The organism is Sphingomonas sp. SKA58, assembly GCF_000153545.1.
Lineage (GTDB): Bacteria > Pseudomonadota > Alphaproteobacteria > Sphingomonadales > Sphingomonadaceae > Sphingobium > Sphingobium soli.
Genome location: NZ_CH959306.1, coordinates 69,237 through 126,907, shown reverse-complemented (window position 1 = coordinate 126,907; position 57,671 = coordinate 69,237). Strand labels below are relative to the sequence as shown.

50 protein-coding genes, 1 tRNA gene and 4 pseudogenes (1 of these 55 only partly in view) are annotated in these 57,671 nt (G+C 63.2%); 30 read left to right on the top strand and 25 right to left on the bottom strand.

Annotated features, from left to right (window positions below; all coding sequences use genetic code 11):
* On the top strand, positions 1-114 hold the 3' end of the coding sequence (locus SKA58_RS01010; protein ID WP_009820469.1) for a hypothetical protein. 480 nt of this gene lie to the left of the window's left edge; only the last 114 of its 594 coding nucleotides appear in the window; its start codon lies off the left edge, out of view; its stop codon occupies positions 112-114.
* Here the strand turns inward: SKA58_RS01010 and SKA58_RS01005 are convergent.
* Genes SKA58_RS01005 through SKA58_RS00990 form a run of 4 tightly spaced genes read right to left on the bottom strand, consistent with a single transcriptional unit; the run spans position 111 to position 4,250 of the window.
* On the bottom strand, positions 111-908 hold the full coding sequence (locus tag SKA58_RS01005) for a 3'(2'),5'-bisphosphate nucleotidase CysQ (protein ID WP_009820468.1): 798 nt from the start codon (positions 906-908) through the stop codon (positions 111-113). The genes SKA58_RS01010 and SKA58_RS01005 overlap by 4 nt on opposite strands.
* Positions 895-2,241, bottom strand: coding sequence for a TldD/PmbA family protein (locus SKA58_RS01000; RefSeq protein ID WP_009820467.1), 1,347 nt, complete (start codon positions 2,239-2,241; stop codon positions 895-897). The genes SKA58_RS01005 and SKA58_RS01000 overlap by 14 nt, the downstream gene beginning before the upstream one ends.
* A gap of 43 nt (positions 2,242-2,284) precedes the next feature.
* A complete protein-coding gene (nudC, locus tag SKA58_RS00995) occupies positions 2,285-3,202 on the bottom strand; it encodes an NAD(+) diphosphatase (protein WP_009820466.1) in 918 nt (305 codons plus the stop codon).
* A complete protein-coding gene (locus SKA58_RS00990) occupies positions 3,180-4,250 on the bottom strand; it encodes an A/G-specific adenine glycosylase (RefSeq protein WP_009820465.1) in 1,071 nt (356 codons plus the stop codon). Before SKA58_RS00990 ends, nudC begins: the two co-directional genes overlap by 23 nt.
* A gap of 26 nt (positions 4,251-4,276) precedes the next feature.
* Here SKA58_RS00990 and SKA58_RS00985 point away from each other — a divergent pair, with 26 nt between their 5' ends.
* The 5 genes from SKA58_RS00985 (at position 4,277) to SKA58_RS00965 (ending at position 11,030) form a co-directional block, all read left to right on the top strand.
* Positions 4,277-4,819 (top strand): DUF721 domain-containing protein, encoded by a 543-nt coding sequence (locus tag SKA58_RS00985; protein WP_009820464.1) that lies wholly within the window; start codon positions 4,277-4,279, stop codon positions 4,817-4,819.
* Positions 4,820-4,872: 53 nt separating this feature from the next.
* The gene (locus SKA58_RS00980; protein ID WP_009820463.1) at positions 4,873-5,538 is read left to right on the top strand and encodes a thioredoxin domain-containing protein; all 666 of its coding nucleotides are present in this window, start codon (positions 4,873-4,875) and stop codon (positions 5,536-5,538) included.
* A gap of 43 nt (positions 5,539-5,581) precedes the next feature.
* Positions 5,582-6,313, top strand: a complete 732-nt coding sequence (locus tag SKA58_RS00975) for a DsbA family protein (protein WP_009820462.1) — start codon at positions 5,582-5,584, stop codon at positions 6,311-6,313.
* Between the two features lie 74 nt (positions 6,314-6,387).
* Positions 6,388-9,831: a chromosome segregation protein SMC gene (smc, locus tag SKA58_RS00970; protein ID WP_009820461.1), complete on the top strand. Its 3,444-nt coding sequence runs from the start codon at positions 6,388-6,390 to the stop codon at positions 9,829-9,831.
* 83 nt (positions 9,832-9,914) lie between these two features.
* Positions 9,915-11,030, top strand: coding sequence for a pyridoxal phosphate-dependent aminotransferase (locus tag SKA58_RS00965; protein ID WP_037541976.1), 1,116 nt, complete (start codon positions 9,915-9,917; stop codon positions 11,028-11,030).
* On the opposite strand, the gene SKA58_RS00960 is transcribed toward SKA58_RS00965, so the two are convergent.
* Both SKA58_RS00960 and ubiA read right to left on the bottom strand, forming a co-directional pair.
* Complete coding sequence (locus SKA58_RS00960; protein WP_009820459.1) at positions 11,027-12,481, bottom strand: phospholipase D-like domain-containing protein; 1,455 nt, start codon at positions 12,479-12,481, stop codon at positions 11,027-11,029. The two genes, SKA58_RS00965 and SKA58_RS00960, sit on opposite strands and share 4 nt — an antisense overlap.
* Positions 12,478-13,383 (bottom strand): 4-hydroxybenzoate octaprenyltransferase, encoded by a 906-nt coding sequence (gene ubiA / locus SKA58_RS00955; protein WP_009820458.1) that lies wholly within the window; start codon positions 13,381-13,383, stop codon positions 12,478-12,480. The genes SKA58_RS00960 and ubiA overlap by 4 nt, the downstream gene beginning before the upstream one ends.
* Positions 13,384-13,515: 132 nt before the next feature.
* Here ubiA and SKA58_RS00950 point away from each other — a divergent pair, with 132 nt between their 5' ends.
* The 4 genes from SKA58_RS00950 (at position 13,516) to SKA58_RS00935 (ending at position 18,360) form a co-directional block, all read left to right on the top strand.
* Positions 13,516-14,946, top strand: a complete 1,431-nt coding sequence (locus SKA58_RS00950; protein ID WP_009820457.1) for a DUF1800 domain-containing protein — start codon at positions 13,516-13,518, stop codon at positions 14,944-14,946.
* 3 nt (positions 14,947-14,949) lie between these two features.
* Positions 14,950-16,098, top strand: coding sequence for a DUF1501 domain-containing protein (locus SKA58_RS00945; protein ID WP_009820456.1), 1,149 nt, complete (start codon positions 14,950-14,952; stop codon positions 16,096-16,098).
* 43 nt (positions 16,099-16,141) lie between these two features.
* Positions 16,142-16,888: a 16S rRNA (uracil(1498)-N(3))-methyltransferase gene (locus SKA58_RS00940; RefSeq protein WP_009820455.1), complete on the top strand. Its 747-nt coding sequence runs from the start codon at positions 16,142-16,144 to the stop codon at positions 16,886-16,888.
* Positions 16,889-16,986: 98 nt separating this feature from the next.
* On the top strand, positions 16,987-18,360 hold the full coding sequence (locus tag SKA58_RS00935; protein ID WP_009820454.1) for a glutamate--cysteine ligase: 1,374 nt from the start codon (positions 16,987-16,989) through the stop codon (positions 18,358-18,360).
* 3 nt (positions 18,361-18,363) lie between these two features.
* Here SKA58_RS00935 and SKA58_RS00930 read toward each other — a convergent pair whose 3' ends face one another.
* The 3 genes from SKA58_RS00930 to SKA58_RS00920 are packed head-to-tail and all read right to left on the bottom strand — an operon-like array spanning position 18,364 to position 20,712.
* Positions 18,364-19,671 carry a methyltransferase family protein gene (locus SKA58_RS00930; protein ID WP_009820453.1) on the bottom strand — a complete coding sequence of 436 codons (1,308 nt, stop codon included), beginning with the start codon at positions 19,669-19,671 and terminating at the stop codon, positions 18,364-18,366.
* A 55-nt stretch (positions 19,672-19,726) separates the two neighbouring features.
* Positions 19,727-20,086, bottom strand: coding sequence for a hypothetical protein (locus SKA58_RS00925; protein ID WP_009820452.1), 360 nt, complete (start codon positions 20,084-20,086; stop codon positions 19,727-19,729).
* A gap of 56 nt (positions 20,087-20,142) precedes the next feature.
* Positions 20,143-20,712 (bottom strand): hypothetical protein, encoded by a 570-nt coding sequence (locus SKA58_RS00920; protein WP_009820451.1) that lies wholly within the window; start codon positions 20,710-20,712, stop codon positions 20,143-20,145.
* A gap of 123 nt (positions 20,713-20,835) precedes the next feature.
* Between SKA58_RS00920 and ruvA the strand changes: the two genes are divergently transcribed.
* From ruvA to SKA58_RS00905, 3 genes are all read left to right on the top strand, one after another.
* Positions 20,836-21,444, top strand: a complete 609-nt coding sequence (ruvA, locus tag SKA58_RS00915) for a Holliday junction branch migration protein RuvA (protein WP_009820450.1) — start codon at positions 20,836-20,838, stop codon at positions 21,442-21,444.
* Positions 21,441-22,460: a Holliday junction branch migration DNA helicase RuvB gene (ruvB, locus tag SKA58_RS00910; RefSeq protein ID WP_009820449.1), complete on the top strand. Its 1,020-nt coding sequence runs from the start codon at positions 21,441-21,443 to the stop codon at positions 22,458-22,460. The genes ruvA and ruvB overlap by 4 nt, the downstream gene beginning before the upstream one ends.
* A 139-nt stretch (positions 22,461-22,599) precedes the next feature.
* Positions 22,600-24,354 (top strand): AMP-dependent synthetase/ligase, encoded by a 1,755-nt coding sequence (locus SKA58_RS00905; RefSeq protein ID WP_009820448.1) that lies wholly within the window; start codon positions 22,600-22,602, stop codon positions 24,352-24,354.
* A gap of 27 nt (positions 24,355-24,381) precedes the next feature.
* Here SKA58_RS00905 and SKA58_RS00900 read toward each other — a convergent pair whose 3' ends face one another.
* The 3 genes from SKA58_RS00900 to SKA58_RS00890 are packed head-to-tail and all read right to left on the bottom strand — an operon-like array spanning position 24,382 to position 26,000.
* A complete protein-coding gene (locus SKA58_RS00900) occupies positions 24,382-24,786 on the bottom strand; it encodes a hypothetical protein (RefSeq protein ID WP_009820447.1) in 405 nt (134 codons plus the stop codon).
* Positions 24,787-24,840: 54 nt separating this feature from the next.
* Complete coding sequence (gene gloB / locus SKA58_RS00895) at positions 24,841-25,563, bottom strand: hydroxyacylglutathione hydrolase (protein WP_037541971.1); 723 nt, start codon at positions 25,561-25,563, stop codon at positions 24,841-24,843.
* Positions 25,564-25,565: 2 nt separating this feature from the next.
* Positions 25,566-26,000, bottom strand: a complete 435-nt coding sequence (locus SKA58_RS00890; RefSeq protein WP_037541970.1) for a VOC family protein — start codon at positions 25,998-26,000, stop codon at positions 25,566-25,568.
* 101 nt (positions 26,001-26,101) lie between these two features.
* Here SKA58_RS00890 and SKA58_RS00885 point away from each other — a divergent pair, with 101 nt between their 5' ends.
* Entirely contained in the window at positions 26,102-26,803 is a 702-nt protein-coding gene (locus tag SKA58_RS00885) for an SIMPL domain-containing protein (protein WP_037542395.1), read from the top strand.
* Positions 26,804-26,808: 5 nt separating this feature from the next.
* Here SKA58_RS00885 and SKA58_RS00880 read toward each other — a convergent pair whose 3' ends face one another.
* The 3 genes from SKA58_RS00880 to SKA58_RS00870 form a co-directional block, all read right to left on the bottom strand.
* Positions 26,809-27,018 (bottom strand): hypothetical protein, encoded by a 210-nt coding sequence (locus SKA58_RS00880; protein WP_037542394.1) that lies wholly within the window; start codon positions 27,016-27,018, stop codon positions 26,809-26,811.
* A 97-nt stretch (positions 27,019-27,115) separates the two neighbouring features.
* Complete coding sequence (locus tag SKA58_RS00875; RefSeq protein ID WP_009820442.1) at positions 27,116-27,982, bottom strand: hypothetical protein; 867 nt, start codon at positions 27,980-27,982, stop codon at positions 27,116-27,118.
* A complete protein-coding gene (locus SKA58_RS00870) occupies positions 27,982-28,737 on the bottom strand; it encodes an alpha/beta fold hydrolase (RefSeq protein ID WP_037542392.1) in 756 nt (251 codons plus the stop codon). The genes SKA58_RS00875 and SKA58_RS00870 overlap by 1 nt, the downstream gene beginning before the upstream one ends.
* A 129-nt stretch (positions 28,738-28,866) precedes the next feature.
* Between SKA58_RS00870 and SKA58_RS00865 the strand changes: the two genes are divergently transcribed.
* Positions 28,867-28,953 (top strand) — tRNA-Leu (locus SKA58_RS00865).
* Between the two features lie 162 nt (positions 28,954-29,115).
* Positions 29,116-30,338: pseudogene (locus SKA58_RS00860) on the top strand (tyrosine-type recombinase/integrase).
* 10 nt (positions 30,339-30,348) lie between these two features.
* Here SKA58_RS00860 and SKA58_RS00855 read toward each other — a convergent pair.
* Positions 30,349-31,464 carry a hypothetical protein gene (locus SKA58_RS00855; RefSeq protein WP_037541969.1) on the bottom strand — a complete coding sequence of 372 codons (1,116 nt, stop codon included), beginning with the start codon at positions 31,462-31,464 and terminating at the stop codon, positions 30,349-30,351.
* Between the two features lie 189 nt (positions 31,465-31,653).
* Between SKA58_RS00855 and SKA58_RS00850 the strand changes: the two genes are divergently transcribed.
* The 5 genes from SKA58_RS00850 (at position 31,654) to SKA58_RS00830 (ending at position 39,780) form a co-directional block, all read left to right on the top strand.
* Positions 31,654-32,853: an IS256 family transposase gene (locus SKA58_RS00850; RefSeq protein WP_037542386.1), complete on the top strand. Its 1,200-nt coding sequence runs from the start codon at positions 31,654-31,656 to the stop codon at positions 32,851-32,853.
* Positions 32,854-33,322: 469 nt separating this feature from the next.
* Complete coding sequence (locus SKA58_RS00845; protein ID WP_232209343.1) at positions 33,323-34,012, top strand: RNA polymerase sigma factor; 690 nt, start codon at positions 33,323-33,325, stop codon at positions 34,010-34,012.
* Positions 34,005-34,994, top strand: coding sequence for a FecR family protein (locus SKA58_RS00840; protein WP_009820435.1), 990 nt, complete (start codon positions 34,005-34,007; stop codon positions 34,992-34,994). The genes SKA58_RS00845 and SKA58_RS00840 overlap by 8 nt, the downstream gene beginning before the upstream one ends.
* Before the next feature lie 101 nt (positions 34,995-35,095).
* Positions 35,096-37,666, top strand: coding sequence for a TonB-dependent receptor (locus SKA58_RS00835; RefSeq protein WP_009820434.1), 2,571 nt, complete (start codon positions 35,096-35,098; stop codon positions 37,664-37,666).
* Between the two features lie 110 nt (positions 37,667-37,776).
* Complete coding sequence (locus SKA58_RS00830; protein WP_198005915.1) at positions 37,777-39,780, top strand: Atxe2 family lasso peptide isopeptidase; 2,004 nt, start codon at positions 37,777-37,779, stop codon at positions 39,778-39,780.
* 586 nt (positions 39,781-40,366) lie between these two features.
* Here SKA58_RS00830 and SKA58_RS00825 read toward each other — a convergent pair.
* From SKA58_RS00825 to SKA58_RS00820, 3 genes are read right to left on the bottom strand one after another with little or no spacing between them, the layout of a single operon-like run.
* Positions 40,367-40,609, bottom strand: a complete 243-nt coding sequence (locus SKA58_RS00825; RefSeq protein WP_156784121.1) for a hypothetical protein — start codon at positions 40,607-40,609, stop codon at positions 40,367-40,369.
* Positions 40,609-40,773: a hypothetical protein gene (locus tag SKA58_RS19750; RefSeq protein WP_156784120.1), complete on the bottom strand. Its 165-nt coding sequence runs from the start codon at positions 40,771-40,773 to the stop codon at positions 40,609-40,611. The genes SKA58_RS00825 and SKA58_RS19750 overlap by 1 nt, the downstream gene beginning before the upstream one ends.
* 9 nt (positions 40,774-40,782) lie before the next feature.
* Positions 40,783-41,541, bottom strand: coding sequence for a hypothetical protein (locus SKA58_RS00820; protein ID WP_009820432.1), 759 nt, complete (start codon positions 41,539-41,541; stop codon positions 40,783-40,785).
* 240 nt (positions 41,542-41,781) lie between these two features.
* On the opposite strand from SKA58_RS00820, the pseudogene SKA58_RS19280 reads away from it, so the two are divergent.
* The 4 genes and pseudogenes from SKA58_RS19280 to SKA58_RS00795 all read left to right on the top strand — a co-directional run bounded on the left by SKA58_RS19280 (position 41,782) and on the right by SKA58_RS00795 (position 48,049).
* A pseudogene (locus SKA58_RS19280) lies at positions 41,782-42,559 on the top strand (IS3 family transposase).
* Between the two features lie 214 nt (positions 42,560-42,773).
* The gene (locus SKA58_RS00805; protein WP_037542386.1) at positions 42,774-43,973 is read left to right on the top strand and encodes an IS256 family transposase; all 1,200 of its coding nucleotides are present in this window, start codon (positions 42,774-42,776) and stop codon (positions 43,971-43,973) included.
* Positions 43,974-44,702: 729 nt separating this feature from the next.
* The gene (locus tag SKA58_RS00800; protein ID WP_037542384.1) at positions 44,703-46,412 is read left to right on the top strand and encodes a thiamine pyrophosphate-dependent enzyme; all 1,710 of its coding nucleotides are present in this window, start codon (positions 44,703-44,705) and stop codon (positions 46,410-46,412) included.
* Positions 46,409-48,049 carry an FMN-binding glutamate synthase family protein gene (locus tag SKA58_RS00795; RefSeq protein ID WP_009820426.1) on the top strand — a complete coding sequence of 547 codons (1,641 nt, stop codon included), beginning with the start codon at positions 46,409-46,411 and terminating at the stop codon, positions 48,047-48,049. Before SKA58_RS00800 ends, SKA58_RS00795 begins: the two co-directional genes overlap by 4 nt.
* A 495-nt stretch (positions 48,050-48,544) precedes the next feature.
* On the opposite strand, the gene SKA58_RS00785 is transcribed toward SKA58_RS00795, so the two are convergent.
* Both SKA58_RS00785 and SKA58_RS00780 read right to left on the bottom strand, forming a co-directional pair.
* Positions 48,545-49,609, bottom strand: a complete 1,065-nt coding sequence (locus SKA58_RS00785) for a tyrosine-protein phosphatase (protein ID WP_009820425.1) — start codon at positions 49,607-49,609, stop codon at positions 48,545-48,547.
* 14 nt (positions 49,610-49,623) lie between these two features.
* Positions 49,624-52,068, bottom strand: a complete 2,445-nt coding sequence (locus SKA58_RS00780) for a TonB-dependent receptor (RefSeq protein ID WP_009820424.1) — start codon at positions 52,066-52,068, stop codon at positions 49,624-49,626.
* Between the two features lie 288 nt (positions 52,069-52,356).
* Between SKA58_RS00780 and SKA58_RS00775 the strand changes: the two genes are divergently transcribed.
* The 4 genes and pseudogenes from SKA58_RS00775 to SKA58_RS20175 form a co-directional block, all read left to right on the top strand.
* Positions 52,357-53,550, top strand: a complete 1,194-nt coding sequence (locus SKA58_RS00775) for a helix-turn-helix domain-containing protein (RefSeq protein ID WP_037541962.1) — start codon at positions 52,357-52,359, stop codon at positions 53,548-53,550.
* Between the two features lie 108 nt (positions 53,551-53,658).
* Entirely contained in the window at positions 53,659-54,954 is a 1,296-nt protein-coding gene (locus SKA58_RS00770; RefSeq protein ID WP_232209342.1) for an MFS transporter, read from the top strand.
* Positions 54,955-55,134: 180 nt separating this feature from the next.
* On the top strand, positions 55,135-55,329 hold the full coding sequence (locus SKA58_RS19745) for a hypothetical protein (RefSeq protein ID WP_009820421.1): 195 nt from the start codon (positions 55,135-55,137) through the stop codon (positions 55,327-55,329).
* A pseudogene (locus tag SKA58_RS20175) lies at positions 55,329-55,394 on the top strand (hypothetical protein); the annotation flags it as partial. The gene SKA58_RS19745 and the pseudogene SKA58_RS20175, both read left to right, overlap by 1 nt.
* A gap of 108 nt (positions 55,395-55,502) precedes the next feature.
* Here the strand turns inward: SKA58_RS20175 and SKA58_RS19270 are convergent.
* The 3 genes and pseudogenes from SKA58_RS19270 to SKA58_RS00755 all read right to left on the bottom strand — a co-directional run bounded on the left by SKA58_RS19270 (position 55,503) and on the right by SKA58_RS00755 (position 56,675).
* Complete coding sequence (locus SKA58_RS19270) at positions 55,503-56,063, bottom strand: IS5 family transposase (protein WP_232209341.1); 561 nt, start codon at positions 56,061-56,063, stop codon at positions 55,503-55,505.
* Positions 56,009-56,229 (bottom strand): annotated as a pseudogene (locus tag SKA58_RS20170) (transposase). Before SKA58_RS20170 ends, SKA58_RS19270 begins: the two are co-directional and overlap by 55 nt.
* Before the next feature lie 152 nt (positions 56,230-56,381).
* Positions 56,382-56,675, bottom strand: a complete 294-nt coding sequence (locus SKA58_RS00755) for a hypothetical protein (RefSeq protein WP_009820419.1) — start codon at positions 56,673-56,675, stop codon at positions 56,382-56,384.
* Between the two features lie 43 nt (positions 56,676-56,718).
* On the opposite strand from SKA58_RS00755, the gene SKA58_RS19735 reads away from it, so the two are divergent.
* Positions 56,719-57,006 (top strand): hypothetical protein, encoded by a 288-nt coding sequence (locus SKA58_RS19735; protein WP_156784119.1) that lies wholly within the window; start codon positions 56,719-56,721, stop codon positions 57,004-57,006.
* Positions 57,007-57,179: 173 nt separating this feature from the next.
* Here the strand turns inward: SKA58_RS19735 and nusB are convergent, their stop codons facing one another.
* Positions 57,180-57,626, bottom strand: coding sequence for a transcription antitermination factor NusB (gene nusB / locus SKA58_RS00750; RefSeq protein WP_009820418.1), 447 nt, complete (start codon positions 57,624-57,626; stop codon positions 57,180-57,182).
* Between the last annotated feature and the right edge of the window lie 45 nt (positions 57,627-57,671).

The following is a 57,671-nucleotide window of genomic DNA, read 5'->3' as shown; positions in this document are numbered from 1 at the left end:
GCGCGGCTGGGGAATTTCAAGGGCCGCCCGGTCCGCGATCAATGGGTGGATCAGGCAAAATATCTCGCGGCTGGCGACACCGCGGGCTTTGAAGCGAAATATGGCAAGCTTTAGCCGCGGCCCAATATCTCCTGCGCGCGCGGGGCGAGCCGTTCCTGCGCGGCGCCATGAATGCCCGGCGCAGCGCACAACAGGCCAAAGGCGGTGGGCTGCGGCCGGTTGAAACGCAGCGGATCGCCCAGCGCGTCGGTGACGGTGGCGCCAGCCTCCTCACAGATCAGCGCCGCCGCCGCAACGTCCCATTCATTGCCCCAGCGCACCGTCGCGACCAGATCGGCCTCGTCAGCGGCAACCAGCGCCATGCGCAGCGCGATGCTGTTGGGCTTTTCCACCGCGACCAGATCCCGGTCGGCGCGCGGCAACTGGTCAGCGGGCACCCGCGCCCCCGGCAGGATCGTGCGTGTTCCCGCCTTCAGCACTTTTCCGTTGCGCGTCGCCCCGCGCCCTGCCTGCGCCACCCATAATTCGTTGCGCGCGGGCGCGGCCAATATGCCGATCCGCACCGCGCCATCTTCAACCAGGGCAACCGATACGGCCCAGCCACGCCGTCCGCGCAGATAATCGCGCGTGCCATCGATCGGATCGACCACCCACACGCGCGACAGGCCAAGCCGGTGGACGGTATCGGCCGTCTCCTCCGACAGCCAGCCGGCGGTGGGATCGATCGCGGTCAGGCTTTCGCGCAGCATCGCGTCCAGCGCCAGATCCGCCTCGCACACCGGATGGCCGGGCACTTTTTCCCATTGCCGCACACGGGTTTCGCCGTTGGCCCACAGGGTCAACCCATGGTCGGCCGCATCCGCCACGGCGGACACGATTGCGCGTACGGGAAGTTCAGCCTCCGGCAACGGTCATCCCGTCGATGCGGATGGTAGGTACGTTCATGGCATAGCGAAAATACAGGTCGCTCGCTGGCGTCAGGCTGCGGAACATGTCCTTGAGGTTGCCGGCGATGGTGATTTCCGACACTGCATTCATGACCGCGCCATTTTCGATCAGGAACCCGGACGCGCCCCGGCTGTAATCGCCGGTGACGGGATTGACGCCCATGCCGATCAATTCGGTCACGTAAATGCCGCGCTTCACGTCATAGCGCAGGTCGCCCGGCGACGTCGTGCCTGCCTCCATATACACGTTAGTGACACTCGCGCCCGGCGCGCCACTGCCGCCCCGGCTCGCATGTCCCGTTGGCTCCAGCCCCAATTGCCGGGCCGATGCGCTGTCGAGCAGCCATCCGGTCAGCACGCCATCCTCGATCAGCGCGCGCCGTTCGACCGGCAGGCCCTCACCATCGAACGGCCGGGAACGTAGGCCTCGCGGGCGCAGCGGATCGTCGATAATGGTGACGGCGGAATTAAAAACCGCCTCGCCCAGCTGATCGAGCAGGAAGCTCGACCGGCGGGCGATGGCCGGACCGACGATGCCGCTGATGAGATGACCCACCAGGCTTGACCCGATGCGCGGGTCGAAAATTACCGGCATGACGCCGCTGCCGACCTTGACCGGGTTCAGCCGGGCGACTGCGCGTTGCCCGGCCCGCGCGCCTACGGCGTCGGCATGGTCAAGATCGCGCAGATGCCGCGCCGAATGGCTGGCATGGTCGCGCTGCATGTCGGACCCGCTGCCCGCCAGGACGCTGGCCCAGGTTGCGTGGTTGGTGCCGGCATAGGCGCCGGCAAAGCCGTGACTGGTCGCCAGCGCCACCTGGCTGCGCCCGCTCGATGCGCCGCCGCCTTCGCTGTTGGTGATGCCCGGCACGCCGCGCGCCGCATCCTCCGCCATCAAGGCGCGCTCGCGCAGCGCAGCGGGTTCCGGCTCCTCCTCGTCGGTCAGGTCGAGCGAGGGCGGGCGTTTTTTGAGCAGCCGGTCTTCGGGTGCCAGGCCCGCATAGGGATCTTCCGGCGCTTCGCGCGCCATCGCAATGCAACGCTCGACCAGCGTGCCCAAGGTTGCAGGATTCATGTCGGACGCGGAAATGCTGGCCGAGCGCTGGCCGATGAAGACGCGCAGGCCGATGTCTTCGCCCTCTGACCGCTCAACATCCTCCAGCGCGCCCAAGCGCACCGACACGTTGGTCGACGCATTGCAGGCATAGATGGCGTCGGCCGCATCCGCGCCCGCCTTGCGCGCTGCATCGACCAAATCCTGCGCGCGCGACTGGGCTTCGTCTAGGCTGAGCATGGAGGGAAGATAGTCCTTGATGGGGGGAAAGGAAGGCCCGGCCTTACGCGCTTGGGGCGGCGGGAACAACCTTCCCCAGCCAATGGTCCAGCAGATGCCATGCGACGGCCATCTGCGGCGGCGCGACGAAGGGCGCGTCCGAATCGCCAGCCATCGCCGCGCGCACGCCATCGGCATCGCACCAGAAAGCATGTTCGATCTCGGTCTCGTCAATCCGCAAGGCATCATCCTGCGCCTGGGCGACGCAGGCGATCATCAGGGACGATGGGAAGGGCCAAGGCTGGCTCATCACATAGCGCACCGAATGGACCCGTACGCCCGCCTCCTCATGGATCTCGCGCGCCACCGCCTCCTCGATCGCCTCGCCCGGCTCGACAAAGCCGGCAAGCGCGGAATAGCGGCCTTCAGGCCAGCTATGCTGCCGGCCCAGCAGCACGCGCCCCTCATGCTCCGCCAGCATAATGACGACGGGGTCGGTGCGGGGGAAATGCTCCGCGCCGCACGTCTCGCACCGCCGCGACCATCCGGCTTTCACGGCCTGCGTCGCGCCGCCGCAGACCGAACAAAAGGGGTGCCGCGCATGCCAATGCACCAGGCTGCGCGCCGCGCCATAGAGCGCCACTTCGTCGGCCGGGATCAGTCCTGCGATGGCGCGGCTGCGCGGCGTGGGCACTAGATTGGGGCCAAGGTCCTTCACAAGCCGCACAAAGATTGGCCGCGCCTGCCGATCGACCCCCAGCAGCACATGGTCCATCATCTGCGCGCCTGCGCCAATTGGCTCCAGCACCAGATGACCCTCCACTTCGACCGGCTCCAACCCATCCAGCACCAGCCGACGCGCGGCAGGATCAGCAAAGGCTTGCCCCAGCAAGACCGGGTTGGTGCGGACATGATCGACCCGGTCCAGCGTCCCGCCGACAAAGCCGGGCAGCGGCCGATCAGTCTTTTGCGTCCCGTGCATCCTTGTCCCTCCTAACCGCTTCCACTGCGCGTGCGAATAACGTGGGCAGTCCCGCCTCCCCTATCCGGTCGATCGGCCACCATTCGCCTGTCCCATTTGGCTCCATGCCTGCGTCCAGATGGGCGCGATGAAGCGCCAGCGCCAGCGAGAAATGGGTGAAGACATGGCTGACCGGCTCGGCAAGACTGGTCCATGCCGCATCGACGGGCGGCGTCCATTCGGGCGCCGCGCCCCAATCAGAGCTTGGCAGTGCACGCATCCCGCCCAACAACCCCTTGTCCGGGCGGCGCACCAGCCAGACATGGCCGTCGCGCTCGATCCACCAGCCATGGCCCAGCCGGTGCGGCTTCACCTTTTTCGGTGCCTTGACCGGAAAAGCGGCAGGGTCGGCAGTTGCAAAGGCAGCGCAGTCCTGCCGCAGCGGACAAATGCCGCAGGCCGGGTTACGCGGCGTGCAGATGGTCGCGCCCAGATCCATCATGGCCTGCGCAAAATCGCCGGCCCGCGCGTCCGGTGTAATACGGTCGGCGGCGGCGCGGATTGCCGAGCGCGCGGCCGGCAGCGGGGTATCAATGGCAAACAGGCGCGCCACCACCCGTTCGACATTGGCATCCACCACCACCGCCCGCCGGCCAAAGGCGATGGCCGCGACGGCGGCAGCGGTATAGGCGCCCACGCCTGGCAGGCCGCGCAGCCCCTCCTCGCTATCGGGAAAGCGTCCATCATGGTCGCGCACCACCGCCCGCGCGCAGGAAAGCAGATTGCGCGCCCGCGCATAATAACCAAGCCCCGCCCATGCCGCCATGACATCCGCGTCCTGCGCCGCCGCCAGCTCCTCCACAGTCGGCCAGCTGGTGGTGAATCTGGCGAAATAGGGCCCAACCGCCGCCACTGTCGTCTGTTGCAGCATCACTTCGGACAGCCAGACGCGATAGGGGTCGCTCGCATTGGTGCCCGGCGGCGCGCGCCAGGGCAGGCGGCGCGCATGAACATCATAATGCGCAAGCAGGGCACCCGCGATTTTTGATTCTCGACCCTCGACGCGCATGGCAGCCCTATGCCATTAAGCGGGCCATGACGGAACGCCCGGCCAGCCCGAAAATGAAAATGCGCAAAGCACCTGCCGAAGAACGCCCGCGCATCGGCGCTCCACGACAGATCGCGGACCTGATGCCCGACATCGGCCGCGCCGCCTTCCGCAAGTTCGGTTTTGTCCAGTCCAGCATCGTCACCCGCTGGACCGACATTGTCGGCCCACATTATGCGGCGGTGTCCGCGCCTGAATCGATTCGCTTTCCGGTCGGCAAGAAAGCCGGCGGCACGCTGCAACTGACCGTGATGAGCGGCCATGGACCCATGATCCAGCATGTCCTGCCCGACATCATCGAGCGCGTGAACCGCTTTTTCGGCTATGCCGCGGTGGCCAAGATCGCGATGCGCCAGGGCCAACTCGCCTCGGTCAGCGCGGAACGCCGGCCGCCACCCCGCAATCTTCGGCCCATTCCGGTCGAACTGGGCGATTCGCTGCGCGACATTGGCGATCCCGAATTGCGCGCGGTGCTCGAATCGCTGGCGCAGGGTCTCGCCAACAGCAGCGGCCTGCCCAAGGTCAGCTAGTTTAGCTGCGGTTCACCCTGCCCTGTCTATGTCAGCCTTTTTGGACGCGCCCCATGAAGAAGCTTCTGTCGCTCAGCCTGCTCGCCCTACCCGCCGCCCTTGTCGCAGCGCCCGCTGCCAACTGGGCCAGCCGCGTGACGATGACGCCGATCGGCGGCCATTATATGGGCAACCCCGCCGCTCCCACCAAATTGGTGGAATATGTCAGCTACACCTGCTCGCACTGCGCGCATTTCGTGAGCGAGGCGAGCGCGCCGCTGCGCACCGATTATGTGAAGGGCGGCAAGGTCGGGGTCGAGGTGCGTAACGCCGTGCGCGACAAATATGACCTTACCGCCGCGTTGCTGGCGCGCTGCGGCGGGCCAACCAAGTTCATGGGCAATCATGAGGCGCTCTTCGCCAACCAGAGCGCCTGGATCACGCAGGTCGAAAGCTACGACCGCGACGCGCAAAAGCCCGCCGATCAGATCCCGGCGCTCCAGGATATCGGCCAGAAGACAGGTCTTTATGCGCTGATGAACAAACGCGGCTTTACCAATGCGCAGCTCAACGCCTGCATCGCCAACCCGCAATCCATGAAGCAGGTGCTGGCGATGACGGACGAGGCATGGACCAAGGTGAAGATCACCGGCACGCCCGGCTTCACCATCAACGGGACGAAGGTTGACGGATCGAACTGGGCGACGGTGAAGGCCGCATTGCCCCCTGTCGCCCGCTGATCTACACCGCTTCCAGTCGCCAATCATCGGAGCCTTGCCCGTCGTGAAAGCCTTTACCGGTCTTGCCATCGCCGCCCTCAGCCTCAGCCTTACCGCCTGCAACAGCAGTGAGGAGGCCGCCAAGCCCAGCGGCACGCCGATCGCCGCCGTGCCCGCGCCCGCCGGCACGACATGGTCGGCCACGGTCAACGAAACGCCGGAAGGCAATTTCGTGATGGGCAATCCCGACGCCAAGCTCAAGCTCGTGGAATATGGCTCCTTCACGTGCAGCCATTGCGCCGAATTTGCCGAGACCGCTTCGCCGGAAATCCGCAAGCTCGTCGATACCGGCAAGATGAACTATGAATTTCGCACCTATGTGCGCGATCCGATCGACCTGACCACCGCACTGCTCGCCCGTTGCGGCGGAAAGGACGTCTTCTACCCCTTGTCCGAACAGTTTTTCGCCAATCAGGGTGCGATGTTCGAGAAGGTTCAGGGCAATGACGACGCGTTCAAGGGCGTGGAGCAACTGTCGCCCGCGCAGCGCCCGGTGGCGATCGCCCAGATCGCTGGGCTGATCGACTTCGCCAAACAGCGCGGCATTTCGGAGGATCAGGCCAGGCAGTGCCTGGCCGACACGGCCACCGCCGAAAAGTTGGCGAAGGGCGTCGAGGCGGCGAACAATCAATATCAGATCACCGGCACGCCCAGCTTCCTCATCAACGGGGTGCTGGTGGACGATGCCGCCAACTGGGCCTCGCTCGAACCCAAGCTCAAGGAAGCGGGTCTCTGATTGCGCGGCGGGGGACTGACATCTCCGCCTGAGCGAAGGAAAGCCGGGGCGGCGCGCTGCCCCGGATTGCCGCCATGCAGATAAAGCGGCTCAAGCTTTCCGGCTTCAAGAGTTTCGTCGATCCCACCGAATTGCGGATCGAACCGGGACTGACCGGTATCGTCGGCCCCAATGGCTGCGGCAAATCCAACCTGCTCGAAGCCATTCGCTGGGTCATGGGCGAATCGAGCGCCAAATCGATGCGCGGCGCGGGCATGGAGGATGTAATCTTCGCCGGCACCGCCAGCCGGCCCCGGCGCGACTTTGCCGAAGTCTCCCTGCTCACCATCCAGGAACAGGGAGAGTTGTTCAACGCGGTGGACGTCGGCGCTGATGGGGAACTGGACGTCACGCGCCGGATCGAGCGCGGCGCGGGCAGCGCCTATCGCGCCAATGGCAAGGATGTGCGCGCCAAGGATGTGGCGCTGGTCTTTGCCGACGCCGCGACCGGTCCGCACAGCCCCGCCCTTGTCAGCCAAGGGCGTATTGCCGCCGTCATCGCCGCACGGCCGCAGGAACGCCGCGCCATGCTGGAAGAAGCGGCGGGCATTGCCGGGCTACATGTCCGGCGCAAGGATGCCGAACAGAAATTGCGGGCGGCTGAAACCAATCTTGCGCGCCTGGATGAAATCCTGCTCGACATGGACATGCGCGCCAATGCCCTGCGGCGTCAGGCAAAGGCAGCGGAACGCTATATCCGCCTGTCCGATCAGATTCGCGTTGCCGAAGGCCGCGTTCTCTTCGCGCGTTGGCGAGAGGCCCATGCCAGTGCCGAAGCCGCCCGCGCGGAAGCGCGGCAGGCCGACGCCGCCGTCGCCGCCGCGCAGGAGGGACAGCTCGCCGCGGCCGCCCATGCGCAGGCCGCGCTCGCCGCGCTGGCGGAATGCCGGTCCGCAGCGCAAAGCGCGCGTGACGCCGCCAATGAAGCGGGCCATCGGCTCGCCGCGCTGCGCACCGAACGGGACTCGGCGGTTCGCCGCCTTGCCGATCTGGTGCAGCAGGCCGGCCGGCTGGCGGAAGATCGCGCGCGCGAAGGCACGCTCGCCAATGATGCAGCCGACGCGATCGCGCGCCTGACCGCCGAAATTGCGACGCTCAAGGTCCGGATCGCTGAAACCGAAAAGCTGAGGCCCGATTTTGCCGCGCGCATCGCGACGGCCGAAGGAGAAGCGCGCGACGCGGAACTGGATTTGGCCCGTGCGATGGCGACGCAGGCGGCGGAGCAGGCCGAACTGCGCGTCGCCGAAGCCGCGCTGGCCTCCGCCCGCGCTCAGCGCGACCGCACGGAACGGGACGTGGCGCGCCTGGAAAGCGAGGCCACAGCCTTGCCGGATTCCGATCCGCTGATGGCGCAGCGCGCCAGTGCGCAGGCCGATCAGACGCGCGCGCAGGCCGACCGCGATACCGCCGAAGCCGCGATCGAGGCCGCTGAAAAGGACAGGCAGGCCGCCGCAGATGCGCGCGCGGCGGCGCAAGCCGCGCTGGCTTCGGCCCGCGCGTCCCTCGCCGCACTGGATAGCGAAGCCGCCGCGCTCAAGCGCGCGGTCGATGGCGGCGCAGGCCCCAAGGCCCGCGCTCTGGACGAGATGAAGGCCGCGCCCGGCTATGAACGCGCGCTCGCCGCCGCGCTGGGTGACGATCTCGAAGCACCCGTTTCGGCTGATGGCAAGCGTCGATGGGCCGGGGCAGAGCCGCTGGCGCAGGATCCGCATCTTCCCGCCGGCGCGATGCCGCTCGCCGACCATGTCACCGCGCCCGCTGCGCTTGCCCGCCGCCTGGGCCAGATCGCGGTGGTGGACAGGGATGAAGGCCAGCCGCTCGCCGTGGGGCAACGGCTCGTCACGCGCGATGGGCAGCTGCGCCGCTGGGACGGCTATGTCGCGCTGGAAGGCGGGGCGGCGGCGGCCGAACGGCTGATCCGCCTCAATCGGCTGGACGCGATCGCCGCAGCGCGCCCGGCGGCACAGGCGGAGGCAGACAAAGCCGATGCCGCGCAGCACGACGCAAAAGAGCGCGAGCAGGCCGCGGTCGCCGCACTGTCGGCCGGGCGCACCGCGCTGACGCAAGCGGACCAGCGCCTGCGCGCCGCGCTGCGCGCTGCCGATGAAACGACGACGGCCTTGGAGCGGCTCGCCGGGCGGCGCGAAGCGGTGGAAGAGCGGCTCGCCGCCGCACGCAGCGATCTTCAGCGCGCGCAGGCCGATCATGAAAAGGCGCAGGCCGCGCGTGCGACCATGCCCGATGGCGCGGCGACCGGCCAGCTGGTTGCGACCCTCGGCCAGGCCAGCGAGAAAGCGCGCGCCGCCGTCAGCCAGTTGCAGGCCGATCAGGCGCTGGCCGATCGCGCACTGGACAGCGATCGCGACAGGCAGGCCGCCGCCGATGCAGAGATTAAGGGCTGGCGTGCCCGGGCCGGAGAGGCCGCCAAGCGCATCGCCGCCATGGCCGGGCGCGGCGAAGACATTGCGCAGGAACGCGCTGCGATTGAGGGGGCACCCGATCGCCTGGGCCAGGCGATTGCCGACCTTGAAACGCAAGGATCGACGCTCACCGACGCCGCCGAGCGCGCACGCACCGCTGAACAGGCGGCGGAAGCCGCGCTGCGCCAGGCCGAAGCGCAGGCGGCTCAAGCCGCTGAAACGCTTGCGGCCGCTCGCGAAACCCGCGCCACCGCCGTCGCCCGCGCCGAAGCCGCGGACGAACGCCGGATCGAAACCAATCGCCTGTCGGGTGAACGCTTCGAATGCCCGCCCCCGGTGCTGCCCGAAAAGCTCGGCTTTGCCAGCGCCGACATCCGCATAGCCCAGACCGAACAGGCCGAACATGACCGCTTCGTCGCCGACCGCGAACGGATCGGGCCGGTCAATCTGGTCGCGGCGCAGGAATTGGCGGAGCTGGAAACCAGCCAGGCGACCAGCCGCGCCGAAAGCGCGGAACTCACCCAGGCCATTCATCAATTGCGCGGCTCCATCGGCAGTCTCAACCGGGAGGGGCGCCAGCGCCTGCTTGCCGCATTCGAGGCGGTGGACGGCCATTTCCGCCGTCTCTTCACCACCCTTTTCAACGGCGGCCAAGCGCATCTGGAACTGATCGACAGCGACGATCCGCTGGAGGCGGGGCTGGAAATCATGGCCCAGCCGCCCGGCAAGAAGCTCGCCGCGCTCACGCTTTTGTCGGGCGGCGAACAGGCGCTGACCGCCGTGGCGCTCATCTTCGGCCTGTTCCTCACCAACCCCGCGCCGATCTGCGTGTTGGACGAAGTGGACGCGCCGCTGGACGATGCCAATGTCGAGCGATTCTGCGATCTGCTTGACGCGATGGTGGCGCAAACCAACACCCGCTATCTGATCGTTACGCACAATGCCGTCAGCATGGCGCGGATGCACCGCCTGTTCGGCGTCACCATGGTCGAACCCGGCGTCAGTCGCTTGGTGTCCGTCAACCTGCACGGGGCCGAAGCGCTGCTGGCGGCGGAATAAGGCCAGCGGGTCGCGCCTGGCCCTTGCTCCGGCGCAGCAATCCGCGTCATTCTTCTCCCAGATGACAAGGAGGTCATGTCTTGGTGCATTTGCCGCCCTTCGCGCTGGATCACTGGCTTTCGGCGCACGACTTCGCCGATCCGCCGATTGCCTTCAATCTGGCCTCCAGTACCGGGCCGCGGTGGAGTGTGGCGGACCTGTGTGCGCTGGGCGATCAGCCGCTCGATCTTGGGGATGTTGTTCTGAGCTACGCGCCGCCGGCGGGCACGCCTGCGCTCCGCAGCGCCATAGCCGCCTTTCACGGCGTCGATGCGGACATGGTCGTCGCCACCACCGGCGCATCGGAAGCACTCTCGATCCTCTTCTGCCTCCTTTCCCGACCGGGCGCGCATATCCTGCTGCCCGATCCTGGTTATCCGGCCTATGACGCCGTCGCCCGCGGATGGGGCCTCACCGCCCGAACCTACAGGCTGGAACGCGCGCGCGGCTTTGCCCAGGAAGCGGATGCCATCCTCGCCGATGTCGATCGCGACACCGCGCTGGTCATCGTCAACACGCCGCATAATCCCAGCGGCAGCGTCATGCCCCGCGAAGGCATTGCCCGGCTTGCCGGCGCCCTCGCCGATCGGGGCATCCCCTTGCTGGTGGATGAAGTCTATCACCCGCTCTATTTCGGCCCACCGCAGCAATCGGCCGCGGGCCTGGCCAATGTCATCGTCACCAGCGACCTGTCAAAGTCGTTGTCGCTTCCGGGGCTGCGCACTGGCTGGCTGATCGACGCCGATTCAGAGCGGCGCGCGCGCATCGTCGACGCGCGCAGCTATTTCACAATCAGCGCCTCGCCCCTGCTCGAACGACTCGCCACCCATGCCCTGCATCATAGCCGCCTGATACTCGACATGCTGGCGACCGTTGCAGGCGCGAACCTGACGCGTCTGGATGAATTTATGGATAGCACCGCTAGCGCCCTTGCCTGGGTCCGGCCGTCCGGCGGTACGACCGCCTTCCCCTGGCTGGTGGACGGGCAGGACAGCCGGCCCTTATGCGAGGCGCTGGCAAAACAGGGGGTCTTGCTCGCCCCGGGTGATTGCTTCGGCCACCCCGATCATATGCGGATCGGCTTTGCCCAGCAAGCGGAGGGGTTTGAGGTCGCCCTCGCCCGCTTTGGCGAAACGCTGGACCGGCTGGCTATCGGTTAGGGGCGGCCGAACCAGCCCTTCATTCGGCGGAACAGGCCGCGCTCGCTGATCGGCTCGAACATTTCCTCCGGGCCTTCGGGGTCCAGCACCTCATTATCGGCCAGCCATTCCTGTACCGCATTGAGGTCCGGCGTCCGGTAGGGTCGCAACGTCCGGCCGGGCTTCTGCCGCAATTCCTCGACGCCCGCGATCAGCCCCCGCTCGGCGATCACCGCTGCCACCCGCTCCAGCGGAAGGTCAAGATGTTCGGCGATCAGGTCGTCGCGAATGCGCAGGATCGTCTTTTGTCGGTCCGCATTGGCGGGCAGCGCGGTGTCGATGCAGATGTCGCATTCGGTGTCCAGCCGCAGCGAACGATTGTTCATGTTGGACGACCCCACCCGGATCAGCCGGTCATCGACGATCAGGATCTTGGCATGGACATAGATTGGCGCGCCGCGCTGGGTGAAGGGGTGATAGAGGCGCAGGCGGCCATGCGGATCGCGCGCCTTCAAGGCCTCGACCAGCCGAGCGCGCGCCGAATCCATCGCCTGGCTTTCCAGCCAGCCATCGGCCTGCTGCGGGTTGATGATGACGAATTCCGGTCCGTCCGGCTCAGCCAGCCGTTTGGCGATCGCCTCGGCAATACGGCGCGATGCAAAATACTGGCTTTCGGCATAGACGTGCCGTTTCGCCAGCGCGATCTGGTTGAGATACAGTTGCTCGATCTCGGTCAGGCCGTCCTGATCGTCCATTTCGGGCGCAGTGCGGGCAATGGCGACATCGACATTTTCAAACTGCACCGGCAAGGTTTCGGGCCAGCATTCATAGCTGCCCGTCACCGGCTCCAGCTCCTCGCCGCCCGCACCCTTCCATCGCGCGCGGGCATGGTCGCCCAGCGCTGCGGCGACCGGGCCCTTCAGCGCCGTGGTCGCGTCATGCCAGGGGCCATAGGGCGATCCGTCGGGATGGTGCCGGCCATATTCCTCATCACGATGATGGCGCGTGTCCCACCGGTCGCCGGTCATGTCGATGCCACCGCAAAAGGCGAAACAATCGTCGATGACGACAATCTTCTGGTGATGCGATGCGGCGGGCGGATGATGGCTGTCCAGCTTCACGGTGACGCGTGGGTGCGCCATCCATTTAAGCGTGGTGAAGAAATTGGTAGGCCGGGCCATCGCCTTGATCGCGCCAACATCCCAGCGCAGCAGATAGATTTCCAGCTCCGGCGTTTGATCGACCAGCCAGCTGATGAATTCACCGATCGTGGTCGGCGCGCCATCATGCGCTTCCTCCTCGCGCACCAGGCTGATCGCTGCATCGAAGTCCCATCCGATCAGCATGATACGGCGCTTCGCCTTCATCATCGCGGCCCGCGCGTGACGAAAATAGGTGTCCGCGTCGATGACCACGCTGGCCTTGTCGGCCCGCTCGATCCGCCAACAATCGGCGCCCGGCTGAGGCGTCATGCAGCGCTTCCCACGGTGAGGCAGCCCAGGAACATCAGGAAACCGGCAAAGCGGTTGGAGCGGAATTTAAGCAGCGGGTCGATCCCGTCCTCCTTCAACGTGCCGACCTGCCACATCAGGTGCGCCGCCATCGGCAGCAATGCCGCCAGTGCCAGGCCCTGCCCGCGCACCAGCCAGATCGCAGTCGCCCATAGCGACAGCGCGGCCAGATAGCAAAACGTCACGCCCGCGCGCACATGGCGCCCCATCGACAGCGCGCTGGACCCGATCCCGATCAATGCGTCATCCTCCCGGTCCTGCAAGGCATAGATGGTGTCATAGCCAATGACCCAGAAGATGGATCCTGCGTAGAGAAGAAGGCCAGGCGTCGTCAGCGCGCCCGCCACCTCGCTCCATCCCACCAGGCATGCCCAGGAAAAGACGAGACCCAACCAGACTTGCGGCCACCCGGTGATGCGTTTCATGAAGGGGTAGGCCGCGACCAGCGCCAGGCTGCAAAGCGCGACGACCTGCGCATAGGGGCGCAGCTGCACCAGCACAACCAGCCCGACGAGGCAGAGCGCGAGCAGCCAGACCCAGGCAGTCTTGAGCGCCATCGTCCCGCTCGCAAGCGGCCGCGCGGCAGTGCGCGCGACCTTGAGGTCCAGGTCGCGATCGACAATGTCGTTGAACACGCATCCCGCGCCGCGCATGGCGATACTGCCCAGCAGCAGCCAAGCGATCAGCGGCCATCGTGCAAAGCCCCCGCCAGCCAAGGCAACCGCCCAGGCGCCCGGCCAGAACAGCAGCCACCAGCCGATCGGCCGGTCCAGCCGCGCCAGTTGCGCCAGCATGCGAGGCGTTGGGGGCAACCGCGCCAGCAGACTGCGCGCCTGGCTGTCGGGGACGATGGTATCAGTCATGCGCTCCAACTAACGACTGCGTCGCGATCCGAAAAGCCCGTTCGGCCTGTCGCATATAGGCCTCGCCTTACCAGCTTGGGACATTTCTGCGAAATTTTGGCGCATAGTGGTCGGGTAAGAGGAATAACGCTCATGAGAAAGACCGACATCGCTTGGAGCCGCTTCGGCCTAGGCCCCAGGCCGGGCGATGAGCCACTGACCGATCCGATCGGGTGGTTGCGCGATCAGATGGACGATTACCGCCCCGACCTTGCCAGCACTGGTGCGCTGGCGTCGCGCGCGCGCATAATCGCTGACTTTCATGCTCTTCGCACCGCGCGCAAGCAAGCGATGCAGGCTGCGTCCATGGCGGGCGACGCCAAGGTGAAAGTAGCTCAGCTTCCGCAAAGCCGACAATTTCGCGGCCATTATGAGGCTCAAGCCGCTGTGCGGATTCGCGCCGCCGTGGCCAGCGAAACGCCATTTGTCGACCGTCTGGTCCATTTCTGGTCGAATCATTTTGCGGTGTCGATCGACAAGCCGCTTGTGCTTGGCCTTGCCGGATTGATGGAGTTCGAGGCGATACGCCCTCATGTCCTCGGCCGGTTCGAAGACATGCTGCTTGCCGTCGTCCAGCACCCTGCAATGCTGCTTTATCTGGATCAGGTACAATCCATTGGCCCCAAGAGCCAATTCGGACAGAAAATAGCCGCTCGTGGCAGAAATCAGGGCCTGAATGAAAATCTGGGGCGCGAAATACTGGAACTTCACACGCTGGGCGCGCGCAGCGGGTACAGCCAGAGCGATGTGACCGAACTGGCCCGTGCGCTGACAGGCTGGACCGCCGTTGGCCTGGGCAACGGCCCGGTGCAACGACTGACCACGCGGCTAGGGGGCGAACCGGGCGATTTCCTGTTTGCGCCACCCCTTCATGAACCGGGGAAGCGCACGATTCTCGATCGAACCTACCCGCAGGCGGGAATGCAGCAGGTCCGCGCCATTCTGACCGACCTGGCCCGCCATCCGGCGACAGCGCGGCATCTTGCCACCAAGATTGCGCGACATTTCATCGCCGACGCCCCCCCCGCTCCCCTGGTGGCGCGCTTGGAGACAGTCTATCTGGAAAAGGGTGGAGACTTGCGCGCGGTCTATGCGGCGCTCATCACTGCGCCCGAGGCCTGGGCCAACACCGAATCGAAATTCCGCACCCCCTGGGACTGGCTGATCGGCGCATTTCGCTTGCAAGGTGGCGTGCCCGAAATGCCTGACAATCCCGATCAGGCCGACCATCAACTCGCTGGCCTCTTCGCGCAGCTTGGCCAACCCATTTGGCAACCGGGGTCTCCTGCCGGTTTCGCCGACTCTGCGGGGGACTGGGCCGGGCCGGAGGCACTTTTCCGACGCGTAGAGGTTGCGCAAAGGCTTGCCCGACACACATCTCCGGCAACTGACCCCCGCGAGGTTGCCGGTCGGGTTTTTGGCGAGGCGCTTCGTCCCGCGACCGCACAGGTAGTCGCTCGGGCGGAAAGCCCGCAACAAGGCATGGCATTGCTGCTGGTCGCGCCAGAAATGATGAGGAGATAGGACATGCTGGATCGACGCCGATTTCTTGGCGCCGCTGGCGCGCTTGCCACGACAGCCTTATTGCCCCGCATCGCCTATGCAGGGCCTGCAGCCACGGAACAACGCTTCGTCTTCATCATCCAGCGCGGTGCGGCCGATGGCCTTCATATCCTTGCACCCACCGGCGATCCAGCCTTCCTGAAGCAGCGCGGTGTTATGGCCGACACTTTGCTGGGCGGAGAAGTGCTGGGTGAATCCTTCTTCACCCTGCATCCTTCGCTGAAGCGGGTCGGACTGCTCGCCAAACAGAAACAGGCGCGTTTCGTTCATGCCAGCGCCTCGGCCTATCGCGACCGCTCCCACTTTGACGGGCAGAATGTTCTGGAGAGTGGTGGGCGACAACCCTACACCGAAAAAACCGGCTGGGTAGGCCGGCTGCTGATGCAATTGCCGGCCATGCAGGACCGGGCCATGGCCATCGCGCCATCCGTGCCCATGGCAATGCGAGGTTCCACGCAGGTCGCGACTTATGCGCCATCGGCACTTTCCGATGCGTCTGATGATATTATGACGCGCATTTCAGCCCTATATGCTGATGATGCGCAGTTGGCATCGCTTTGGGACAGCGCGCGCGCCACGCACGAACTCGCGGACAATCTCGACCTGGACGGACACCGCGGTGCCGCCGCTATCGGCATGCTCGCCGGGCAGATGCTGGCGCAACCCGACGGTGCGCGGATCATGATGATGGAAAGCGATGGGTGGGATATGCACAGCTCACAGGCACCGCGCATGGCAATGCAACTCAAGAATCTCGATGCCATGATCGCTTCGCTCGCCGACGGATTGGGTGCTGCCTGGACAAAAACGCTGGTGATTGTCGCGTCCGAATTCGGTCGAACCGTTGCGATAAATGGGACAGCAGGCACTGATCATGGCACAGGTGGGCTGATGATGCTGATGGGCGGCGCATTGGACGGGGCTGGGCGGGTCGAAGCAGACTGGCCTGGACTAAACCCGGCCGCATTGCTCGATGGCCGCGACCTGAGACCGACCATCGCTGCCGAAGCTGTCATTGGCGCTTCTCTGGCCGCGCATTTCGGCTTGGATCCTGAGCGGCTGATGGCCCGCCTATATCCCTCTCAACCTGGGCTGAAGCCGTTTCGAGCCTAACTGCCGCTCGACAGGCGCATCACGGTGCGGCAAGAGCTTGCCGATGACCGCCACCCCCGCCTGGCCGCCGCAGAGCGCCCCGCGTTTGCATGTCGAAACGCAATTGGGCGACGGCGTTGCCGTGCCGGTGGATGGCAACCCGGCCCATTATCTGATCAGCGTCATGCGGGTGAAGCCGGACGATATCGTCTTGCTGTTCGACGGCCGCTCGGGCGAATGGGCGGCGCGCGCGCGCGACATTCGCAAGCGGGATCTGGTGCTGGAATGCGTGGCGCAGACCAGGGCGCCCGAGCAGGTCCCTGACTATTGGCTGTGCTGCGCGCCCATCCGCAAGGGCCGCATCGACCTGATCGCGGAAAAAGCGTGTGAACTGGGCGTCGCCAAGCTGCAACCGGTGCTGACCCGCCGCGCTGTCGTCGACAAGTTGAACCTTGATCGGCTGCACGCGCATCTGGTCGAAGCGGCTGAACAATGCGGACGCACCGCCCTGCCCGATCTGGGCTCGCTGATGAAGCTGGACGCGCTCCTTGGCAATTGGGACAGCCGCCGCCATCTTTTCTTCGCGGACGAAAGCGGTGGCGCGCCGCTGGAACAGACGCTGCGCGCCCATCCCGGCCCCGCCGCGTTCCTGGTCGGGCCAGAGGGCGGATTCGACCCGCAGGAGCGGGACGCGATCCAGGCGATGCCGGGCGCCGTGGCCGTATCGCTCGGCCCGCGCATTCTGCGCGCCGAAACCGCCGCCATCGCGGCGACATCAGCCTGGATGGCGATCAACGGCGACTGGAACTAGTTTCGTTTCGCTATCTTCTTGCCTTGCCAGCGGTGGCAACTTATCTGATCGCGGCCGGTCCGGTTTGACGCGCCGGGGGGAAGCACTAAGGGCGTGGCATGAGCACAAGAACCGACTCAGCGGGTCATGATCCCGTCATCGAAAGCCGCGACCAGCTGATCGCGGCCTTTGCCAAGGGCGAAAAGCCCAAGGACCGCTGGCGCATCGGCACCGAGCATGAAAAATTTGTCTACGACCGCAGCGATCATCATGCCCCGTCCTATGAGGAAAAGGGCGGCATTCACGCGCTGTTGCTTGGCCTCACCCGCTTTGGCTGGGAACCGGTCTATGAAGGCGGCAAGATCATCGCCCTGTCGGGCAGCGACGGCACGATCAGCCTGGAGCCCGCTGGCCAGCTCGAACTGTCGGGGGCGCCGCTGGAAAATCTGCACCAGACCTGCGCGGAGACGGGCCGGCATCTGGAACAGGTGAAATATGTCGGCGACCAGCTGGGCCTTGGCTTCCTTGGCCTTGGCATGTGGCCGGACAAGAGCCGGTCCGACCTGCCGATCATGCCCAAGGGCCGCTATGCGATCATGCTGCGGCATATGCCGCGCGTCGGATCGCTTGGCCTCGACATGATGCTGCGGACCTGCACCATCCAGACCAATCTGGATTATGCCAGCGAAGCAGACATGGCGCAGAAGTTTCGCGTCAGCCTGGCGCTGCAACCGCTGGCGACCGCGCTGTTCGCCAATTCGCCCTTTACCGACGGCAAGCCCAACGGCTTCCTGTCCTATCGCAGCCACATCTGGTCAGATACCGACCCGGCGCGTACCGGCATGCTGCCCTTCGTGTTCGAAGACGGCTTTGGCTATGAACGCTATGCCGACTATGCACTCGATGTGCCGATGTATTTCGTCTACCGCGACGGCAAATATATCGATGCGGCGGGCCTTAGCTTCCGTGACTTTCTGGACGGCAAATTGTCCGTTCTGCCGGGTGAAAAGCCGACCGAGAAGGATTGGGAGGATCATTTGTCCACCGCCTTCCCCGAAGTGCGGATGAAAAGCTTTCTGGAAATGCGCGGCGCGGACGGCGGGCCGTGGAACCGAATCTGTGCGCTGCCTGCGCTATGGGTCGGCCTGCTCTACGATAGCCAAGCGCTCGATGCGGCCTGGGACGTGGTGAAGGACTGGAGCATGGAAGAGCGGCAGGCGCTGCGCGATTCCGTCCCCAAACTGGGCCTCGACGCGCCGGTCGGCGGCGGCCGCAAGTTGCGCGACATTGCGCGCGAGGTGATCGACATCGCCCGCTCGGGGCTTGCCGCGCGCGCGCGCCTCAATGGGTCGGGCGACAATGAGACCGGCTATCTGTCCTTCCTGGAAGACGTCGCCGCATCGGGCAAGACCAATGCCGAACGCTTGCTCGATTGCTATCATGGCGAATGGCAGGGCGACCTTAGTCGCGTCTATGCCGGTGAAAGCTTCTGACCTTTATTCGGCCGGTTGCTCGCTGATCTGGACCTTACGCTTGCGCCCGGTTGCCCAGGCGATGAAGCGGGGCACCGGCGCGTTGCGCTCCATCCAGTCGCTATAGGCGCGATAATCGGGATCAGCCGACAAATGCCGCTCCTCGGTCTTGGCGCGCCAATAATAGACCGCGTTGGTAAGCGCCAGCATCGCGCAGTTGCGCACCATGTCGGTAACGGAGCCCGTGACCGTCAGAAACGGCAGCGAGGCGAACCACCAAAAGAGATTTTTCGACAGATAGGCCGGATGGCGGGTCCATCGATAGGGGCCATGGGTTAATATGCCGCGATGGGTGAGGTTGGAAAAGCGGATGCCGAACGCCACGGTCGCCCAGGCATAGATAGCGGTCAGCAGGACCAGCCAGCCGCCCAGGATCCATTGCAGCGCCGTTGATCCCTGTGTCCAGACGTCCCATTCCGCGCCGCCGGAATGATAGTCAAGCGGCCCGCCATTGCCCATCAGGACGAAGGGTGGGTAGCAGATCAGCGCCGCCAGCCAGCCGCTGAGATAAGGATTGGCGGTGCGGATGTGGGAATCGAGCGGCTTGAAGGTCAGGATGTAACCGACAGTCGCCAGGCACACGTCCACCATGAACATGATCGCGATCAGGAAGCCCGCGAGCGCCACCGGGTGGGACATCGCATCGCTGACCCGCCATTCGACCACGCTGGCGAAATTGCCTGGAACGATCGAGACCATGAAAGCCAAGAAGAAGCCCTTGACCGCCCAGGCACGGGCGTGATTGGCCACCTGCACCATGTCCGCCGCGCCAGCCGCGCCGCCGATCACCCACTGCCCGAAACTATAGGTGGCATCACGCGGGTCGATCAGCCGTCTGTCGACCCAGAGAATGTAGGGGATGGACGCTATCAGCATCCAGGGCGCCGCATTCATGAACAGGTCCATGGAAAAGCGGTAATTGCCGCTCCAATACCAGCGCGCGATGCAATAGAAGATGGCGATGGCAAGCCATGTCGCCCACAGGCCGGCGATCTTGACGATGCTGATGTCCAGCACGTCTCGAACGGGTCGGGGCGGCGTGATCCAGTCTATGCCCGTCGATGCGTTGCGATGCACCTTGTCGACGATCAGCGACCACAGGACCATCGGTACGCCGCAGGCCACGACTGCCGCCAGGCCGGCATTGGGACCGTTCATGCCATAATGGCGGGCGACGATGGTCCATAGCGCAAGCCCCGCAAGGCCGGCTAGGCCGACACCATGGCTGACGGCGGACCGGGGACAGGAATCACTCTTCGACATGGGCGCCATGCCTAGCAGAAAAGCGTAAGCAAGCGATGAAGGCGCTTGCGCACGGACGACATACTCAGGCCAGCAGCCACGCCTCCGCTACTGCCGCATCGTCGAAAAAGGCGACGCCCTCCCGGTCGGTCAGGCGCTGCGCCTGCAACCGGGCGAGTGTCGATCCGCAGAGGAAGGCGAGCTTGCGGGACCGGATATCGGGCGCGGCCATCACTGATCCAAAGGCCGCGACGACGTCCTGCGCCTGGATCTTCATGTCGCGGATATCGACCAGCGTCAGCTGACCGGGATGCGCCACAAGTCGAAGTTCCGCACGATAGTCCGCCGCGAAAGACTGAACATCCGACTGATCGAAAAAACCGCCCATGTGGACGCGGATCATGCCCCGCGCCGGGTCGGCCCTGATCTCATATCGCGCGTCCACATCCCTCTCCCGTCCTGCACTGCGCTCGATTATCCGGACGGTTCGGGCCTGGTCTTTTACAAGACCGCGGCCACCAACCCCCTCGCTTGTGCTTCATTGGCTTCCAGATACCAGTTTTCCGGCGCCTTCTGTAGCACCTCGTCCATCGTGACCTGCGATCCCAGGATCAGGTTCTGGAACCCTTCATTCTGGATCGCGATCGATGTTTCGATCTCGTGGATATTGGCCTTGAGCGTGGCGATGCAGGTGGACAGCGGGCCGGACAGGTTCACCGTCTTGGTGATCAGCCGTTCGTGGATCATCACCCGCGTCCCGCGCGTCAGATATCGATTTTCCGTCGCAAAAAAGCTCATGAAGGTCGCGCCCGCAGAATAGACGGCGGTCTTGCCCAGAAACACCAGTCGCCGATCGGGATAGAGGTCCGAATGGAACCGGATATCCTCACCCATCATGCGCGCGATTTCCGGGTCGCCGCCCAGCGTCGAAATCTCGACCACCACCAGCCCCTGTTGCGGCGCGCCGGTGAGGCAGTTCTTGAAATGCAAATACATGCCGTGATCCACCACGCCAGACAGTGCGATGGCGGGGAATTCGAAATCCTTGGGCGACAGCAGCGGAGCATTCATGGGATTATCCTTGGTCAGAGTCGGGCTGCAATACGCGCGGGCATGCAAAAGGTGCCGTGCTTTGGGACTGGTATGTGATGGCGCAGCCTGTAAAGAACAGATCATGACCATGGGACAGCGGGCATGATTGCGAAACTCAGGGGGCTTTTGGACAGCACCGGCATTGACCATGCGGTGATCGACGTCGGCGGCGTCGGCTATCTTGTCGGCGCGTCGTCGCGCACATTGGCGGCGTTGGGGCCGGTCGGCGAAGCCGTGACGATCCACACCGAAATGCTGGTGGCCGAAGATTCGATCCGGCTGGTCGGCTTCGCCCGTGCAGACGAGCGCGACTGGTATCGGCTGCTGACTCATGTGCAGGGCGTGGGATCGCGCGTCGCGCTCGCAATCCTCTCGGCATTGGAGCCGGCCGAGCTGCATCGCGCGGTTGCGACAGGCGACAAGGCGATGGTCACGCGCGCCAATGGCGTTGGCCCCAAGCTGGCGCAGCGTATCGTCAATGAACTGAAAGACAAGATCGGCGCTGCGCCTGCTGGCGGCCCGATCGGCGTGGGCGGCGCGGTGGCGATGCCCGTGGGCAATATGAGCACCGATGCCCTGTCCGCGCTTCAGAATCTCGGCTTCAAGCCCGCCGAAGCGAGCGCCGCCGTCGCAGCGGCCGAAGGGGAACTGGGTGAAGGCGCCAGCCTTGACGCACTGGTGCGCCTGGCGCTGCGAAAGGCGGCGAAGTGACGGACGACCGCCTGCTCACCCCCGCGCGCCGGCCCGAAGATGTGGACGCGGCGCTGCGTCCCAAATCGCTGGACGAATTTGTCGGCCAGCAGGCTGCACGCGAAAATCTGCGCATCTTCATCCAGGCGGCAAAGTCGCGTGGCGATGCGCTGGATCATGTGCTGTTTTTCGGCCCGCCGGGCCTGGGCAAGACGACGCTGGCGCAGATCGTCGCCAAGGAAATGGGCGTGGGCTTTCGCGCCACGTCGGGCCCGGTCATCGCCAAGTCGGGCGATCTGGCCGCCCTGCTCACCAATCTGGACGAAGGGGATGTCCTGTTCGTCGACGAAATCCACCGGCTGAATCCAGCGGTCGAAGAAGTGCTCTATCCCGCGATGGAGGACCGCGCGCTCGACCTGATGATCGGCGAAGGCCCGTCCGCACGATCGGTGCGGATTGACCTGCCGCGCTTTACGCTGGTCGGCGCGACGACGCGGCAAGGGCTGCTGACGACGCCGCTGCGCGATCGGTTCGGCATCCCGGTCCGGCTGCAATTTTATACGGTCGAGGAACTGGAGCGGGTCGTGCGCCGCGCCGCGCATCTGCTTGATCTGTCCATCACATCCGACGGCGCGGTCGAAATCGCGCGCCGATCGCGCGGGACCCCGCGCATCGCCGGACGATTGCTGCGCAGGGTACGCGACTTCGCCAATGTCGCGGGCGCGCCCGCTGTCGACAGGCAAGTGGCTGACAGCGCACTGCAACGGCTGGAGGTCGACCAGCTTGGCCTCGACCTCATGGACCGGCGCTATCTGATGATGATTGCCGATATCTATCGCGGCGGCCCGGTCGGCGTCGAAACGCTCGCAGCCGGCCTGTCGGAAGCACGCGACACGATCGAGGAAGTGATCGAGCCCTATCTGATCCAGCTTGGTCTGATCGCCCGGACCGCGCGCGGCCGATGCCTCAACGGCCCGGGCTGGAAGCATCTCGGCCTCCATCCGCCGCAGGATGTGCAGAACGGCCTGTTCGACTGACGCAACCGTGCAAAAGGCATAGCCGTTACGGCAGGGGGCGTTTATAGCCTTGAAACATGCACAGGCGCGCGCCAGACGCGCCGGAAACCGCAGGAGTTGAGCCTTGAGGGCGATCGAGAAATTTCCCAACCTTGTCACCATGTTCTTCACCCGCGCCAAGGAAAAGGGTGACACGCCCTTCCTGTGGCGCAAGAGCGATGGCCAGTGGCACTCGCTCAGTTGGACCGAAGTCGCGCGTCAGGTGGCAGCGCTCGCCGCCGCTCTCAAGGCACAGGGGTTGAAACCGGGCGATCCGGTCATGCTGGTGAGCGAGAACCGGCCCGAATTCTGCATCGCCGACTTGGCGATCATGGCGGCCGGCTGCGTCACCGTGCCGACCTACACCACCAACACAACGCGCGATCATCAGCATATTTTGACTGACAGCGGCGCGCGCGCGGTCATTGTGTCGACAGCCAAGCTGGCGCAGGCGCTGATGCCCGCAGTCATCCGCTCGCAGGCCGATTTCGTCATCGGCATGGAGCCGCTGCGCGGTGCGCAGGGCAGCTGCGCCTGCCATCTTTGGGCCGATCTGATCGCGGCGCATGCCGGCGACCCCGCCGCCGATGTCGACATTGTCGCCGCAACGCAGACCGCGACGCGCGAGGATCAGGCCTGCATCATCTACACTAGCGGCACGGGCGGCGCGCCGCGCGGCGTGATGCAGCATCATGGCGCGATCCTGCTCAATTGCGAGGGCGCGGGCGCAGTCGTGACCGAGGATTTCGGCTGGGGCGATGAAGTCTTCCTGTCCTTCCTGCCGCTCAGCCACGCCTATGAACATAGCGGCGGCCAGTTCCTGCCGATGCTGCTGGGCGGACAGATTTATTATGCCGAAGGGCTGGAAAAGCTCGCCAGCAATATCGAGGAAGCGCGGCCGACCATCATGGTCGTCGTGCCGCGCCTGTTCGAAGTGCTGCGCGCGCGTATCATCAAGTCGATCGAGAAACAGGGGAAGTTCCCCACCTATCTGCTGAACCAGGCGCTGCGCATCGCTGCCAAGGAACAGGCGGGCAAAGGCTCCATCCTCGACGCGCCGATGAAGGCGTTGCTCGCCCGCACGCTCATCCCCAAGGTTCGTGCGCGCTTTGGCGGACGGATGAAGGCCTTGGTATCAGGCGGTGCGCCGCTGAACCCGGACGTGGGCCTGTTCTTCCAGGCGATGGGCCTCACCCTGCTGCAAGGCTATGGCCAGACCGAGGCAGGTCCGGTCGTCAGCTGCAACCGGCCGCGCGCCGGCATCGCCATGGATACGGTCGGGCCGCCGCTCGACGGCGTCGAAGTCAAGATTGCCGACGATGGCGAAATTCTGGTGCGCGGCGAACTGGTGATGCACGGTTATTGGCGCAATCCGGCCGAAACCGAAAAGGTGCTCAAGGACGGCTGGCTGCATACCGGCGACATTGGCGAGATCGACGCACGTGGCCGCATTCGCATCACGGACCGCAAGAAAGACCTGATCGTCAACGACAAGGGCGACAATGTCTCCCCGCAAAAGGTGGAGGGCATGCTGACACTGCAACCCGAAATCGGCCAGGCCATGGTCCATGGCGACCGCCGCCCCTATCTGGTCGGGCTGGTCGTGCCGGATGCTGAATGGACGCGCGAATGGGCGGAACATCAAGGCGTGCCGATGGACGCCGTGGGCGCTCTGCCGGCATACCAGGCGGCGCTGCGGGCTGCGGTCAACCGCGTCAATGACGACCTGTCCGTGATAGAACGGGTGCGCCGCTTCATATTGGCCGACGAACCTTTCGCCATCGACAATGAGGAGCTGACCCCCTCCATGAAGATCCGCCGCCATATCATCCGCAAACGCTATGCGGATCGCCTGGACGCCCTTTATAAAAATTGACCGGGAGCGGCCGGACGCTTCCTCGCGCTATTTCTTCGGCGTGCGGTAGGGAATGAAATCCCCGAGTGCGCAGGCGCCCGAGGTGATGCCCGACATCGGGCTCGCCGTTGTCGTCAAATCGCCCCGGCACATTTGCGATCCGAAACTGCGGACGATCATAATGTCGCCGCGGGTCAGGCCATTGCAACTGCCGATCAGCTCATTCTTGTAGATCAGCTTGCTACTGGCCCGATACAACAGCACGTTATTGCTGATGACGCGCAAATTGGTCTGCGGCACACGGCTGATACAACTTTGCGGCTCACCCGCCACCTTGCCGGCCAATGCCTCGTCCAGTTCGGCCATCTGCTTTGGCGTCAGCGGCTTTGGCTCGTAATTGCCGGCGCATCCCGCCAGCAGCAACGGCATCATCATGAACATCCAGGCGCGCATCTCCGTCTCTCCTTCTTGGCCATTCTCAATGACGGAACCGGGGTCCGTAATCCGTCAGGCCGCATCCTTGGCGGCGCGACGTTCGGCCAGCTGATCGGCGTCGCGCGCACGCATGAAAATATTGGTTTCCCGTTCCGCACCGATGCTGGTCGGCACAGTGGGTTCGCCACGCGCCCGCGCCGCTTCCACCGCTTCCATCCGCTGTTTCAGTGCGACATTGTCAGGTTCCACGCCCAGCGCAAAACGCCCGTTTGCTAGCGTATATTCATGGGCGCAATAAATTTGCGTGTCGTCGGGCAGGGCTGCCAGCCGCTGCATGTTGGCGAACATCTGCGCCGCCGTGCCTTCGAACAGCCGCCCGCACCCCATGGCGAATAACGTATCCCCGACAAAGGCCATCCGATCGTCGGACAGGTGATAGGTTATATGCCCCGCCGTATGCGCCGGCATGGCCATCACTTGCGCGATATGATCGCCGATGCGAACATTGTCGCCCTCCCCCACCAGCCTGTCGAGCATGTCGATCCGTTCCGCTTCGGCGGCGGGGCCAGTCACGGTGCATCCCGTCGCTGCCTTGATCGCGGCATTGCCGCCGGTATGGTCGCCATGCCAGTGCGTGTTCCAAATCTGGCCGATCCGCCAACCGCGTGCCTGCGCAGCCTCCAGCACAGGATCGGCCACTGCCGGATCGATCACGACGGTATCGCCGCTCGCGCTATCATGCATCAGCCAGATATAATTATCGGACAGCGCCGGGATGCGCATAACCTCGAGCATGATTACCACACTCCTGTATTGGGCATGGATGCCCAGGGCTCAGCCGGCGGCAAATGGCCGTCCTGCAGCAACTCGACCGAGATATTGTCGGGCGATCGCACGAAGGCCATATGTCCATCGCGCGGGGGGCGGTTGATCGTCACGCCCGCATCCATCAGGCGCTGACAGGTTTCGTAGATATTTTCGACGCGATAGGCGAGATGCCCGAAATTGCGTCCGCCCTCATAAACTTCGGCGGGGCTGCCATCCTCCGCCGGCCAATTATAAGTCAGTTCCACCTGCGCATCCTCATCCCCCGGCGCAGCGAGGAACACCAGCGTGAAGCGGCCCTGTTCATTGTCTAAGCGACGGACTTCGCGCAGGCCGATCAACTCGAAGAAGGCCTTGGTCTTTTCGACGTCAGCAACGCGAATCATGCTATGCAAATATTTGGGCAATTCCGCCTCCGTTCGTCGCTATAAAGCAACGGTTCATCTTTAGAGTGACAGTCTGCGCATCAAGATAAGAACGCGACCAGTTGAACGAAAGGGGCAGCATCATGGACATGCGGGACAAGGTGTTTCTGGGCAGCGCGGCGCTGCTGGCTTTTGGCGCGATCGCCGGGGGCTATTTGCTGGGCGACGGGTTGCGGCGCGCCAAGGCCGCCGACCGGTCGGTCACGGTCCGGGGCTTGGCGGAAAAGGACGTGACTGCCGATCTCGCCACATGGTCTATCAGCTATTCGGCCACGGGCTTTGACCTGCCGACCGTCCGCAGCGAAATCGATAACAACACGCGGGAATTGCGGGCCTATTTCACGCAACTCGGTTTCAAGTCGGATGATCTGACGCCCGTTGGCGCGGGCGTCAATCAATGGCTCAACAATGGCGTCAACACGATCACCATCACGCAGCGCATGTTGCTGCGCACGACCGACATCGCTCGCGCGCAGAAGGCGGTAGCCCAGCAATTCGACCTGGTCCGCCGAGGCGTGACGCTGCAGGAGGGGTCCGGCATGCGCTACAGCTTCACCAAGCTCAACGACATCAAGCCGCAAATGGTGGCGGCGGCGACCCGCGACGCCCGGGCCGCCGCCGAACAATTCGCCAAGGATTCAGGCGCTGGCGTAGGCGGGATCAAGAGCGCCACCCAGGGGTATTTCTCAATCGATGCGCGTGATGGCGAAAGCAGCGAAGGCGGCAGCGACACGCCCTACAAGAAGGTCCGTGTCGTCACCACCGTCGACTTCTACTTGCGCTAAAGACCTTATTTGCGGTCGTCACCGATGATCGCACCGGCCGTGCCGCCGATCACCGCGCCCTCGGTCGTGCCCAGCCCGGTCGCGTCGCCAACCACTGCGCCGCCCGCGCCCCCGATCAGTCCGCCGGCGGTGGCGCCACGCGAGCAGGCACCGGTGGCGAGCGCGCCCGCGACCAGCAGGCCGATCGCCATGCTTCGCTTGATATTGCTGTCCATGTCGCTGTCTCCTTTGTCTGACCCACCGCGCACCGCGAACGGCCGATGCTTGGCCCCGGTTCCGTGACAAAATCTTGCTGACAGCCTCGCTTGGCTCTTATCGGGCGGTCGCAACGCCCGCCGGTAGTCGTGACAGATTATCGGCCGCAGCCTTCCCGGCAACGCTTTCGGGTGCGATTCTGACGGCCCGCTCCCACGCCGACCTGGCGACATCTTCATGATCGGTCAGGATCGCGATATTGCCCTCCTCCAGTGCCACGGAGGCATCGTCGGGCGATAACTGCACGGCCCGCGCGATGTGCGCCTGCGCCAGCCGCATTTCCCCCTGCCGCCGCGCCAGGGTTGCCGACAAAAGCCAGGCGAGCGGATCACGGGACGCCTGCGCCAGCGCGAAATCTATCGATTCCCGCGCCGCATCCGCATCGCCCAGTGCGACCAATGCCCGCGCGCGGTCCAGATGCACCTCGCCCTTTTCCAGTCCATCGGGCATGCCCCGCGCGAGGGCAGCGTCAAAATCCTGCCGCGCCTTGGCAGCATCCCCGCTCGCTAGCGCAGCATTGCCCGCCTGCGCCCACAGACGCGCGCTCTGCGCCACTTCCCCCTGGCGTTCCGCTTCCTCGGCCGCCTGTTCAAAGGCGACGATCGCAGGCACCCAGCGCTCCGCGCGCGTATAGGCGAACCCCATGCAATCGCGCGCGTAGAAACTGCCGCCGTCGATCCGCCATTTCTGCGCAAACGCGACCCCGGCTTCGGACGAGTCCAGCGCTGCGTCCAGACAGGCCTGGAACGGCGCAGCGAATTTTTCGGGAACCGGGATCTTCCCATCACCGCGGGCCGCCAACGGGTTCGACGCCGCAGCAGCGGCAGCGGCCTGTTCCTGCTGTTTTTCTCGTCGGCTGCGATTCATCACCGCCTCGATTTCGGGATCATAGGCCTGAAGCAACAGCGGAAGAAAAAAGAGCATCAGGATTTGTCCAGCAGGCTGGCGACAGTGCGGATCAACAGGGCGATGTCGCTGTCGCGCGAAAGGCGATGGTCGCCATCCTTAATCAGCAGCGTCTGCACATCGGATGAACGCAGCCGCTCGGCCGTCCGCACCGCTATGTCCCACGGCACGACGGGGTCACACTGTCCCTGCAACAGCCGCACGGGGCAATCGATGGCAATGACATCCTTCAGGAGCAGGAGTGCCTGGCCCGATTGCCAGAAAGCCAGCGTCGTCACATAGGGCTGATCGCCATAAGGGGTCGGCTCCTCAATTCGCCCCTCGGTATGCAGCAACGCCTTATCCGCATCGGTAAAGCCCCATTGCGTGAAATCGGGCGCCGCGGCGATACCCACGATGCCGGCCACGCGTTCCGGGCGCGCCAGAGCGACCAGCAAGGCCAGCCAACCGCCCATGGACGATCCCACCAACACGACCGATCCTTTGATCAGCCGGTCGATCAGCAACAGCACATCATCGCACCAGCTGGCGAGTGTGCCGTCCGCAAATCGCCCTTCGCTCGCGCCATTGCCCGCATAATCGAGGCGTAACATCGCGCGCCCCTGCGCCCTTGCCCAACCGGACAACGCCACGGCCTTGCCACCTTCCATGTCGGACATATACCCCGGCAGGAAGACAATTGTCGGCCCCTCGCCCTCTTCATGCCGATAAGCCAGCCGCAGCCCATCGGGCCGTACAAGATAAGCCGGCGGCGCGGCATCATCATAAGTCATGGGCAGCTTCATCCTGTTTAATACGACTCAAGGCGGCCTTAGCCGCCCTTTTGCGCGAACCCAAAAAATAATATCCACTTCGCGTTGACAGCCTGAAAGTCACCCGGTAGAGGCGCCCTCCTACCCCGTGCCCAGATGGCGGAATTGGTAGACGCACCAGCTTCAGGTGCTGGCGATCGCAAGGTCGTGGAGGTTCGAGTCCTCTTCTGGGCACCATTTGTTCTTCCGGCGACGTCCGGAGACGTCCCGAAAATGGCTGATTTCAGCCGTTTTTTGTGCTAAGACCGTCCGGTCAAATCCGGGCTGATCCGGCACCAATCGGGAACAAATATGGTATCCTGCATGGTATCGAAGGCCCCTTATGGACGGGCCGATACCATGGGAAAACTCTTCACGACCACCGTCACGAGCGCCAGGCCGAGGGAGCGCGAATACAAGCTCACCGACGGCGCCGGCCTCTATCTTCTCGTCAAGCCAAACGGTCGGAAGCTCTGGCGTCTTAACTACGCCTATCTCGGCAAGCAACGCACGCTTTCCTTCGGCGCCTGGCCCGACGTCGGCCTCGCCGATGCGCGCGAGCGGCGCGACGAGGCGCGCAAGCTGATCGCGGCCGGGCTCGATCCCTCGCACGAAGCCAAGCTCGCCGAGGCGCGCGCGATGCTGTCCGAGGAAACAGCTTCAAGCTGGTCGCCGAGGAATGGGTCGCCAAGCAGGAACGCGAGGGCATGTCGGAGGTCACGCTCAGCAAGATCCGCTGGCTGCTCGCCAAGGCCTATCCCAGGATCGGCAGCCGTCCGGTAGCCAAGATCACCCCGCAGGAAGCGCTGACCGTGCTCCGCTCGATCGAGGCCACCGGACGCTACGAAAGCGCGCGCCGGATGCGCAGCGTCCTCGGTCGCGTGTTCCGCTACGCCATCGCCACCACGCGCGCCGAAATGGATCCATCCCGCGATTTGCGCGGCGCACTGACCGTTCCCAAGGCCAAGCATCTCGCCGCCATCACCACGCCCAAGGGCGCTGGCGAACTGATGCGCGCCATCGAGGGGTACACCGGCCACGCCATCACCCTGTTCGGGCTCAGACTGTCCGCCCATCTGTTCGTGCGACCGGGCGAACTGCGCCAGGCCGAGTGGAGCGAATTCGACTTTGACCGCTCGGTCTGGAATATCCCCGAGCAGAAGATGAAGATGCGTCGGCCGCACCGCGTGCCGCTGTCCACGCAGGTCATCGCGCTCTTCGAACAGCTCTGGGAACTGACGGGCACGGGACGATACTGCTTCCCTTCCTTCCGCTCGCCGCTTCGCCCGATGTCCGAAAACACGGTCAACGCGGCCCTTCGAGCGCTCGGTTTCAGCCAGGAGGAGATGACGGCGCACGGCTTCCGGGCGATGGCGGCGACACTGCTCAACGAAACGGGCAAGTTCAATCCCGACGCCATCGAACGCCAGCTCGCCCATATGGAGACCAACGCCATAAGGCGGGCCTACACGCGCGGCGAATATTGGGACGAGCGCGTGCGCATGATGCAGTACTGGTCGGATCAGCTCGACGAGATGCGCGATGGCGCGATGGTCTTGAAGCCCAACTTCCGACGCGCCTGAGGCTCCCGGCCTAATGATCACGATAGGTCCTCTCCGTCACTTCGGCGATCGACCGGAAGACAGCGCACGAACCCTGTGTGAGCGGATCATGGGTCTGCACATGCGCTTGCGCCCATTCCAGCCACTCGGCGGCAGGCCTGCCGCCAATTTCCAATGAAGAATCCGGGATCGCGGTGCGCAGCGCCATGAGGAAATCCCGCGCCAGTTCAGCTTCGCGCCATCTGCCGGCCTGCTCGAGGAAGCATCGGAAGCGGTCGCAGTCGAGCTTGAGCTCCTGCGCCAGGATCTGGCGGCGCCGTTCCTCGGTTTCCCTTAGCCGCTGCCGCTCCTCGGCCTCTTCGCGCGCAGCCGCCATCATCGGGAATGCCGCAAGCAGGGTGGTGAGTATGTCGCCCACCCTGTCCTCGATCATGCCCTTGCGGCCGTCCTGCCAGGCGCGGGGCAAGTCGCCGGGCAACCAGCGCTTGATCTCGAAGACCAGCACATCCGTCTCGACCAGTTCTCGCCGGTATTGCTTGCCGGAGCCATGCCACCGTCTCTCGTCGAGAGTAAGGAGTTGGCGCACTTCCTTGAGCCGGGGCCTGAGTTGAAACGCGATCTCGTCCTGTCCGCACCGCGCAACGGGACCATGCCGGTCTGTCTCGGCGACCACGATCTTCTTTGCTTCCAAGGCTTTGAACAGGGTGTCCAATATCCTGAGACGACGCTGTTCGATCGGCGTGAAAGGCGCGGCCCGCACCGGCCGGTTGGGCCAGATATCATAGACCAGCCGGCCCCTGGCGATCGCCTCCCTTCGATTTGCAAGCCAGCCGACAATGACAGGGTGCGGAGCCGAAAGCCGATCTCCCACGCGCATCGCTTTGCGAGTGCGGCGGGCCGCTGCAAGAGGGTCGTGCGCAGTTGACGACGCACCACCATCGGGGTGGGGGGTAATTTCTATCTTCTCGTCCATGCCGGCTTTTGCGGGCGGCAAGGCCGCCACGGCGACCTCCTTGCCGGCCGCGACCTTGTTCCAGCGCCCAGGCCGAGGACGCGGGATATCGAAACGATTGCAGAGTTTGGCGAGACTTTGATCCGAGATGCCGAAGCGCCTTGCTAGGTGGCGGAGAGGTTCGGCCCAGACCAAGGCGTGAAGTTCGGTACGGGCCGTGTCCCGTTAAGTGGTGTAACAGCGTCACCGTTGGGGCGTGAAGCGGAGGGAGCGTAGCGACCGGAGCTTCATGCCCCAACGGTGGCATGGCTTCTGTCTAGGCGGCCATCGCCAATCTTCGGTAGAGTTCGGGTTGCGAAACCAATGAACCTATCGGAGACGACGATGACCACAGACAGAATGGCCCTTATTGAGCTGGTTGAAAAGGGCGCTGATGCGGATCTCGTTCGCGAGATGTTGGCATTTGCCGCTGAGCGAATGATGGAAGCTGAAGTGCAGGTGCTGACTGGCGCCGCGCATGGCGCTCGCGACCCTGCCGGGCGACAGGTCCAGCGCAACGGCTATCGAGAGCGTTCCTGGGAGACCAGGGCCGGCCACATCGAACTGGAGATCCCGCGGCTACGCAAGGGATCGTATTTCCCATCCTTCCTTGAACCCCGTCGGACTGCCGAGAAGGCGCTGACGGCGGTGATCCAGGAAGCCTATGTCCAGGGCATTTCGACGCGATCGGTCGATAATCTCGTGAAGGCCATGGGCGCTACGGGCATCTCCAAGAGCGCCGTCAGCCGACTGATCCAAGAGATTGACGAACGGGTTAACGCTTTCCTCAACAGGCCAATCGAGGGCGAATTCCCTTATCTGTGGCTCGATGCGACCTACATCAAATCGCGCCAGGGTGGCCGGATTGTGTCGACCGCGACGATAATAGCTGTCGGTGTCAGCAACGATGGCCGCCGCGAGATACTGGGCGTCGACACCGGGCCAACCGAGGCCGAAACCTTCTGGAAGGGCTTCTTGCGCTCTCTTGCCGATCGCGGGCTCCGGGGCGTCAAGCTTGTCATTGCAGACGATCACAAGGGCCTACGCGCCGCTGCCAGCAAGGTTTTCCACGCAACCCAGCAACGCTGTCGGATTCATTGGATGCGCAATGCGCTCGCCCATGTTTCCACTAAGCAGCGTGCTGCCGTCACCGCCATGATCAAGACAATTTTCGCGCAGGAAACTGCTCAGGAGGCTCATAAGCAATGGCAAACAGTCGCCGATGCCCTGCGTGATCGCGCTCCCAAACTTGCTGAGATGATGGATGGCTCCCGCGAAGACGTCCTCGCTTACACAGCCTTCCCGAAAGAACATTGGCCGCAGATTTCCAGCACAAATCCCCTGGAACGTCTCAACGGAGAGATTAAACGAAGGTCCGACGTTGTCGGCATCTTTCCCAATGACGCGGCCATTGTACGCCTCGTCGGAGCCCTCATGCTCGAACAGCAGGACGAATGGGCCGTGGCTCGCCGATATATGACACTTGAAAGTCTCGCCACCGTCAGCGACAATCCCCTCATCAGTTTGCCCGGCGTGGCAGCCTGATCCAGTCCGATCCTCTACCGAGGATACCCGCTGTTACACCATCCCCCGGGACACGATCTTCGGTACGGGACAGCAATGCGGGGACCAACAGGGTGGTGGGCATATCCATCGGACAGTCTTTCACTCCAAAGCCACATGCATGAGGATACCGGAAGCTGCCGATCCGCAGCCCAAAGCCGTTTCGCCATCATTCCATGACGCTCGGATTCAGAAATACCCGACAAGAAACATTCATCGGCAATGACGCCGCTCGATTTGAAGGATATTATGCATGTTCAGAGCCTTAAATCGCCTTGTTGCGCAGCACCGGGCTTGCGTCTTGGAAGACCTGCGATAAGCTGAAGGCGCGCCATCGATGCATGGCGCCGAGGCGTGAGAACCTCGTGCGAGATGAAATGGATCCGCCATCGTGCGGCCGGGTGGCCGACGCGCATGTCCAAGCCGTTCGCGGCCAAAGGCGTTGGCGCATGTGCTCGTGCATGTTCTCAACACCCGGCTTTCGCCGGCATCGCCTCGCCAGACGCGAGGAGATGCGATCGATGCGATCCACAGCCGGGATCGGCGCACTGCGCCGCATGCCATGCGGCCTGCGCTAGGAGCGGCCCGTTTGCCGATCGACGAAGGCGAGCCGCTGCCGCCGGCGCATGATCGCGTGACATCGATGGCGCCGACCATCGACGAATTGTACCGAGCTGAAAGGCCACGGCTCCTGCGTTTCCTCGATCGTCGCGCCCCTGACGACCGCGCCGAGGAGATCGTCCAGCAGGTCTTCACTCGTCTTGTCGCGCGCGCGCAGACCGATGCCGTCGCGATTCATTCGCCCGGAGCCTATCTGCGCGAGGCCGCGCACAATCTCCTGCGCGATCACGCCCGCACCGCTGCCCGCAATCACCAGTCGCAGCATGTGCCGATCGACGATGTCGAAATTGGAAGCGGGGATCCTGTCGCCGCGTTGGAGGCGCGCGACCGTCTTGCCCGTATCGAACAGGCCGTCCTGCGCCTCAAGCCGCTGACCCGGCAAATATTTCTCGCTTGCCGCCTTGATGGCTATAGTTACGCCGAAATCGCGGAACAGACGGGATTGAGCGTGCGAGGCGTGGAAAAGCAGATGAGCCGGGCGATTAAGCAACTGGGGCGGCACCTGAGCGATCATGGCTGACCAAGTCCGTGCCATTCCACGCGCTATCCAGGATGCCGCCGGGGATTGGCTGGCACGCCGGCAGGAACCTGCGAGTCCGGACGTCGAGCAAGCCTTTGCCGTTTGGCTGGATGCCGATCCGCGCCATCGGATCGCCTATGCGCAGGCGGAGCGTCACTGGCAGGATAGCTTGTTGCTGGCCGACAGCGACATCGGCCGCACGCGAAAGCTGGTTCGTGCACCCTTCCTGATGCGGCACAGCAACCATGTTGCGGCTGCCAGCCTTGGCGTCGTCGTCCTGCTCGGGATCGGCGGTGTCGGCTTGCTGCGCTATGAATCCCCTCTCGAGCTGGTCTCTCCGGCGCAAGCCGCGACCTACGAGACCGCGCTGGGCGAAATCAGGACCATATCGCTGGCGGACGGATCCCAGCTCACGCTCGACACCGCCACGCGCGTGCGTGTCACCCTTTCCGCGAGCGAGCGGAAGGTCTCGCTGGAACGAGGCCGCGCGCGCTTTCGCGTTGCGCCGGACGGCAAGCGCCCCTTCACCGTTACGGTTCCCGGCGGCACTGTCGTTGCACGAAGCACACTGTTCGATGTCAGCGTGGAAAGGGAAAGTCCCGTGGTGGCGGTGATTGAGGGGCGGGTCGATCTCACCAGCACAAGTGACGCGGCCTCCCATCCAGCCCGAACGCTTGCCGCTGGACAGACCGCAGACCTGGGCAATGCCGACATGCCCCGTCCTACGTTGCCGGCCGAGACCCAATGGGTGTCCGGCATGCTGGCGCTGGACGGCGGCCCGCTTGGCGAGGCCGTCGCCGCCATCAACCGCTACAACCGCATCCAGATACGCCTTGCCGATCCGGATCTGGCCCGCCTGTCGGTTACCGGCGCATTCCAGGTGCGCAATCCGGACGCGTTCGCCCGGGCCGTGGCGGCGACATTCGGGCTCGGTATCGACCGAACCGATCCGGGCGTGATCCTTCTTCGCCGCGCTCCGTAGGACATTTTGACCCTTCGCTGAAAAAATCTGTCGTGGGTTTTCAGAACCCGGCGTCTCCCCCCCAACCAGCCACGACGTGGCCAGGGGGGAGACACAGGGTAATGGTTCGATTTGACGCAAGATATCTGTTCAACAGCATCGCTGCCGTGGCGCTGGTGGCGGGCCCTTCGGTCGCGCGAGGCCAGGACGTAAAGCGCCATTCCTTTGAAGTGCCGGCGCAAGGCTTGGGCGAATCGCTCAAGGCGCTGGCACTTCAATCCGGGGTCACCGTGCTGGTCGACAGCAAGATCGTGGCGGGCAAGCAGGCCCCGGCGCTTCACGGTTCCTACACCGTCGAGGAAGCGCTGCGCATCCTGCTCGACCAATCCGGGCTGGCATACACGCCTGTCGATGGCGGCTTTGCCGTACGGCAGGTCCGCACAAGCCATGACGGCAGTTCGACAAATGATGGGCAGGATATCGTCGTCACGGGAAGCCGGCTGCGCGGTGCCGCGATTGCATCGCCGGTCGTCCGGATCGGTCAGGAAGAGATCCGCGATTCCGGCCAAGCTGGGTTGGGCGACGTTGTCCGCCGTATCCCGCAAAGCTTCGGAGGCGGACAGAACCCCGGAATCGGCATGAATGTTCCCGACGCCAGCGGCGTCGACGTTGGCGGCGGATCATCCATCAACCTGCGCGGCCTTGGCAGTGATGCGACCCTGACGCTGCTCAATGGTCGCCGTCTCGCCTATACGGCAGTTCGGCAGAGCGTCGATGTATCGGGCATCCCGGTGTCGGCGGTCGACCGCATCGAGGTCGTACCGGACGGCGCCTCGGCGATCTACGGCTCGGACGCGGTCGCCGGCGTCGCCAACGTCATCCTGCGCCGTGACTATGACGGCCTGGAAACCAGCGCGCGTCTGGCCGGAACCACGGACGGAGGTGACTTCCAGCAGCAATATGGCGCGCTGGCCGGGCGCAAATGGGCTTCGGGCGGACTGTTCGCCGCCTATGAATATGGCAGCAACACTGCGATCCGCGCGAGCCAGCGGTCCTATGCCGCGACACGCTCGCCGGGGCTCGATCTGTACCCGGCGCTGCGCCATCACAGCGTCCTTGCCAGCGGACATCAGCACCTGGGCGGCGGCCTGACCTTCTCGATCGACGGGCTCTACAATATCCGCTGGAGCGACCTGACATTTCCGACGGTTGCAGGTGGCGATCTCGACGAAGGCAAGGCGACCTTCTCGTCCGTCGACAAGTCCTTCGGCGTCGCGCCGACCCTTACGCTCGATCTGTCCGGCGGCTGGCAGATTGCGCTTGGCGGCACCTACGGCAGGGAGCGGGTCGACTATCATCAGGTCGAATGCGCCCTGACGGTGTGCAGCGATTCCGGGCCCAGTTATTATCGCAACACGGCCAAATCGGTCGAGATCAACGCCAATGGCGACCTCTTCCGCCTGCCCGGGGGGACCGCCAAGATCGCCATTGGCGGCGGCTATCATGACATTGGCTTCGAGCGGTTCGTTGGGACGGGGAGCGCGGTCAATACCGTCGCGTCTCAGGACAATCTGTTCGCTTTCGGGGAATTGAGCCTCCCCCTGATCGGCCCGGACCAGAATGTGCCGCTCATGACCAAGGTCGATGCCAGTGCCGCCCTGCGCTATGAGCGTTACCCCGGCATCGGCGAAGTCGCCACGCCCAAGCTCGGTCTGTCATGGGCGATGACGCCTGATATCAGCATCAAGGGAAGCTGGGGAAAATCCTTCCGCGCGCCAACGCTTTATCAGCAATATCAGCCCCGCGCGGTCTACCTGTTTCCTCCCGCAGCGCTGGGTGCGACGGGCACGTCGGCAAGCGCGGGCGCCATTCTCATCCTCGGTGGCAATCCTGATCTCAAGCCGGAAAAGGCGACGACCTGGTCGACCACGCTTGCCCTGCATCCGCGCGCATTGCCGGGCGCGAGCCTCGAGATCAGCTATTTCAGCGTACGCTATCGCGACCGGATCGTATCGCCGATCACCTTGCTGGCCCAAGCCTTGAGCAATCCCATCTACCGCGACCAGATCATCTTCAACCCGAGCGAGACCGCGCAGGCGGCTGCCATCGCCAGTGCGGGCACCTTCCTCAACATTACCGGCGTTCCCTATGATCAGGCGAACGTCGTCGCGATTGTCGACAATGCCAATCTCAATGCCGGCCGCCAGCGCGCGCGGGGCGTCGATATGCTGGCGAGCTACAATGCCGCGATTGCGCTGGACCAGCGACTGCGCCTGTCGCTCGACATCGCCTATCTCGAAAGCGACCAGCAACTCAGCGCTGGTCAGCCCACCTATGACCTTGCCGGCACCATCTTCAATCCGCCCCATTGGCGCGGACAGGCTGCGGTCGCCTGGACTGGCGGCAATCTTACTCTGGCGGCCAACGGCAATTACACCGGCGGTGTCAGTGATACGCGCTCGACGCCAGCCGTGCATATCAAGGCGATGACCACGCTCGATCTCACCGCACGCTACCGGGTCGATCCCGAGGCGCCGCTCGGGGGGCTCGAATTCAGCCTGTCGGTCCTGAACCTGTTCAACGAGAAGCCCGATCCCATCGCGACCTCGATACCTTACGATACGCCCTACGACTCAACCAATTATTCTCCGGTCGGCCGAATGATCGCCTTCGGGATCACCCGGCAGTGGTGAGCGCAAATATCAGGGGCTGCCTCGGCCTTGTGGTCTTGTGCCTGCTGTTTCCCGCCACGGCGTGGGCGAATTGCGAAGACGTGCTGCCCGCGCATGAAGCATCGAGTACCGTGAAACGTGACCTTACGGCAACGGACCTCATCCAGCTGCGCGAGATTGGCGACCCGGATTCCGCCGTCTTCAACGGTCCGAGCCCGTTCGCGGTCTCACCTGATGGGACCCGCGTCGCCTATATCATCAATCGCGCCGACCTCGCGACCAATAGCTATTACCGTGCATTGATGGTGAGCAGGATACAGGATGCCGGCCCGCCGAGCGTCGTCGACCGAGGCGGCGAGCTCATCAAAATCATGGACGTGCAGCGCGGCTTTTACCTGCCGAGCGGCGCCACGCGCACCATCGTTCCGTCCTGGTCCCCCGACGGGCGCAGGCTAGCCTATCTGCGGCGCGACCGTGGCGTGACGCAGGCGTGGGTGGCACAGGCGGATGGAAGCGGCGCGCGCGCCGTCACGCGCTCTGACGTCGATGTCGAAGCCGTGGCCTGGAGCAAGGATGGGACCCGGCTGCTCTATGGCACGCGCAAGGGAGCGGCGGCCGTGCAGGCGGAACTCGATCGCGAAGGTCAGTCAGGGTGGCTGTACGACCGCCGCGTCTCGCCCGAGATTTCCGCGCGGCCGCTCACCCCGGCCACCGAGGCGCTGGACGTCAGCGCCGTCGATTTGCGTACCGGCGCGATCATGCAGGCAGATGCCGCGGAGCAAGCGGCAGTCGAACGCGCCGCACCCGCCGACATTCCGGTGGATCCGCAAGCCATCAGTGATGACGGCCGCAAAGCGCATCTCGAACGTTCGGACAGTTCGCCGCTGACGCCCGCGAGGCTCGTCGTCACAAACGGCGACAGCAGTTTGCACTGCGATGCCGAGGCTTGTGCGGGCGGAATCGTCTCCCTGTGGTGGCAAGGCGCATCGGTGCTCATTCTGCGTCGGGAAGGCTGGGCCAAGGAGGCGATGGCGCTCTATCGTTGGCGACCCGGCGCTGCCCGTCCGACCGCCTTGTTACGCACAACCGACGTGCTGCACGGCTGCGTGATGGCTGGTACCGGACTGATCTGTACCCGCGAAGACAGCAGCACGCCGCGCAAGGTGGTTGCCATCGACACTGCGAACAGCCGGATGCGCACCATTTTCGATCCCAATCCTGAATTTTCCGGCATTCGCATGGGTTCCGTCACTCGGCTCAGATGGCGTAACGATCTGGGGCTTGAGGCATGGGGCGACCTTGTCCTGCCACCAGGGCACAAGGCAGGAACGAAGCTGCCGATGGTCGTCGTACAATATCATAGCGACGGCTTCCTGCGCGGTGGCACCGGCGACGATTATCCGATCTTCCTTCTCGCCCAGCGCGGAATCGCCGTGCTCAGTACCGAGCGGCCCAATTTCTTTGCCGCAGCCTTTCCCCAGCTCAAGACCTGGTATGAGATCAATGCCGCCAACCAGAAGGACTGGGGTGAACGCCGCAGTCTGCTGTCATCGATCCTCACCGGCGTGCGCATGGCAGTTGATCGTAGCGACATCGATCCAGCGCGCGTGGGCATCACGGGCCTGAGTGACGGCGCTTCGACCGTTGCCTTCGCCTTGATCAACTCGAAAGCCTTCGCAGCCGCAGCGCTCAGCACCTGTTGCATGGAACCCAACACTACAGCCACCTATGGCGGCATCGCCTGGGCAGAGTGGCTGCGCGGCATGGGCTATCCGCCCGCCACCCAAGACAATCCAGGCTTCTGGCGCGACATGTCGCTGGCCCGCAATGCTGCCCGGATCGATACGCCGCTGCTCATGCAACTCGCCGACAATGAGTTTCGGCTGGCGCTCGAAGCCTTCGGCGCCCTGCACGAGCAGAACAAGCCGGTTGAGATGTATGTCTATCCCGACGAATTCCACGTGAAATGGCAGCCGATCCACCGGCGCGCCGTCTATGAGCGCAATCTGGATTGGTTTTCCTTCTGGCTGCAAGGTGGGGAGAATCCGGATGCCACAAAGATCGCGCAATATGGCCGATGGCGCGCCATGCGATCCGGTGGGCAGCCCTCACCTAAGCCGGTTCCAGTCCGCTAATTCGCTGACCTCCGTCCGACCTAGCGAGGGCAGAAAATCGAATGAGCATCCGTGTCTGAGGGAAATCATATGACTGCGCCCGACCAAAGCCAGTCGTTCGCCGGTTGAGTTTTGAACGACAGCATCTGACACCACTTGCCCTTCACCTAGAGGCGTTAACCTTATCTCCCAATCATCAACACGGTGCGGCTATCGCCGTAATATTCAACGCGCTTCATCGGGCCAAGGCAAGTCGGTGTGCAGCCGATCACTATCAAGATGGCCGATGATGCGTCCTGGTCGCCTGGCAAGCATGTGGTCGGCATTGCCGTACCGCTACACAGCCCGCCTTCGCCGGACTCGACAAAACCTACAACAGCAGCAGCGACACCAGCGGGTTGGAGCGGCGAACTTATAGCCACCCAGAATGTGACTCTAACTGTACCGGGAGTCAGCGCACTCGAAGGGGTACTTCAGGTTCCCTCGCTGCTGCTGCTCCCGGGCCTGCTCGCAGTGGTTGCGTTCTCGGCGATCCTCGACTTCGCCAAACCGCGCCCGCTTGGCGAGCCTCGGGGAAGCTGGGCACTAAGGAAATGCGGAAACGGGGTCATGGCTGGGTGTTCGTCAGGAGAGCCTTGTCGGTTACATCAAAGACACTGGGGGGTTCGAAACGCCGTCCGCGCTGCTCAATCGCCCATTTCGTGAAATGCTCGATGCCGGCATGACCATATGCGTGCCGCTTGAACAGGGCCGCTTGCGCGAAGATCGCAAGGCGTCGCTGGAATGGCGGCAGGTCGGCCAACACACCGGTACGGCTGATGTCTCCCCCGACATATAGCAGGATGCCCATCAGGAAATGCAGTTTTCCTTCGACATCCATCGGGTCGAGGTCACAAGCGCTAGGATGGTCGGCTCGAGCGAAGGAATTCGCAGTAGAGCAGACAACCCTGCTTTGATCGCACCGATGCGTGAGAGCAGATCGCCGGAGCTGGCGGCCCATTCCAGCAGCACCACCAGCTCGCTCTACGCGAGCGTCGCGATGTCGCTCGCAGCGAGAATCCACGAGTGGCTGGCAAGCAGCAAGGTCAGACGGGTGGCGGCGGGGTCATGGAGCGCAAGCTGCCGATTGATATGCGGCGCTAGGACTTCTGCGGCGAGGTGCGGGACTGAAGCTGCTACACCCTTGCCGATGAGGTTCTCGTAATAGTCGCGGTCGGCGGGCACCAACGTCTCAGTCTTGCCGGTCAGACCGCAGAATTGCTGTTCGATCTTTCGGCCGATCTCGAGCGGCGTATGGTCGAGCGCTGCGTCGAGGTGACGAAGCTCCTCGTTGCGGAGAGGCCGCCCTGTAAATCGTTCGCGCCATTCAGCCAAGGCGTCGGGACCGAGCCCGGCAAAAGCGAGCGCGGCGTCGAATTCGTTGAGGCGGGATTCCGCGTCTTGATGCAGTGCGACAAAGCCATGAAGCTGAAAGCTCGCCTGGACGTTCCGAACTCTCAGGATATTGCGCTCGCCGTCTTCGCCGGGCTCGATCCACCATTCGCCGCCGTCGGCATCTTTCACTGTCGCGGACGCATCACCACTGCGGTACACTTCGCGGATCGCGTCGAAGAACGTGGCGCGACCGAACCGCGCCTTGTCGCCGTCGAAGACAATCACGCCGTCCAGCTTGACGCCCAGCACGTCGCGGAACTGATCGTCCTCGACAACATCCCACAGGATCGCCTCGGGGAAGAGCGACAGCGATTCGCGGCGCGTGAGCGGCACGTCGTCCTCAGTCATCGCCGATCACATCTTCCGCAAACATCATGATGAACTGCCGCAGATGATCGATCAGCCACCCGTAGATCCTGGGCTCGGTATGTTTGAGCGGCTCCAGCACCTCCTCATGCATCCACCTGTCGAAGCGATCGCGCGCACTGAATTCGATCTGGGGACGGTTGATCAGCAGGCTGTTTGGACTTGTAACAGATTTGTGCCGGTCACTTGAGAGTTTAAGGCTCGTTCAAGGAGACCGACGAGATGATCAAGCATGGTGAGGAGTTCAAGCAGGAGGCGGTGCGGATTGCGCTGACCAGGGGGTTGTCGCGCGAACGGGTTGCATCAGATTTGGGCGTTGGCAAGTCGACCCTGAACAAATGGGTTTCGCACTATCGTCCGTCGGACCTGGTGGCAGCGCCGCAGGCAGATCTGGCGCGAGAGAATGAACGGCTTCGCCTTGAGAACCGCGTGCTCCGGGAGGAGAGGGAAATCGTAAAAAGGCGACTCAGTTCTTCGCGAGCCAAAGGCCGTGAAGTTCGCTTTCGTGCATAGCTGGCGGCATCGCTGGCCCGTTGAACTGCTCTGCCGTGTCATGCTTGTCAGTGAGCGTGGTTATCGTTCCTGTCGCTCGCGCCCGATCAGTTGCCGGGTCGTGGGCTGGGCGGTCAGCGACAGGATGAAAAAGGATCTGGCGATCCGGGCGCTGGATATGGCGGTGCGCCTTCGCCAGCCCCCCGATGGCTGCATTTTTCATTCCGATCGCGGCAGCCAATATTGCTCCTATGGCTATCAGAAGAAATTGCAGGCCTACGGCCTGCGTCCATCAATGAGCGGCAAGGGTAATTGCTACGACAACGCCTCTGTCGAAACGTTCTTCAAATCTCTGAAGGCCGAACTCATCTGGCGGCAGCGATGGCCAATGCGACGGCAAGCGGAAGCAGCCATCTTCCAGTATATCAACGGTTTCAACAATTCCCGTCGCCGCCATTCATATCTGGGCGGCATCAGCCCGCTCGCCTTCGAAGCCAAGGTGGCATAATGAGATAAGTGACCGGCGCAAAACCGTTACAAGTCCAATCCTTGGCCGTGTCCCGTTAAGTGGTGTAACAGCGTCACCGTTGGGGCGTGAAGCGGAGGGAGCGTAGCGACCGGAGCTTCATGCCCCAACGGTGGCATGGCTTCTGTCTAGGCGGCCATCGCCAATCTTCGGTAGAGTTCGGGTTGCGAAACCAATGAACCTATCGGAGACGACGATGACCACAGACAGAATGGCCCTTATTGAGCTGGTTGAAAAGGGCGCTGATGCGGATCTCGTTCGCGAGATGTTGGCATTTGCCGCTGAGCGAATGATGGAAGCTGAAGTGCAGGTGCTGACTGGCGCCGCGCATGGCGCTCGCGACCCTGCCGGGCGACAGGTCCAGCGCAACGGCTATCGAGAGCGTTCCTGGGAGACCAGGGCCGGCCACATCGAACTGGAGATCCCGCGGCTACGCAAGGGATCGTATTTCCCATCCTTCCTTGAACCCCGTCGGACTGCCGAGAAGGCGCTGACGGCGGTGATCCAGGAAGCCTATGTCCAGGGCATTTCGACGCGATCGGTCGATAATCTCGTGAAGGCCATGGGCGCTACGGGCATCTCCAAGAGCGCCGTCAGCCGACTGATCCAAGAGATTGACGAACGGGTTAACGCTTTCCTCAACAGGCCAATCGAGGGCGAATTCCCTTATCTGTGGCTCGATGCGACCTACATCAAATCGCGCCAGGGTGGCCGGATTGTGTCGACCGCGACGATAATAGCTGTCGGTGTCAGCAACGATGGCCGCCGCGAGATACTGGGCGTCGACACCGGGCCAACCGAGGCCGAAACCTTCTGGAAGGGCTTCTTGCGCTCTCTTGCCGATCGCGGGCTCCGGGGCGTCAAGCTTGTCATTGCAGACGATCACAAGGGCCTACGCGCCGCTGCCAGCAAGGTTTTCCACGCAACCCAGCAACGCTGTCGGATTCATTGGATGCGCAATGCGCTCGCCCATGTTTCCACTAAGCAGCGTGCTGCCGTCACCGCCATGATCAAGACAATTTTCGCGCAGGAAACTGCTCAGGAGGCTCATAAGCAATGGCAAACAGTCGCCGATGCCCTGCGTGATCGCGCTCCCAAACTTGCTGAGATGATGGATGGCTCCCGCGAAGACGTCCTCGCTTACACAGCCTTCCCGAAAGAACATTGGCCGCAGATTTCCAGCACAAATCCCCTGGAACGTCTCAACGGAGAGATTAAACGAAGGTCCGACGTTGTCGGCATCTTTCCCAATGACGCGGCCATTGTACGCCTCGTCGGAGCCCTCATGCTCGAACAGCAGGACGAATGGGCCGTGGCTCGCCGATATATGACACTTGAAAGTCTCGCCACCGTCAGCGACAATCCCCTCATCAGTTTGCCCGGCGTGGCAGCCTGATCCAGTCCGATCCTCTACCGAGGATACCCGCTGTTACACCATCCCCCGGGACACGATCCCAATCCTTTGTTCATAACTTCCACGAGCAATGGCCGCCGTCCCGTCGGAATAAGGCAAAGCTATCATTCCACGACCAACCCTCTCGCGCATGGCTGACCTTCGGTTTCTTTGGTGAAGCTGTCGGATGGATTGCCCGCCCCGACTGTCCGACACCTGATGGATGGGAGCCAGTCGCTTTTAGATGACCACGCGCGCTCGCATAACCAGCGTTTGCCATCTTGCAAACTCTATCAAAAAATGTCGAGTCCGATGACGCCGCGATCCAGCGCTCTAGCTATGAAAAGACTCCGTTTGCTGCCGCGTCCGGCCTCTCGAAACCGCCCGTTCGATGTGGAAAAGCAGGGCGCTCCGAACAGGCGACCAAGTAATAATGGCAGGTTCTGCTCTATTGCGGCTGCACCGCAGCGGACTGCCGCCGTAACTATCTTCGCTCGGGCCGTTCCAAGCTGTCGAGCGGGTTACCCCGCGGCGATCGACAGACGTTCGCGCCGTGACGGGGAAACGCCGATATGTTGGTTGATCGCTGCCGAAAACCGGACGGCCCGCGGCCGGGATACGAAATCCGCTGCTGAGCGTCGTCCAAGCGTCGAACATAACGTATTTGCAACGGAACATACGCGCCATTCGCTGCTTTCCCCAGCATCTTGAGATGCAATCGGGGATCAGATGATGAGCACAATAGCGCAGGTAATCGTGCAAACGCTGGCGGCCGCAGGTGCTCGGCGTTGCTATGGCATTCCTGGCGACACCCTCAATCATGTGACCGATGCGATCCGCGACAGCGATATCCGCTGGGTGCATATGCGCCATGAGGAAGCCGGCGGCTTTGCTGCTGGCGCCGACGCGCTGTTGACTGGCGAACTCGCCCTGTGTGCCGGATCGTGCGGACCGGGCAGCCTTCACTTCATCAACGGTCTGTTCGAATCCCATCGCAACCGCGCGCCCGTCGTCCTCATCGCCAGCCAGATCGTCCGCGACGAACTCGGCTTCGATTTTCCGCAGGAGGTTGATTTCCAGCAAATCTACCGGGCATGCAGCGTCTTCTGCGAGGAGATCAGGACACCCGCCCAGGCCCGACGCAAGACCGCCATGGCCGCGCAGGCCGCATTGGCGAAGAAGGGCGTCGCCGTACTCATCGTGCCGGCCGACATAGCCAGCGCCAAGGCCCCCGACGAACCGCCCTTCGCGGTCCACCTGGCCGAGCCCGTCATCCGCCCGACCGATATCGATCTGGACCGTATCGCCGCCCGATTGAACGAGGGGAAGAAGATCGCCATCTATGGCGGATCGGGTTGCGAAGGCGGGCATGACCAGCTTGTCGCCCTTGCCTCCGCCCTCCAGGCCCCGGTCGCCCATACATCGCGCGCCAAGGATTTCCTCGAATATGACAATGACTTCAATGTCGGGATGACGGGCATATTCGGCGGCGAATCCGGCTATCACGCGCTGATGACGTGCGACACGCTGCTGCTGCTGGGTTGCGATTTTGCCTGGCGGCAATATTATCCGGACAAGGCGACCATCATTCAGGTTGATATAGACGGCACCCATCTGGGTCGGCGTCATCCCGTCGATATCGGTGTCGTCGGCGACGTCGCGGCCACCTTGGACGCCCTGATGCCACGGATCGCGCCACGCAGCGACCGCGCGTTCCTGGACGAATGTCTGGCCCACCGGGTCCGCACGCTGGAGGTGGAGGCCAAACATGCGACCATCGGCAAGGGCGGCGCGATCCATCCCCAATATCTGACCGAACTGATTTCCAGGCACGCCCCGGATGACAGCATCTACACCGCGGACGGAGGATCACCGATGGTATGGTGCCTGCGCCACGTTGCCGCCACGGGGAAGAACCGCACCGTCATCAGCCTCAGCCATGGCACTATGGCCAATGCCATGCCCCAGGCGCTGGGTGCCAAGGCCGCATTTCCCGACAGGACGGTGATATCCCTGTCGGGCGACGGCGGCATCGCCATGATGCTGGGCGATCTGCTGACGGCGGTTCAGGAACAGTTGCCGATCAAGGTCGCGATATTCAACAACAGCGCGCTCGATTTCGTCGAAATCGAACAGAAGGTCGAAGGGTTGCTGGAAGCCTATACCGACCTCGTCAATCCCGATTTCGCCCGCGTGGCCGAGGCTATGGGGTTCTGGGGGCGGCGCGTCGAGCAGGCCGAACATCTGGAAGACGCCGTCAAGGACTGGCTCGCCGCGCCCGGCCCCGCGCTTCTCGATGTCGTGACGGATCGTTTCGAACTGGTCATGCCGCCCAAGGTGGAGGCGGGCCAAGTGGCGGGCATGGCGCTCTATTCGGCCAAGGCGGTGCTGAACGGACGGGGCCGCGACGTGGTCGGAATGGTCCGGAACCTTCTGTCGTGAGCGGCAAACCCAGTCTGGTCGTAGCGCTGACCCGCGACCATGCCCTGTCCCGCAACCTGTTGCTGGTGATCGGGCTGCTGGGCACGCTGGGCGCGCTGGCGGTCGGATGGCGTCATTCCCGCGCGCTCTGGTTGCTGCTTCTCTTCGCACCGATGCTTGTCTTGGCGCTGATTGATTTGACCCAGCCCCATCACAGCCTGCGCCGAAACTATCCCGCGTCCGCCCGCTTTCGCTGGTTCTTTGAATGGCTGCGTCCTTTTGCCCGGGCCTATATCGTCGAAAGCGACCTGGACGGTCGCCCCTACAGCCATGACGAACGGGCGCTGGTCTATGCCCGGGCCAAGGGGGACGGAGACGCCCATCCATTCGGCACGGAGCTCGACGTCTATTCCGACGAATATGAATGGCTCGCCCATTCGATTGCGCCGTCAGCCGATGCGCCGAAGGAAACCCGCGTCCATGTCGGCACCGATCAGTGCAGCCGCCCCTATCAGGCCGCACGCCTCAACATCTCGGCGATGAGCTTCGGCGCACTTGGCGCCCACGCGATCGAGGCGCTCAATCTGGGGGCAAAGATCGGTAACTTTTATCACGACACTGGCGAAGGCGGGCTGTCGCCCTATCATCTCAAACATGGCGGCGACATCGTTTGGGAAATAGGGTCGGGCTATTTCGGCTGTCGCGACCGACAGGGCCGGTTTGATCCTCGCCATTTCGCCGAACGCGCCGCCCATGACGCGGTCAAGATGACGGAAATCAAGCTGAGCCAGGGGGCTAAGCCCGGTCATGGCGGCTTACTCCCGGGGGCGAAGGTCACCCCGGAAATCGCCGCCACCCGCGACGTGCCCACGGGCGAGGATTGCCTGTCTCCGCCCGGCCATAGCGCCTTTTCGACCCCCATTCAGCTGGTCGAATTTGCCGGCAGGATGCGCGAGCTGTCCGGCGGAAAGCCGGTTGGTATCAAATTATGCGTGGGCTACCCCCATGAACTGTTCGCTGTCGTCAAGGCTATGATCGAAACTGGCATCCTTATCGACTATATCGTGATCGACGGCGCAGAAGGCGGCACGGGGGCGGCGCCTACGGAATTGTCGGATCGCGTCGGCATGCCCTTGCGCGAGGGGCTAATGTTGGCGCGCAATGCGCTGGTTGGCAGTCATCTCAAAGGCAAGATTAGGCTGGCCGCGTCGGGCAAGGTCAGTTCGGGCGCGGGTATCGCCATGAATGCGGCCCTTGGCGCGGACTGGTGCAATGCCGCGCGTGCCTTCATGTTCTCGCTCGGTTGCGTCCAGTCGATGCGCTGCCATACCGACACCTGCCCGACCGGCATTGCAACCCAGTCCCCCGCACGCCAGAGAGCTCTGGTCATCCCGGAAAAGGCCGAGCGCGTGGCCCGGTTCCAGCGATCCACCTTGTCAGCCCTGCACGACATGGTAGTCGCCTGCGGCCTCAACTCGCCGGACGAGTTTACGCCCGATAGCCTGCGTCAGCGGATCAGCGCAGTGGAGATGCGCTCAATGGACGAGCTTTATTCCTTCGTCGAGCCTGGCGAACTGCTCGATGGGGCGCGCGATGCCCGCCTCGCGCGCTGGTGGGCGCAGGCAGATCCGGAATCGTTTAAAAGGCGCATTACATGATCACTCGGCTCGCTTGTGAATGGGCAACCCGCTTTGGGAACCTGCTGCGTTCGCGTACTCGACGCGTGTCTGCAGATCAGGATCGCCGAACAGACGCCATAGGTGGCATAAGGAATCTATTGGCCTGAAGGTCGATCAGATACGTCGGACGAAGGATTTGGAGCTAGAGAATGCACTGCTGAGGAAACTCGTGGCGGATCTGGCGCTGGACCAGGCGATCCTGAAAGGGGCGTCGAAGCTGCCTTCTTGAGTCCCTCCATATAATCGGACCATTCATCGCCGGCAGTCTAAAGGCGAAGCAACCGCAACCAATGCGACTCTCGAACTGATTGTGCAGCTACAACAGGGTCTTGATGCGTTGGTCGAGCATCTCGTTCCATGCGCGGATGAAGCCGAAGGTTCATCCTGGTTCATGGCAAATAAAGACGATCGGCCGTGACTATATCTGCGTCACGGCCGACCGGCGATCCTTCTTGGAAAGGCTATCTTGTCACGTTAGTCGAGCATGATCGCCCGCAACTTCGCGATGTCAGCGTCGGTCAGGCCCAGCGCCTTTTTCATATAGCCTTCCGACCCGCCATATTCACTGTCGATATGCGTGAAAAACTGGGCCAGATGCGATGCGCCGGTGGGGGTGTAAAGCGGTTCGGCGACAGCGCGCTTTTTTTCGTCCGCGCTGAAATAATATTTCAGGATCGGATTGTTGGGATAATCTGCTGGATTGACCTTGGGCATTTCATATTGCGGCCGCCGCAGTGCGGTCGACATATGATAATCCTTGAGGATCGTCTCGCGATCGACGCCCAGCATATCGTAGAGGATGGCTGTCGCCATGCCTGTGCGATCCTGCCCCGCCGAGCAATGATACAATACCGCGCCTTCATTCGCCTCGATCCGGCGATAGAGCGAACGAAGTTGTGGAACGAGCATCCGCTCCATGCCCTTGTAGGTGTTTTCGCCATTACCCTTGCCATAGGCTGCCATCAGGGGCTTGAGCGAATAGTCGTTGGCGATGAACAGGGCGCCGGTGCGATCGTCGATCTGGTCGGGCGCGACTTCGCGTTCTTCCAACGATCGCAGATCGACCACCGATCCTATGCCGAGTTGCCCAACCAAGGCATAATCGGCCTCCGTGAACAGTGGCATCGCGCCGGAGCGATAGACTTTGCCCCACCGTACGCTGCGGCCGTCTTTCGTCACATAGCCGCCAATGTCGCGGAAATTGCTGCCCTGTTCGATCGGCAGGACGCGTTCGCCCGCGACCGCGACGTTGCCAGCCTTGTCTTTCAGCAGGACATAGCGGCGTTCGGCGGCGGTAATGGGCAGCGTGACGGCGTCGCCCTTCGCCGCTGCCTTCATGAGCGCGCCATCGACCTTCTTGTCGTCCGCGTCGATCTTGTCGTCCTTGCTGATCCAGATGCCGACCGGGATGATGTCGCCCCGGTTCAACGTGACGCTCTGCGCGTCGATGCGGGTCAGGCTGGCCACTTCCTTTGCCATTGCCGGGCTGGCCGAAGACAGCGCGATAAGGGCGAGGCTGATGATGAGGGTTGTGCGCATGGTGGGATCTCCCGTCAGAAGCCGAAGCGGACGCCGAACAGATAGCGCGACCCGATCTGCTCGACCTCGGTCGGCGTGGCAGGCGTGCCCTGATAGGCGATATATTTTTCGTTGGTCAGGTTGGCGAGGTCGGCGAAGAGCGTCAGATTTTCGGTCAATTCGTAACGGAGTGACACGTCAAGATTCTCATAGCCCTGACGATATTCGCCGCTGCCCATGCCGCCCAGAGTGTCGAGCCAGTGCGACCGCCATTGATAGCTGACGCGTGCCGAAATGTCGTATTTCTCGTAGAACAGCGAGGCGTTGGCGATTGTCTTCGACATGCCTTGGAAAGCGATGCCCTTTTCTGTCGGGGTATCGAAGCTGCCGTCCAGCAGGGTTACATTGCCCTGAAAGCCGAAGCCGTCCAGCGCGCCGGGCAGGAAGTCGAACTGCTTGAGCAGGTTGAACTCTACGCCGTAAAGCTTGCCGCTTTCGCCATTATAGGTGCCACTGAGCAAATAGCCCGACCGGTCGATACCACCGAAATTATAGAAGTCCGTGCCGACAGGCGCCTGGTTCTGATAGAGCACATTGTCGACCCAGCGGTAGAAGCCAGCAACCGAAATCATGCCGTTGCCGGGCAGATAATATTCGATGCTGGCGTCCGCGCCCCAGGTATATTCCGGACGAAGGGCGGGATTGCCGCCGCTGATCGTGCCGGGACTGTTGGTATCGTTGATAGATGCGCCGACACGGATTGCGCCATAGGCCGGGCGCGAAATGCTGCGCTGACCCGCCAGACGCAGGACCAGATTGTCGGTCGCGGCATATTTCAGATTCAGGCTGGGGAAAAAGTCGGTCTTCGTGTCGTCATAGGTTAGCGGCGTGGCGACACCCTCGGCGACGACCGTGCCCTTGTTGTTCATGCTGTAGCGTTCGATGCGCACGCCACCCACGGCGGTCAGCGCCCCGCTTTCGACCTTACCCATAATATAGCCGGCCAGCGTCTTTTCGCGCTGGGCGTAGCGGTCACTCGCAGGGGTATCGAGCGCGGGATTATAAAGGCCTGCCGCTTCCATCCGGACCAACAGGCTGTCGATGTCGCGGCGCATGGCGACATTGTCGACATAGTTGAGCGTTACACCAAGCGGAAAGCCGGTGTCCCAGGCCGTGTTCGTAACATAGCTGTTGATGTCAAACGGTTGACCCACGCTGGCGCCCAACGCGCCAATATATGCGAGGTTGGCGGTCGAGAAGAGAGTACCGTCAATCGTGCGATCGGCATAGAGGCTGCCAGCCGATACCGTGATATCACCCATTTCCTTGGCGATGTCGAACTTGGCCGTATAGCTGTCGGACACAGTCCTCTGCCGCGCGGCGATCATGTAGGCACCGCTGCTCGACAGGCTGGCCTGATTGAAAGGACCCTCGACACTGACGATCGGGAAATTAGGATCGCTATTGTCATAGCTGAGCGACAGATTATTCTCCCCGCTGGTAGACGCCTGCACCAACGGCAGGTAACTGGTATTTTCTGTACAGGTATAGTTGAACTTGAAAGATGCGGTCAGACCGTCATCCGTTTCATAGTCGCCGCCCACGGTGCCGATATAGTTGCGATTGCGATATTCACCGAAATTGAAGCTGCCGCGCAGCGGTACACCGGTCAACGCGCCGCTATCCTGCGTGCGAATACCGCCTTTTGCGCGATCCAGTCGGAATTCATACTGGTTGCGCTGTTCATTGTCGTTGAATTCACTGAAGATCGCCTTGGCATAAATGCGCTGGCCATCCGCTGGACTATACTCCACACCACCAAACAGGCCGTTGTTCCAACGTTCGATTTTATACTGGCGCACGTCGAATTCGGTTGGACCGTTCGCGTCGTAGGCGCCGACTTCGCGATTGTCAGTCAACTGTTTGCGGCGATAATGGGATCCGCCCAGCACGACGCCGAAATTGTCGTTGGACCAGGACAGGCGCAGCGACCCCTGACGCTGTTCGCCGCCGCCCAGATCCATCATGCCATAGCCGGCATCGCCTGAAACGTGCAGCCCCTTGCGATCCATCGGGGAATAAGTCCGCAGATCGATAGTGGCAACGACCGCGTCAGCCTGCAGATCGCTGGTCAGCGACTTGTTGATGACCATTTGCGACAGCAGCACAGCGGGAATGGCATCGAAGCGGAAGGCGCGGGTGTCGCCGCCTTCATCGACACCGACCATCGGGATGCCATCGATACTGACACTGGTCCAGCGATTGGGTGCGCCGCGGACTTGAATATATCTTTCCTGGCCCTGATCGCGCTGAACGGCGACGGCTGGCAGACGGGACAGGGCGGCAGCGGCGTTCTGGTCAGGGAAGCGGCCGACGGAGTCGGATGCGGCAATGTCGGTCAGGTTGACCGCGTCGCGCTTCAGCCCGATTGATTCCTGCTGTGCGGACAGGATGGCGCCGGTGACGACGATTTCGCCCATGTCGTCTTCCGCGGCAGGCGCAGGGGCGGGTGGTTGTTCGGCGGCAAAAACAGGCTGAGTTAAGGCTAGAACACCGCAGATGGCGGTCGTTCGCAAAAGCAAGGTGCCAGGCAAGATCATGATGCAGTCCCCAAGTTGTTCGCCGGCCGACTAGAACGGTTGTACGTAACTTGTGTGACGCTTGTTCACTCGGACGCAACATATGTGTGGCGCAGATTGCAGGTCGCCCGTTTGCGATAGGCTTGCTATGAGGGGCAGCCATATCCTTCAGATCAGAGCCGGTTCCCGATGATTGAAACGACAGCTAAATCGTCTGATATCAGGCTAATAGATGCTGTTATTGATATATGGGAAACGGGCGGGGCTGATGCCGTTTCCGCGCGGCAGCTGTCCGCTAACGCGGATGTGCCCGCGTCTTCCATATACCATCATTTTGGATCTCTGGAACAGTTGTCGGTATTGGCGCAGGAACGGGCGCAGCGTGATGCACGGCTATGGGGACAGGATCGTCTGGCACAGATGGACGGCCTCTCGACCGATTCGCGGGCTTTTCCTGGTTTTTTTGCAGGGCTGGTCGACGATTGGGTGCATGATCAGCGCGGCGTGGCCTTTGCCTGGCGCGAAGGTCAGCTGCTTCGCACAAAAAGCCCGGCTGGGGCGCAGGTGCGGGCTGGCTGGCGCACGCTGTGGAGGGATTTTTGGGAGCAGGCCTGCGATCGGTTCGGTCTGAGCCATGGCGTAGACATGGTCGACCATCTGTTCGAGAACGAGGCGTTCCTGCATATGCTTAAGTGGCGCCGGGCGGTAGATCGCGCGGGGCTCGACGAATTGGCACAGGGTATCGGCGCATGGCTGATGGGGGAGGCGATGCCCGCGTCGCCCTGGCGCGATTTTGCGCGCAATCTGGCAATGGCGCAGGCCCCCGAACCTCCGGACCATGACCCCACGACCGCGCGGATTGCGGAGGCCGCGGCCGCGCTGGTCGAGGAAGCCGGGCCATCGGGGGTGACCCATCGCGCCGTAGCTGAACGGGCGGAACTGACGCTGGGCGTCGTGTCTCACAAACTACGAACCAAATCGGAGCTGCTACAGGCCGGATATGAGGGCATTTATGTCGAGGCTGCCTCGCGCGTGCGCGCGCGCGCATCGGCTGCGGCAGCCGATGCGGCGGCGGCGCTGGACGGCATTGCCGATTTTCTCACTGTATCGCGAGGCGGACGGGGTGTTGATGCACTGCATCTGGCAGTCGCACGCGATGCTGCGCTACGCCCGTTCGGCCTGCAACTCCGCTATCTGCGCGGCGCTACATCGCGCTCTCTGCTCAGCCTGCTTCGCCCCGACCATCCTGAACCGGGTCATTTGGAAGCGGCCATATTGTCGGGTTTCCTGGCGGCGGTGACGCGCCTTCATGCCGACAGCGAAGCCGATCATGCGCGCGCGAAGATCAGGGCAGATATCGTCCGGATGATAGCGATACGCTGAAATATTCGCGCCGTGGGCGGTCATAAGCCTGTCACGCGCGCGGCGTAACGGCCCGCCATGTCGATCGGCCTTTCCTTGCAGGCGAAGTCCACATCCTTTGCACCGGGCGTGCGTATAGGACGCCTGGAACTGGCGGTCTTCACTTTGCCGGTGCTGCTGTTCCAGGCGATCGAACTGACCTGGCGTGCTTATCTTCCCCGCTTTCTCAATCAGGATGTGGGCATTGCGCTGGGCGCTGTCGGGGCATTGCTGCTGGGCGCGAGATTGCTCGACGCCATGGCCGATCCGCTGCTGGGATGGATCAGCGATACGGTCCGCACCCCCTTTGGCCGACGCAGGCCCTGGATGGTCTTTGGCGCCACCTTGGTGCCCTTCGGTGCGTTGCTGCTGTTTCTGGCGCCGACTGACGCTTCCATGACGATGATTGTAGCGGCCAGCCTGTTGCTGCACATCGGCTACAGCTTCATCATCACGCCGCATGGCGGCTGGGGACTCGAACTATCCGACGATCGGCATCAGCGGACCCGGATCATGGGGGCGAAGGTCTGGTTCGCGGTGGTCGGATCACTTGGCCTGCTGGCATTCCTTGCCCTGCTGGAACGCGGCTTTGCAGTCCCGTTGCGGCTTGAAATGGCGCTGTTGGGCTGGGCGATTGCGGTCCTTGCGCCATTGACGGTACTGGTCGTGATCCTGCGTTTCCCCGAACGGCCTGCACCTGACGGGGCGGGACAGGCGGGCGGACCGATGATGCTGATCCGGGCGATGCTGACCAATGGCGATATGCGCCGGATACTGCTGCTGTATATCGTGACCGGCGCGGCCGATGCGGCGGCCGCCTCCATCTTTCTGTTTCTGGCGGAGGATGGGCTGGGGCTGAAGGGGTGGAGCGCGACATTGCTCATGATCCAGCCGGTCATGGCGTTGCTCACCCTGCCTTTGTGGAGCCGGTTGAGCGTCCGGATCGGGCGCAAGCGGGTATTGATGATCGCTTATACGACGCAGGCTCTGGCCGCGCCGCTGCTGTTCCTCGTTCCTGCCGGGCAGCCGGTCCTGTTCGGTGCTTTTCTTGTGCTGCGGGCGCTGGGCTGGGGCGTAGACTATATGCTGTTGCGCGCGATGATCGCCGACGTTGCCGATGAGGGTGATAGGGGCGCCAGCCGCTTTTCCGCCAGCTATTATGGCGTGAGCAGCATCACCCTGAAAATCGCAATGGGGCTGGGCGGCGCGGGCGGCCTGTGGCTGATCGACCTGGCCGGGCGGGCAATATGGCCCGGCGGCGGCGACCTCATTCTGCGCATGGCTTTCGCCGCGCCGGCGATGCTGGCGGCGCTGATCGCGCTTCCCTTGCTGAACGGAGGACGGCAGATGGTCCCGCATGCGGGCGCTTTACAAGCCGACGCTTGACCAAACCTGCATTTCGACGATCGCGGACGCGCTCGGAATCGTGGCGGCGGATGTCACGGTTGAATTAGGCGCCTCCGACCTTCCGCCATCGATTTGCGCGGGGGCGCGTGGACGACGGCCTCGGCAGGTTCTGCCATCCATCTTGCATGCAAATGGATCTAGGCGCGCTTTGGCGGTGCCTTGCCGAAATCGCTCGAGGCAGCTGGCGCCACCGTTATCGAGAAATATACCGAGTTCAACCCGCCGCATGGGGCGACCGAGATGGCGGACCTCCACCACGGCGCACTGATGACCGGAGGCAGCATCGCGACGCAGCCGATGCCTGACCCGCCGCAGGCCGGATCATCAACCAGCAGACCCGCCGCAGCCAGCTGATGGGTGGCATGATTTGGGGTATCGCCTCGGCGTTGCACGAGGTGATGGAAATCGACAAACATAATGGCCGGGCGGTGAACGACAATCTCGCCGAATATGTCCTGGCGGTGCAGGCCGACATCCCTGACGTTGATATCATCGTGCTGCCGGAACGCGACGAGCAGGTGAACGCGCTAGGCATCAAGGGTGTGGGCAAATTTGAGGCAGTATCTGGCGGTGGCGAGATGGACCATGCCGAGGAAGCTGTTGGCAAGCTGGTTATAGCGGGTGGCGATGGCGCGGTTGATTTTGAGATGGCCCAACATGCGCTCGATGCGGTTGCGCTGGTTGTAGAGCGTTCGATCATGCTCGATCTTGACGCGGCGGTTTGACCGGCAAGGGATGACGGCAGCAATCGTCTGCTCGGCAAGATCCGCACGGATGGCATCAGCGTCATACCCCTTATCCGCCAACAAAGCGTCGGGCGTGCGCTCGGGCAGATTGATCAAAGCATCATACGCCTTGCAGTCCGCTGCCTCGCCACCTGTTAGTTGGAAGGCAACTGGTCGTCCGAGGGCATCAGCCAAGCAGTGAAGCTTACTGGTGAACCCGCCCCGCGAGCGGCCAAGAGCGCGTCGATGAGTCCCCCTTTTCCGCCCGCTGCCGAGACGTGGGCGCGGACTGTGGTGCTGTCGATGCTCTAGTGACCGGTGTCCGCCATGATTTCGGCCAACGTCACGGCAACGGCCTCCCATACCCCGGCTTCGCTCCACCGCCGGAACCGTCGATAGATGGTGTTCCAACTGCCATATTTGGGCGCCAAGGAGCGCCGCACCGAAGCCGCCAGAGTATGCCGTTAATGATTGAGCGGTTCTGCTCGGGTAGCCTGCCTGGACCACGGTTCTCTGGCTCGATCGGCAACAAATCCTTCAGAACCCGCCATTCTGCTTCAGTGAGATCGCCTCTGCTCAAGCCTGCCTCCAAAAGCAGCCTTGAATCAACCCTCTCAGGTCGGATCAAGCCTCACGTCCTGTTAGCGAGGAAATGACCTAACCAAACTCCTCTGCCCCCCCTTAATCTCGGGGTAGCTTCTCCGCGATACCTTCAAATTCGACCGCCGTAAAACCGGTCAAGGTCGGCATTTCCCAGTCGCAGAAGCGTTTGTCAGAGATGGCGTGAAGCACCAAATCCCTGACGCCCAGAAGCTCCAAATGCGACAGGGCCGTGTTCGGAACAATGGCAAGCACGGCTTCCACTATCCGATCCGCCACCGGCTCAATGCTCGGAAAGGTGATCACCAAGTCTACATCGCGCTCCAATTCACCCAGCGCCATCGCTACCGTTTTACTGAGAAGTTTGTCCTGCATGCTGCTTCGCCCGTTCAAGATTCACTGATTGAGGAAGCGGGCCATGCGGCAACCGGGCACGTTCTCGCGGCATCAATTTGTCCACGCCAGCCGCCATCCTCTCAAGGATATGACCGGCTTATCATTCCATGGCCAATCCTCTCGCGCCCAGCCAATCTTCGGCATTTTTGCTGGAGCTGTCGGCAGGATCGCCCACGCCGGATGTCTGGGTTCTGATAGTTTAGGAGCCGGCCGCGTTCAGATGAACGAGCGTGCATCGCTGGCGCTCGCTTATCTCGCATATTGTACCAAAAATGTTGCGTTCGAGCGAAGCCGAGATCCGGCGCTCTAGCGAGGAACAACTTGGGCCAGCGGCCATGTCCGGCGTCTCGAAACTGCCCGTGGGATATGGATAACGCAGGTGCTACACCGGCACCGCTCCTGACGAAGGCGCGTGGGCGAGCAATTGATATTCCGCTGCTGCTCCTCCTGGCGCAGCCCGATCCTCAGATCAGACGCGCCGGATCAGCCGCGCACATCCTTGGCCACGCCATCGAGCAGGCCGTTGACGAAGCCGGCCTCGCGCTTGTCGTAAAAGGCGTGGGCGACATCGACATATTCGCTGATGACCGTGCCGGTGCCGACATCCTTGCGCGCCAGCAGCTCATAAGTGCCCGCGCGCAAAATCTGGCGCATCGGCTTGTCCAGCCGGTCCATCGACCATCCGCTCGACAGGCGCGCGGCGACCAGCGCGTCTATCTCCGCCCGGCGCTTGTCCACACCGGTCACGATATCGTCGAAGAAGCTTTCCTCCGCCTGCGCATAGGTCACGTCCTCAATGGTCGCGCCCAGCCGATGCTGGTGAAATTCGTGCAGCAGGCTGGCGAGCGGCGTGCCCTCCATCTCCAGCTGATAGAGCGCCTGGACCGCGGCGAGGCGCGCGGCGGAGCGGGATTTGGAGCGATCGTTCATACGCCTAGATAATCCGTTCGGTTCGAGCCTGTCGAAAACCCTGTT

Bases quoted from the DNA above. Each gene is read 5' to 3' on its own strand.
- SKA58_RS00805 (WP_037542386.1), top strand. From the start codon at position 42,774: ATGACCACAGACAGAATGGCCCTTATTGAGCTGGTTGAAAAGGGCGCT.
- SKA58_RS00945 (WP_009820456.1), top strand. From the start codon at position 14,950: ATGCTGGATCGACGCCGATTTCTTGGCGCCGCTGGCGCGCTTGCCACG.
- smc (WP_009820461.1), top strand. From the start codon at position 6,388: ATGCAGATAAAGCGGCTCAAGCTTTCCGGCTTCAAGAGTTTCGTCGAT.
- SKA58_RS00985 (WP_009820464.1), top strand. From the start codon at position 4,277: ATGACGGAACGCCCGGCCAGCCCGAAAATGAAAATGCGCAAAGCACCT.
- SKA58_RS00835 (WP_009820434.1), top strand. From the start codon at position 35,096: ATGGTTCGATTTGACGCAAGATATCTGTTCAACAGCATCGCTGCCGTG.
- SKA58_RS00785 (WP_009820425.1), bottom strand. From the start codon at position 49,609: ATGCGCACAACCCTCATCATCAGCCTCGCCCTTATCGCGCTGTCTTCG.
- SKA58_RS00905 (WP_009820448.1), top strand. From the start codon at position 22,600: ATGTTCTTCACCCGCGCCAAGGAAAAGGGTGACACGCCCTTCCTGTGG.
- SKA58_RS19735 (WP_156784119.1), top strand. From the start codon at position 56,719: ATGCGGCAACCGGGCACGTTCTCGCGGCATCAATTTGTCCACGCCAGC.
- ruvA (WP_009820450.1), top strand. From the start codon at position 20,836: ATGATTGCGAAACTCAGGGGGCTTTTGGACAGCACCGGCATTGACCAT.
- SKA58_RS00840 (WP_009820435.1), top strand. From the start codon at position 34,005: ATGGCTGACCAAGTCCGTGCCATTCCACGCGCTATCCAGGATGCCGCC.
- SKA58_RS00980 (WP_009820463.1), top strand. From the start codon at position 4,873: ATGAAGAAGCTTCTGTCGCTCAGCCTGCTCGCCCTACCCGCCGCCCTT.
- SKA58_RS00755 (WP_009820419.1), bottom strand. From the start codon at position 56,675: ATGCAGGACAAACTTCTCAGTAAAACGGTAGCGATGGCGCTGGGTGAA.
- SKA58_RS00825 (WP_156784121.1), bottom strand. From the start codon at position 40,609: ATGGGCATCCTGCTATATGTCGGGGGAGACATCAGCCGTACCGGTGTG.
- SKA58_RS01000 (WP_009820467.1), bottom strand. From the start codon at position 2,241: ATGCTCAGCCTAGACGAAGCCCAGTCGCGCGCGCAGGATTTGGTCGAT.
- SKA58_RS00870 (WP_037542392.1), bottom strand. From the start codon at position 28,737: ATGACTTATGATGATGCCGCGCCGCCGGCTTATCTTGTACGGCCCGAT.
- SKA58_RS00880 (WP_037542394.1), bottom strand. From the start codon at position 27,018: ATGGACAGCAATATCAAGCGAAGCATGGCGATCGGCCTGCTGGTCGCG.
- SKA58_RS00875 (WP_009820442.1), bottom strand. From the start codon at position 27,982: ATGCTCTTTTTTCTTCCGCTGTTGCTTCAGGCCTATGATCCCGAAATC.
- SKA58_RS00775 (WP_037541962.1), top strand. From the start codon at position 52,357: ATGATTGAAACGACAGCTAAATCGTCTGATATCAGGCTAATAGATGCT.
- SKA58_RS00900 (WP_009820447.1), bottom strand. From the start codon at position 24,786: ATGCGCGCCTGGATGTTCATGATGATGCCGTTGCTGCTGGCGGGATGC.
- SKA58_RS00935 (WP_009820454.1), top strand. From the start codon at position 16,987: ATGAGCACAAGAACCGACTCAGCGGGTCATGATCCCGTCATCGAAAGC.
- SKA58_RS00920 (WP_009820451.1), bottom strand. From the start codon at position 20,712: ATGAATGCTCCGCTGCTGTCGCCCAAGGATTTCGAATTCCCCGCCATC.
- SKA58_RS00885 (WP_037542395.1), top strand. From the start codon at position 26,102: ATGGACATGCGGGACAAGGTGTTTCTGGGCAGCGCGGCGCTGCTGGCT.
- SKA58_RS00950 (WP_009820457.1), top strand. From the start codon at position 13,516: ATGAGAAAGACCGACATCGCTTGGAGCCGCTTCGGCCTAGGCCCCAGG.
- SKA58_RS00930 (WP_009820453.1), bottom strand. From the start codon at position 19,671: ATGGCGCCCATGTCGAAGAGTGATTCCTGTCCCCGGTCCGCCGTCAGC.
- SKA58_RS00800 (WP_037542384.1), top strand. From the start codon at position 44,703: ATGAGCACAATAGCGCAGGTAATCGTGCAAACGCTGGCGGCCGCAGGT.
- gloB (WP_037541971.1), bottom strand. From the start codon at position 25,563: ATGCTCGAGGTTATGCGCATCCCGGCGCTGTCCGATAATTATATCTGG.
- SKA58_RS00850 (WP_037542386.1), top strand. From the start codon at position 31,654: ATGACCACAGACAGAATGGCCCTTATTGAGCTGGTTGAAAAGGGCGCT.
- nudC (WP_009820466.1), bottom strand. From the start codon at position 3,202: ATGCACGGGACGCAAAAGACTGATCGGCCGCTGCCCGGCTTTGTCGGC.
- SKA58_RS19270 (WP_232209341.1), bottom strand. From the start codon at position 56,063: ATGGGAGGCCGTTGCCGTGACGTTGGCCGAAATCATGGCGGACACCGG.
- ubiA (WP_009820458.1), bottom strand. From the start codon at position 13,383: ATGACTGATACCATCGTCCCCGACAGCCAGGCGCGCAGTCTGCTGGCG.
- SKA58_RS00990 (WP_009820465.1), bottom strand. From the start codon at position 4,250: ATGCGCGTCGAGGGTCGAGAATCAAAAATCGCGGGTGCCCTGCTTGCG.
- SKA58_RS00940 (WP_009820455.1), top strand. From the start codon at position 16,142: ATGACCGCCACCCCCGCCTGGCCGCCGCAGAGCGCCCCGCGTTTGCAT.
- SKA58_RS00960 (WP_009820459.1), bottom strand. From the start codon at position 12,481: ATGACGCCTCAGCCGGGCGCCGATTGTTGGCGGATCGAGCGGGCCGAC.
- SKA58_RS00780 (WP_009820424.1), bottom strand. From the start codon at position 52,068: ATGGGCGAAATCGTCGTCACCGGCGCCATCCTGTCCGCACAGCAGGAA.
- SKA58_RS00820 (WP_009820432.1), bottom strand. From the start codon at position 41,541: ATGACTGAGGACGACGTGCCGCTCACGCGCCGCGAATCGCTGTCGCTC.
- nusB (WP_009820418.1), bottom strand. From the start codon at position 57,626: ATGAACGATCGCTCCAAATCCCGCTCCGCCGCGCGCCTCGCCGCGGTC.